The sequence below is a fragment of the Vibrio rotiferianus CAIM 577 = LMG 21460 genome (assembly GCF_002741985.1).
Classification (GTDB): Bacteria; Pseudomonadota; Gammaproteobacteria; order Enterobacterales; family Vibrionaceae; genus Vibrio; species Vibrio rotiferianus.
The window spans coordinates 1-56,569 of the sequence record NZ_APHW01000107.1; the positions used below are offsets into that span (position 1 = coordinate 1).

A 56,569-nucleotide genomic window follows, 5' to 3' on the forward strand; every position below is an offset into this window, starting at 1 on the left:
GTAATTGCCACGAAGGCAACAAGCGGACCTAAGGTTGCAATGAATGGGTTTTCCGTCGCGTTAGCTAAGTAAGACAATACCGATACGTTTTGTGCTTTTGCTTCTGCCAGTTGCTCCGGGGAAAGAGCAAGTACGCATGAGAAGACAAACAGCAACACGAATGCGATCAGCATGACACTTGTACGGCGTAAGATCAGTTCTGATTTTACATCGGCGCCTTCACCGTAATGTCGGCGTTGTACGTTTGCAAAACTTGAGATCGCCGCTGCGTGGCTAAATGAGAAGATAACGACTGGAATCGCAAGCCACATCGTGCTCGCAAATGAAGACATTTCTGGTGCATCCATGACAGGCATGCTCCAGTTTGGCATTAGGTAGAATGATAAAAATGCCAGAATCGCAACCAATGGGTAAACCATGATAGCGAACGCACGAAGCATCACTTTTTCACCGGCCATCATGATTGCAATCAAACTGAATACCAATACGCCAGACAGTAGGGCACGTGGCAGCGGCTCCATACCTGCTTGGTTGACCATAAAGCTGTCAACAGTGTTGGTAATACCTACGCCATAGATCAGTAGAATCGGGAAGATAGAAAGAAAATACAGCATCGAAATCGAACGACCAGCTTTCGCCCCAAAGTGTTCTTCTACTACATCGGTAAAGTCTGCGTTTTTGATTTTTGATGACAGAACAAAGCGAGCAAGACCTCGGTGTGCTAAGTAAGTCATTGGGTAAGCGAGGACTGCCATAACTACCAATGGCCAGAAACCACCGATGCCCAAGTTAATAGGAAGAAATAGAATGCCAGCACCCACGGCGGTACCAAACAGACTCAATACCCAATGAGTATCATGTTTCGTCCAAGTAGTTGTTGTGTTTAATTCACTAAAATTTAACGTTTCTCGAGATTCTTTCACTTAAAACTCGCCTTTATAAAAATAATAATCGCGCGGATGTTATATGTTTTAGTGATTGTTATCACATTGATGTGGTGGTGAATCGTGCTAGTGAAAAGGCAAAGGTGTAAACTATCGAACCATGAAAATTTGCAAAAAGCGATATATAGTTCTGGTTTTTTGTGTGTAAATTGAAACTATATCGCGAAATTTAATGAATTTTTGGTTTTAGATGTCGCGATTAAGCTTTGTTCGATAACTTTTTAAGGTAGCCCTGCAAAGGAAGTGGCTTAGCAACGCCAAACCCTTGAGCAAACTGAATATTTAGTGACTCTAGCGTCTCTATATGTGCTTCGGATTCCACAAACTCGGCTACCGTTACAAGTTTCATACTGTTAGCGACTTGGCTGATGGCTTGAACGATAATCCGGTCATTTTCACTACTAACAATGTCTTTGACAAAAGAACCATCTACCTTAAGTACATCAAGTGGCAGGCGGCGCAGATAGTCAAAACTTGCGTAGCCAGTACCAAAGTCGTCTAACGCAATAGTACAACCGGCTTCTCTCAATAGAGAAAGATTCTGTATAGCTATGGATTCATTTCGAAGTGCATCTGACTCAGTGATCTCAAAACATACCTTTTTAAGGGGAACACCATATATATCAGCGTGCAGTCGAATATTGTGTGCCAGTGACGGAGAGTTTAATGCTTTTGCTGTCAAATTTATGGAGCATTTCCCTAAGTTATCCCAGTCGACGATATTCTGGCTCAATTTGCAAAATGTATTAGTAATTACCCATTCGTCCAGTTCAATCTCAAGTCCAAACTCATGAATTAATGGAAAAAATTCAGCTGGCGACATCACGCGTGAGTCATCTTGGTTCAATCTGAGTAGAACTTCAAAATAGCTCCCGGTATTTTTCGTATTCAACGCTAGATATGGCTGGCAGTACAATTCAAACTTGTTTTCTCTGAAACAAGATTGAATAAAGCTGAGCTTGTTGAGTTTACTTTTGCTTGTGCTTGCCGCGTCTAGCCAGTTAATGGCTAGATTGCTTTGAGGTCGTTGTTGACACAGTTTGGAAACTAAAGCTTCGACATTGTCACTTTCAGCAATATCGACACACTGAATGGTTCGTTTCACTAAACTCACCGAACTATCCTCAAAATAGAAGTAGAAGTCATCAAGCAATTGAATCAGCTTTTTTAGCTCAGTATTAATATAAGGAAGACGTGGCGCGAAACATATCAAGCCGTTTGCAAATGGTGGTAAGTAAGCCCGCTGCAAGTACTCGGTGTTTTGTGCGAGGTATTGGCTCAATTGTCTCATTAATTGCGCTTGGCCTTGGTGGCCCAAGCCGTTCAATTTAGAAAGCGTGGGCTTCAAGTCGATGTATATCAAAACCACATTGTTTCTTGGTGATATGTCCTCTTGTAGTTGAGACAGTGTGTACAGGCCTGTAAAGCTATCAACACGTTCTTTTTCTACTGCTTTACGGGCAGTTATAAAGTTCTTGATTGTATGAGCGCCAAGCAGAAATGTTAGCATTGATAATACAAATAAGACCAAAAGCATGCCGTATAGGTGCTCTTGTTGAATTAGGCCTGCATTGTATTGACTGACAATGTTTTCCACACAAATCAATAGTGTGATAGAGGCAATGAGAAATGGCCTAATGAGGCCAAACTTACCAAGTCCGACTCCCACTAAACAAAGCAAAGAAAGACAGAGTGTATTGATCAAAAGTGAGTTATTTGACGTAATCGCTCCAAGCAATATCATCCCACAAATTATGAGCCATATCCGATAACCTTGTTGAGAAGGCTGATTTCTCAGCATAGTGAGATCTAGTTTGAGATAAGGAGACTTATTGCCATCAAGAATATAGCTAAAGCCCAGGCTCAATAGAGGAGTTAGGGTCATGTGAGTGAGTACGCCACTGAGTATTGAGTAAGAGAAAAAGTCAAAAGATAGTGGAGAGTGCTCAATATATATATGGCTCATGCTCCATAGTATGACGGTGTTCGCTACCGGATAAAGCAGGCCGAGTATAAGCACATAGTACCCAAGCTTTAATGTATAGTTTGAGTCTTCAATAGAAATTAATGCCCTTTTATACAAAGCAGCAAACACAAGTGGGATACAAGGTAGAAGAGACGAAAACAAAAGCGCCACGTTGCTCGGGCGCCCTGAGATAACCAAATAGTAAAAAAGCAAACTCATACTGAGAGTGGGTAGTACTTTCCAGCCGTATCGGATTAAAGCGGAAACGACTAAAGCAGCCGTGAATGACAGTACCTGAACGCTGTCTTTAGACACGACAAAAAAGCTAGAGATGCTGAAGCTAACTTGAACGGCAACAAAAAGTAGGATTTGAATACCCAGCCAGTGCCAAATGGATAGTTTATTGTCGAAAGCAGAACGACCTTGTTTGAGACTGTATAACGACATTACTCAACTACACTTAAAATTAGAATAATAAAAACAAATGGTTAGCTATCCTGAGTTCAATGGTTCTAATAATAGGAAAACTAACGAGTAAGTAACGAGCCTTTAGTAGGCCCAGTTATGCACTTTATTATTGTTATTTCTATCTATAAGTGCTCGAAACATTCTACAAAATTATGACAATAAGTAAACCACATTAAGAATGCCGTTCCATTAACGAAGAGTGGTTTTACAATTAACCTTTGACTCGAGATGATAAAGAACTATTAGTTTAACTAACTGAAAAATATTAAACTTTAGCAATAAACTTAGATGTTACATTTTAGAACAGAGCGTAGAACTAAAACACCATGGAATTAGTTATTACCCAAAAGTCAGATATTGACGCTATTTTTAAGCTAGAACAGAAATTATTTGGTCATCACGCTTACCCGCAATTTTTCTTTCGGCAAGCATTTGATTGTTGGCCGCAAGGTTTGTTGATTGCCAAAGAAGAAGATCAAATTACGGGTTATGTACTGATGGCGACAAGCGATGAACAAAACACCCATTGGATCTTGTCGCTTGCGGTAGATAGCCGGCATCGAGGAAAGGGGATTGCTCGTTCGCTTGTGGAGAATGCAATCGTAAAAGCAAGTTCCGGTTCTGTCATTAAGTTAACTGTCGATCCAAACAATGTGCCTGCTTGCAAGTTGTACACTTCGCTAGGCTTTAAGGTTCTGGAAAAAGAAGAAGATTATTTCGGTGATGGAGAACCGAGACTGGTCATGGCACTAGCCCGTTAATCTTGCACTTCTGTGATACAAGCTCGCCCCTAATCAGTGCATTGCCAAATATAAAGTGAAAGCTCATTTTGTTAAGTTATTGAAATGTAGTGCAATATAAAATTGGCACTGGGTTTGCAATTTAGATTGTGTTCATCGTTAACTCGATGCACCGCTTTCCCTTAGCAGGCGGTTAAGCGGATAGGGTATTACTTTTTTGAGCTTTTATAGGCAATGCAGCCTCTCTCGTTTCGGGAGAGGTTTTTTTCGCTTGTAGCTCGTCATTCTAAGGAAAGAATCAGGGGGCGGAATGTCGCAAGGATGCAAAAAAACCACTTGTCCCTATTGTGGTGTTGGATGTGGTGTCGAGGTCAATGCGAAAGGAATCGTTGGGGATGCGTGTCATCCTGCAAATGCGGGATCACTGTGCGTAAAGGGCGTCGCGTTGGCAGAGAGTTTGAATATGCCTTCGCGCTTGTTGTATCCAAAGCTTGTTACCAAGCAGCGACCTCAAGGGCAAGAAGTGCAATGGCAACAAGCCACGGATCTGATTGCAGAAAAGATTCATCAAGCGAAAGCAGAGTTTGGACCGGATTCCGTCGCGATGTACGTGTCAGGCCAGTTGTTGACGGAAGACTATTACGTCGCCAACAAACTCATGAAAGGCTATGTTGGCAGCGCTAACATTGATACTAACTCGCGTTTGTGTATGTCTTCGGCGGTTGCGGCTCATGTACGAGCATTTGGCGAAGATGTCGTTCCCGTCAATTACGATGACATTGATAAGACTGAGTTATTGATAATTTGCGGTGCCAATACCGCTTGGACGCACCCTGTTTTATTTCGACGTATTCAACAAGCGAGAGAGAACAATCCTAATCTAAAGCTGGTGGTCATTGACCCGCGTGAAACGGTCACCGCGCAGCAAGCGGATTTGCATCTACCGATTAAAAACGATGGGGATGTATCACTTTTTAATGGGCTGCTTAAGTTTCTTATTGAGCAGCAATGCATTGATTCTCAATACATAAATTCCTATACCGACGGATTTGGTACGCTTGCAGAAGAAGTTTCTTATTTGCGTTACGATGTCACTAATTTAACGTCTTCCATAGGCATTTCAGAAGAAAAACTCACGACATTCTTCCAATGGTTTGCGCAAAGCCCAACCGCAATCACGCTGTTTTGCCAAGGGGTTAACCAAGCCGAAAATGGTGTCGATAAAGGCAACGCCATTATTAATGCACACTTGGCGACGGGTAAAATTGCCAAGTCAGGTTGCGGGCCGTTTTCTATTACAGGTCAGCCGAATGCGATGGGCGGACGAGAAGTCGGTGGATTGGCAAACCAGTTAGCGGTTCATCGCGCTTTTGACGCAGAGTCTATAAAGCAAGTGCAGGCGTTTTGGGATTCACCAGAAATTGCCACTCAGCCCGGTTTAAAAGCTGTTGAACTGTTTGAGGCGGTAGAACGTGGTGAGATTAAAGTTCTGTGGATCATGGCAACCAATCCGGTTGTCTCTTTACCAGATAACCAATTGGTAAAACGTGCACTAGAGGTTTGTCCGTTTGTGATTGTTTCCGATATTACAGCGGATTCGGATGTAGCGCATTACGCGGATCTGTTGTTGCCGGCCGCTGGTTGGGGTGAGAAACAAGGTATGGTAACCAACTCTGAACGTCGACTTTCAAGGCAGCGTCAGTTTCAAACTCCTCCGGGTGAAGCAAAATCAGATTGGTGGGCGATAAGCCAAGTCGGACAAGCTCTGTGTGCATTGGAAAAGACACGAAATGGTTTTGCATTTACTTCTGAGCGGTCGGTATTCAGGGAATATACGGCGATGACAGGCATGAATGCCGATTCACCTTTGAAGCTCGACCTGTCTCAACACGCGAACTTAACCGAGCAAGAATACGAAGAGTGGGTGCCGACACAATGGGGAGGAGAGCGCCCTTTTGCTGATGGCGTCTATTCGCACCCAGATGGCAAAGCGCGTTTTGTCGTGACCAGTGAATCTCCGATGCGTTTAGAGAGAACAAAAGGTTGGTGGCTCAATACGGGCAGGCAACGCGACCAATGGCATACCATGACTCGCACAGGGCATATCGCACACCTTGCCGTCTCTGAGTTAGAACCAACCGTGTACATGAACATTCTCTCTGCTACTCAAAATCGCTTAAAAGCAGGACAACTCACAAAGCTGTTCCAGCCTACTTCAAACACCAGTATTTATGCCAAAGTTGCCATTGATGAAGGTTTAGGTTTTCAAGAGCTGTTTATGTCAATGCACTGGGCGGGTCGATATGGCGGTGAAAGCGGTGTTAACGCGATAGTAAACAGCGCAAAAGACCCTATTTCTGGGCAGCCTGCATTTAAGTCGTCTTATGTTGAAGTGCAAGACGCAGCGGTAAAAAACTACGGTATGTTCATCGGTACACAGTTTGATTCCGGCAAGTTTCTCTACAGCGCATTTCAAGCAGAAAGTAATTTGGGCATCTGGCGCTTTGCACACGATAAACGACCAAAGAAGCAGAGTTTTTGTCGAACGGAAAAGAGCCGCAGAATTACGATAGATATTGCCCAAGGTTGGCTAGCAGTGGATTACGACCTTGTTGGAGACGTTCGTATCATTCGTTCTGTTTTAGTGGTGTCTAGTGAACCGATTCAAACCGACTACACCAACTTTACCGGCTTGATTGGCAAACCGATGGAGCTATCGCAACTGCTTACCATCACTCAATCGCAAAGCAGTGCCAAACTGGTCTGTAGTTGTTTCCGCGTCACCGATAAACAAATACATGACGCGATGGAGAAACAAGACTGCACGTCATTGACTCAACTGCAAAACAAACTCAAGTGCGGCACTAACTGTGGCTCGTGCGTTTCTCAAATCAAACAGATGGTCGACAGTCATCAGCATCAAAAGGGTAAACAGCAAGCGAACCAGCAGAGTCTGGCTATTCAAATAAAGTAAGTCACAAAGAGGATAAGCACATGGAAGCGCCTTATCAAAAGTCTTGGTTTAAGAAAGGACAAGCGAGTCAGAAACAAGAACGCTCGTCTCGCTTTTCTAAGCATGACCAAGCAAGCAAACTGAACCAACTTTTAGAAGACCATTCAGTAGACCTAGATGCGAACCACAAAGGTTTTGTCTCGATTGTCGGAGCAGGACCGCACGATCCTGACTTGTTAACCGTGAAGGCTGTGAAAGCGATTATGTCGGCAGAGGTTCTGCTGTACGACCGTTTGGTTAACAAAGATATTTTGGAGTTGGCTTCGCCACAAGCCGATTGGATTTACGTGGGCAAAAGATGCGGACAACCTAGTATTGGTCAGGAAGAAATTTGTGACTTGATGGTATCGCTCGCTCAACAAGGAAAGCGAGTTGTGCGCTTAAAAGGGGGAGATCCTTTTGTATTTGGCCGTGGAGGCGAAGAGGCCTTAGCACTCGTCAAACACTCAATCGCTTACGAAGTCATCCCCGGTATTACTGCTGCGATTGGATGTTCAGCAAACAGCTTGATTCCGCTGACTCATCGTGGCGTTGCTCGCAGTGTTACCTTTGTGACAGGGCAAGTGGTAACAGGCGCATTTGAGGCTTGGAGCAATCTGATGCAAAGCGGACAGACGTTAGTCTTCTATATGGGGTTAGAAAAGTCATCGCAAATACAAACGGGTTTATTAGGCTCCGGTTTGAGAGTAGATTTCCCTGTCGCTATCATCACTCATGGTTGCAGTCCTCAACAACAAGTTCATGTTACCCAACTCAATCAGCTCAATGATTTATCGATTACACTTAAAGGCGTGAGCCCAGCATTGATTGTGATGGGAGAAGTTGTCAAACTGCGCGAACAACTAATAGAAACCGTACAGTCAGTGACGGAATACGAGGGAATATGAGCAGCATTTTGGAATGTATTAGAACAGTCGGTCGTGGCGAACGTGGCAGAAAACCACTGAACTTTGACCAAGCGTTTCGAGTTATGGATGAATACCTAAACGGTGAGTGCGACGACGATCAGATGGCAATGCTGTTGATGCTGATCCGCGTACAGAACGAGACTCAACAAGAAATCGCTGGCTTTGTTAAAGCATTCCAATCCCGCATGCCAGCTATTGGTGCAGACATTGATTGGCCATGTTACGCAGGCAAACGTGAAGCGGCAGGTCAACCTTGGCACCTGTTGGCAGCGAAGATTCTCGCCGATAATGGTCATAAAGTGTTGATGCATGGTTATCACGATCGTCAATCTGGTCGTTTACACGCAGAAGATTACCTCGACAAGTTTGATATCAACAAAGCGGAATCAGCAGAAGACGCGAAGCGTGTGTTAGAAACACAGAACATTGTGTATCTGCCGCTGAGTGCGTTTGCACCTCAAGCAGAAACCATGATTGGTTGGAAGAATCGTTATGGGCTTAGAACGCCGACTAATACCGTGGTTCGAGCACTGAACCCGGGGCAGGCGACCGTCGGTATTCGTGGTAGCTTCCATCCTGGATTCCAACAACTTCATGCTGAAGTCGAATATGAGATTGGTCAAACCGCTCACGCCGTTGTGTCATTTAAAGGACAATCGGGTGAGTCAGAATACAACCCGAAAGTAAGCCAAACGGTATGGTTAAGCCAAACAAGCGGCGTGACATCGCACTACTGGACGGAGCAAATGCTGTCTGAGGTGCCAATGCCAGTAAATTGCCCGTTTGGAACGTCAGAAGATGACATGAACCAAATGGCAAATACGGTTCTCGCTACCATGACAGTGGTCTTGTTTGCACAAATGCACGACAGAGAAAAAGCATTCGAACGCGCCTTCTCTTACTGGCAAGCCTATTGCGGCCAGCAATAACGTACTATTGTCAATGAATGTAAAACCAACGACGCAAAGTTGTTGAATCTGAATCCATTATCTATTGTTTGAAGAAGGTAAAAGATCCTAGCTCACCAGTGATGTGTTTCACCACCTTGCTCCGTATCAGAGAGGTGAAACTGCAGTTTTGACCTCAATTGCGCTCATTCTTTACTTCGCGTTTGAGAATTAGAAATTCCCATATGGTAAGACGTAGAGGACATGGATAATGGTTCTAAAGCATACCCCTCCCAAACAAAAGGCTTCTCATCCTATCCCGCAAGAAGCCTTCGATTGGTACGATGAATACGCTCACGGAAAGATCTCACGCCGCGAGTTCCTTAATAGGCTGGGTGGCCTTGCGGTGCTGGGTTTTAGCATGACGGCACTGGTCGATGCACTAACCCCGAATTACGCACTCGCAGAACAAGTTTCGTTTAACGATCCTGACATCAAAGCAACTTACGAAACCTTTCCATCTCCAAATGGGCATGGAGAAGGGCGTGGTTATTTGGTGATACCACAGAAGAAGACCTTGAAATCGCCGACCGTGTTGGTGATTCATGAAAACCGAGGTCTGAACCCTTATATCAAAGATGTCGCAAGACGACTCGCGAAAGACGGCTTTATTGCTTTTGCCCCAGATGCCTATACCCACTTGGTGGCTATCCGGGGAATGATGATGAGGGTCGCGCCATGCAGAAAGAGATGGACAGAGCCAAGATTGAACAAGACTTTATTGCCGCAGCTAATTTCATCAAACAGCACGAGGATGGGAACGGTAGGTTGGGGGCGGTAGGGTTCTGCTTCGGTGGTTATATTGTCAATATGCTTGCAGCAGTGATGCCCGATGAGCTCGATGCAGGTGTGCCTTTCTATGGAACACCAGCGGCACAAGAGATCCAAAAGCAAGTCAAAGGGCCGTTGATGATTCACTTTGCAGGACTCGATAAGCGTGTTAACGACACATGGCCCGCTTATGAACAGCAATTGATTGCAACCGACGCACAGTATCAAGCGCTAATGTATGAGAACGTCAACCATGGTTTCCATAACGACTCAACAGCACGCTACGCACCGGAAGAAGCAGCACTCGCTTGGGAGCGCACACTCGGCTTCTTCAAAGAACATCTCGCCTCTAGTTAAAAGGCTTCTACTTTAGTTGGCACAGTCCTTGTTATGTCTCTCTTAGTGAGTGAGATATAAACAAGGAATGTGCATGACTCAATCAACGTCAAAAACACCCATCATAGTATGCTGTGATAGCCTCCAAGAGCAGGCTCGATTATCGGGCTTATTGAGCAAAGATTACGACGACATCATCGGTTGCCAATTGGCACAGCTAGAAACGCTTATGCAGCGAGAGCCGTCAGCAAGCGTTGTGGTTGGATGGCAGCAACCAACCGCAGAACTGCGTTTGATCGTCGATTTCTGCCGCAGAAAATCGGCACCACTTCTTATCGTCTTAAAGCAATTATCATCCAATGATATCAATCGTTTATCAGAAAAAATGGACTATGTGCTCATGCCGCACGATAGTGAGTTTGCGCTTCAGCCTTGGATTGAACATGCGACATTAGTGAGAGCGAAATTCGAAAGTATGCAATCGGAAATTGAATCGCTGACCCATAAGATCGAAGAGCGCAAGCTAGTGGAAAAAGCCAAGGGTCTGCTGATGAAGATGCACAGCGTTGATGAAGAACAGGCTTATAAAGCGCTAAGAAATTCAGCCATGCAATCGAGCCAAACGCTCGCACAAGTTGCCAAGAATTTGATAACTACTTTGGAAGTGCTTGATTAGTTTTTCTACCACTTTGGGGTTAGGGTGCATTTTCTAACGTGGTGCGTGTTGCACTATCAGCAAGCAATAACGGGGAATAACAAACAGCAAGATACGCTAATTTATTGTATTTACAATGAAAAATAAGTTGGCACAGTAATTGGATTAGTAGATTTGGGTTTATTGTTGAATCGCTTATCTCAATTATCAACGGCGGTAATTGTAGACTTAGCAACGGCGCTACTGCTCTTCGGAGTAGTGGCGCTTTTTTTATGGGAGCAAACCAATGAAATGGAGTTCGATGCTGAAAGTGTCAGCAATTTCGTTATCGGTATTCACCACGGTCAGCGTAAAGGCAGAGTTGGGTGAGCCAGAAATTGAAGACCTGAAGTTTGGTTTTATTAAGTTAACCGATATGGCACCGCTGGCGGTTGCTTATGAGAAAGGCTTTTTTGAAGATGAAGGCTTGTACGTCACTTTAGAAGCGCAAGCAAACTGGAAGGTGCTATTAGACCGAGTCATCGATGGTGAGCTTGCTGGTGCACACATGCTTGCTGGTCAGCCATTGGGCGCGACGATTGGTGTCGGCACAAAAGCAGAAGTGATAACCGCGTTCAGTATGGATTTGAACGGTAACGCAATCACGGTTTCCAATGATACTTGGGAGCAGATGAAGCAGTACATTCCAAAGCAACCGGATGGTAAACCAGTTCACCCAATCAAAGCGGATGCATTGAAGCCTGTGGTCGACAGCTATCTGGATAAAGGCAAACCGTTCAACATGGGCATGGTGTTTCCTGTATCGACGCACAACTATGAGTTGCGTTACTGGTTAGCGGCAGGCGGGATTCATCCAGGTTTTTACGCACCAGAATCCGGTGACAACAGTGGTCAGTTGGATGCTGACGTTCTTTTGAGTGTTACACCGCCACCACAAATGCCAGCAACGATGGAAGCGGGCACGATCAAAGGGTACTGCGTCGGCGAACCATGGAACCAACAAGCCGTATTCAAAGGCATAGGCACACCAGTCGTGACCGATTACGAGATCTGGAAGAACAACCCAGAGAAAGTGTTTGGTGTTTCTAAAGCTTGGGCTGAGAAGTATCCAAACACGCACATTCGCGTAGTGAAAGCCTTGATTCGAGCGGCACATTGGTTGGATGAAAACGACAATGCCAACCGCCAAGAAGCAGTGAAGATGCTATCAACAAGCGAATACGTTGGAGCCGATGCCGAAGTTATCGCCAACTCAATGACGGGCACATTTGAATACGAGAAAGGCGACAAACGAGACGTGCCAGACTTCAACGTGTTCTTTCGTCATAACGCCACATATCCGTATTACAGCGATGCGATTTGGTATCTGACCCAAATGCGTCGCTGGGGGCAAATCTCAAGCGAGAAATCCGATGATTGGTACATGGATGTCGCAAAAGAGGTTTACCGTCCGGACATTTACCAACAAGCGGCTCAAGCACTGATTGAAGATGGTGTGTTGAGCAAAAAAGACTTCCCAGATTTTAGTGCTGAAGATGGTTTCCGTGCGCCACAAACACACTTTATCGACAACATCGTTTATGACGGTCGCGAGCCAAATAAATATCTAGAGAAGTTCTCTATCGGGCTTAAAGGAAAAGACAAAGTTTAGGATGAGCAGTCCTACAAAAAATACAGCGGGCAGGTGAGTCTGCCCGCAATAACAAGGATGTAAATTTCTTAGGAGTGAGTATGTCTAGTAATGTCATTTCCCTGTTTCCTGCTAAGCAGGTAGTGAACCGAAGTCGGTTGGTGCTTTTGCCCGTCATTGGTTTGCTTATCTTTTTGGCAATGTGGCACTTAGCAGCGAGAGAAGTGCAAACCTCATTAGGTACGCTACCGGGACCTGTGCAAACTTTTCAGCAGTTCAGCAACCTTGTCGATGACCATTGGCAAGAGCGAGAAAAGGAACAAGCGTTTATCGAACGTCAGGAAAAACGAAATGCTGCGAAGTTAGCCAAGAATCCAGACGCGGAAGTGAAGATTCGTCCTTACACAGGTAAGCCGACGTTCTTCGATCAAATCATAACAAGCTTAGTGACTGTGACTGCGGGCTTTTTGCTGGCGACGGTTATCGCGATTCCGCTTGGCATCGTGCTTGGTCTTAATCAAGGGCTGTATCAAGCGTTCAACCCAATCATTCAATTGCTCAAGCCTGTATCACCTTTGGCATGGCTGCCTATCGTTACTATGGTGGTGAGTGCCACTTATGTGAGTGATGACCCGATGTTTGCTAAGTCGTTCATCAACTCACTGATCACAGTGGCGCTGTGTAGCTTGTGGCCGACGCTGATTAATACCGCTGTGGGTGTAACGAGCGTTGATAAAGACTTAATCAACGTGAGCAAAGTGCTTCAACTTTCGTGGTGGCAGCACATCCGCACCATCGTTTTACCTTCTGCCATTCCAATGATCTTCACAGGTTTACGTCTCTCTTTAGGTATCGCATGGATGGTGTTGATTGCGGCAGAAATGCTCGCGCAGAACCCAGGGTTAGGCAAGTTCGTTTGGGATGAGTTCCAGAACGGCAGTTCAGCATCATTGGGGCGCATCATGGTGGCAGTTATCACCATTGGTTTTATCGGTTTGATGCTCGATAGAGGCATGCTGCAACTTCAAAAGTGGCTGTCTTGGAACAAACAACAAGCGTTGAGATAAGGGAAACGATCATGGAAAAAGCATTATTAGATCTAACGCGTTTAGGGATGCGATTCCCAACGCCAGATGGCGAGTTCATCGCGCTTAAGAACGTCGATTTACAAATCAATAAAGGCGAGTTTGTATCCCTAATTGGTCACTCTGGCTGTGGTAAATCAACGGTATTGAACTTAGTCGCAGGGCTGCACATGCCAACAGACGGCGGCGTGATCGTCGATGGACGAGAAGTAGCTGGACCAGGACCTGACCGCGCAGTGGTGTTCCAAAACCATTCATTACTGCCTTGGTTAACCGTGTATCAAAACGTTGAGCTTGCAGTAAAACAAATTGCCGGCAAAAAGGGCAAAGCGTGGATTCAGGAACAAGTGAACCACTATTTAGAGTTGATTCAAATGCAGCATGCTGCGCACAAAAAGCCGGATGAAATCTCGGGCGGTATGAAGCAGCGAGTCGGCATCGCGAGAGCACTGGCACTTCAACCAAAGGTTTTGCTGATGGATGAACCATTTGGCGCGTTGGATGCGTTGACACGTGCACACCTACAGGATGCACTGATGAAGATCCAAGCCGAGCTAAACAACACTGTCATCATGATTACCCACGACGTGGATGAAGCCGTGCTGCTATCCGACAAAATCGTGATGATGACTAACGGACCGGCAGCAACCATTGGAGAAGTGTTAGAAGTGAATCTACCTCGCCCTCGTGAGCGTGTCGCACTGGCGGATGATGCGCAGTATCAAAAGTGTCGACAAGCGGTGTTGAAGTTCCTTTACGAGAAGCAATCCAAAGTCGAGATTCCTGCTTCGAAAGAAGACAAACCCAAAACCGCAGCGCAAACGGCATAAGGAGGCAACGATGAACAGTCCTTTAACGATTCCAGTAAAGAACGCATTGAGCCACATCGTTGTGGTAGGCAACGGTATGGTCGGGCAACACCTCGTCGAGCAATTAGTGCAGAAAAACGCGCATTTGGAGCACCGAATTACCGTGATTGGTGCAGAGCGTTTTATTGCATATGACCGTGTACAGTTGTCCTCTTTGTTTGCGGGTAAGTCTCATGATGATTTGATGCTGAGTAACCAAGAATGGTACGACATGCATGGCATCCAACTCGTACTTGGCAGCCAAGTAACAGGCATCGACAGAGAGCAAAAGCGCATTCTGCTTGATGGTGAAGATGTGCTGGGTTACGACCAACTCGTGCTCGCTACCGGTTCTTACCCATTTGTGCCGCCAATTGAAGGTAAAGACCGAGACAACGTGTTTGTCTACCGCACGCTTGATGACCTTTCACAAATCAAGAAGGCATGTGAAGGCGCAAGAACAGGTGCAGTGATTGGCGGTGGCTTATTGGGTTTAGAAGCGGCAAACGCACTTAAATTATTGGGGTTAGAAACTCACGTCATTGAATTTGCGCCTCGCCTGATGCCCGTACAGTTAGATGATGGTGCTGGCTTAGTGCTAAAAGAGAAGATTGAAGCGCTAGGGTTAACCGTACATACCTCGACGGGTACGGAGCGAATCTGCGATGGTGAAACGGCTAAACATCGCATGGTGTTTAAAGACAAAGATCCTCTCGAAGTGGATGTGATTGTCTTTTCCGCAGGGATTCGCCCTCAAGATGAGTTGGCAAGAATAGCTGAGCTAGAAGTAGGCGAGCGAGGCGGCATTGTGATTAATAACCAATGCCAAACCAGCGATGAGAACATTTACGCGATTGGCGAATGTGCCCTTTGGGAGCAGAAGATCTTTGGTTTGGTCGCACCCGGTTACACTATGGCGAGAACCACTGCCGATGTCTTGACTGGTATGCCAAGCGAAGGTTTTAAAGGCGCAGACATGAGCACCAAGCTCAAGCTACTTGGGGTGGATGTGGCGTCTATCGGCGATGCACAAATGCAAACCGTAGGCGCACAAGAAATGGTCTTGCAAGATGCGGTCGCAGGCATCTACAAAAAGCTGGTGGTTGATGCGAGTGGTACCCAATTACTTGGTGCGATTCTCGTCGGTGACAACAGCGACTACGATGCGCTCTTACAGTGTTATTTGAACAAAACGGTCCTGCCAGACCACGCGGCGAACCTGCTGTTTGATACCGGAATGCTGGATGGAGAGATGCCAGACAGCGCCATTATCTGTTCTTGTCACAACGTCACAAAAGGTGACTTAGTTGCCGAGATACAAGCTGGCACCACCAACCTGACGGACCTTAAAGCCAACACCAAAGCCGGTACTGGCTGTGGTGGGTGTAGCAATATGGTGAAGTCGGTATTGGATACTCAACTGGCAGCTATGGGGGTAGAGGTTAACAACCACCTTTGTGAGCACTTTGAGCTCAGTCGCCAAGAGATGTTTCATATTTGCCAAGTGGAACAAATCAAAGACTTCGACACCTTAATTGCACTGCATGGCAAAGGGTATGGGTGTGATATCTGTAAGCCGACAGCAGCATCCGTGTTCGCTTCTTTGTGGAATGAACACATCATGGAGCCTCAACATCAATCTCTGCAAGATTCTAATGATGCCTTTATGGCAAACCTGCAAAAAGATGGCTCTTACTCAATTGTGCCTCGTGTTCCGGGCGGTGAAATCACACCAGACAAACTCATCGTGCTAGGCGAAGTCGCTCAGCAATACGATCTGTACACCAAAATCACTGGCGGTCAGCGCGTGGATTTATTTGGTGCGCAGTTAGAGCAACTCCCAGAAATCTGGCAAACCTTAATTGATGCTGGTTTTGAAACAGGGCACGCCTACGGCAAGTCGGTGCGCACCGTGAAATCTTGCGTGGGTTCTACTTGGTGTCGTTATGGTGTTGATGACTCGGTCGGATTAGCCATTGAGTTAGAGAACCGCTACAAAGGATTGCGAGCGCCCCATAAGCTTAAGTTTGCCGTATCGGGCTGTACTCGCGAGTGTGCAGAAGCGCAGAGTAAAGACATTGGGGTGATCGCTACTGAAAACGGCTGGAATCTATACGTTTGTGGTAATGGCGGCATGAGACCACGACACGCTGATTTATTTGCATCCGACTTATCCAAATCAGAGTTGATCACCATGATCGACCGAGTATTGATGTTCTACGTCAGCACCGCAGATCGCTTGCAGCGTACGTCGGTGTGGATGGAGAACATGGAAGGGGGCCTAGATTACCTTAAACAAGTGATTTTGGATGACTCTCTGAATCTATGTGATTCTTTGGATGAACAAATGGCGCGCGTCGTAGATACCTATCAATGTGAGTGGAAGAGTACGCTGGATAATCCTCAGAAATTGCAACGCTTCCGTCCTTTCTTGAACAGCACGTCGGGCAGCAAAGTCTTACCGTACCAACGTGTGCGCGGTCAGCGTATTCCGGTGAAACAGGAGGTGTAAATGGCAGCTTTAACCAAAGTGAAACTGTGTCAGCTTGATGACCTAATGCCGTTCATCGGTGCCACTGTATTGATTGAAGGCGAGCATGTCGCGTTATTCTACATTCCTGATAGCGGTGTTTACGCCGTTCAAGATTGGGACCCAGTTGGTAAGGCTTATGTAATGAGTCGAGGGATTGTCGGTGATATCGATGGTGAGATGTGTGTTGCATCGCCTCTATACAAACAACACTTCAGTTTAAAGAGTGGGCAATGTTTGGAAGACGAAGCGCACTGTCTAAAAACGTGGCAAGTAACGGTCGACGATAATCAGGTTTGTTACTTAGTCGAAGAATGATCCTCGAAATTTGCTTGCTCGATATGAGTAAATTCTTAGCGTAAGCGATAAGCGAATAAAGCTCCAGAGACAGCACAGTATGGCTCTGGAGCTTTTTACTATTTGGAAGGATTCACTTGTAGTTCGGTATAGCCAGTCGAGTCGTCCATCGCTCTAGTGAACTCAAGTTCTGGATAAGAATGGATGATCAATTCTGCGGTAGTATCAATCACTGTGCCTTCTAGCAAATGCCCACCCCAAACTCGTCCTTCACGATCAGAGACTGATATATGAACGTGTTGATGTTCAGGCGTTAGGGTTCCCATCACAGAGACGATTTCAAATGGCTCTTGTTTGGTTAACGTGCTTTCTGCACCTGCCAAACGAAGGTTGAGGTCAGAGACACAACCAACACATGACGCAATCGAGCCTGCTTTGATATCGTGCTCCGCGACCAATTTCGCTAGGCTCAGCTTTAAGTCCATGCCTTTGGTAAGACGTACTGCTATCACTTCAATCGACATATTACTTCCTAATCAAAACCAGCAAGCAGGAAAGCGCCGTATCTAAGTCGGCATAACGTTTGGCTTTGCCAAGTACGCGCATGCCTTGCATGTTGTTGAGAACGAAACGAGCGAGTTCTTCTGGTTTCAGCGTTTTCGGCACTAAGGTTTCTTTTTGCGCATTGGTCAGCGCATCCGCAATGATGTCGATAAGATGGTCAAATAAGAAATGCCCTTTGCGCAGTACGTCATCGTCTTCACCTGCATGCTCAATCAACGCATTTTGAATAAAACACCCACAGTTGCGTTTGCGCTGCAGCTCAGCAAAAGATTTAAGGAACGATTCTAACTCAGGTAAAGACGCGTCGTCTTTTTCCAAATCATTCAGTGAAGGTAGCGAGACCTTCTTCAAGTAGGTATCGAGCGCTTCGTAGTAGAGCTGTTGCTTGTCACCATAGGTGTTGTAAAGACTGAAGCGGTTGATGTTCAGTTCGTCGGTGAGATCCGAGATAGACGTGTTCGCAAAGCCCTTACGCCAAAACACATCCATAGCCACGAGAAGCTTTTCATCTCGGTCGAAGTTGGCTTTTCTTGCCATAAATTACCTGCCTGGGTCTGCTTATCGGGTAATTAAATTGCTTTGGAGGGATGGTACAGAGAACCTCTAGCGTTCGAACTGAACCAATATGATGAATACCCAACTATTCTTGGGTATCAGCCTCCAAATTCATGTGAACTCACAAACGGCATCAAAAATCTCGCTCAGCAAACAGACCCACAACTGTTTGAAAATTTTTGATAGTGAAGTTCTTGACTGATCGTTTATAAACTGGCTACAGTATATCCTAACCAATCGGTTAGAAAAAGATAAAAGGATGTGAAATGAAGCTCTATGAAACCGCAATGACTCCAAGTTGTAAGCGAGTTAGCATTTTTCTAAAGGAAATCGCTGGCGAGGTTGAGCGAATTGCGCTGAACGTTCGTGAGGGCGATAACCTATCTGAACCGTTTAAATCGAAAAGCGTGAACGGCAAAGTGCCTCTACTAGAACTGGATGATGGCACGACGATCTGCGAAAGCGTGGCGATTTGTCGTTACCTAGATGAAGCGTTTGAAAATGATCTGGCGCTGTTTGGTGCTAACCAGCTCGAACGTGCTCAGGTGGAAATGTGGCATCGCGTTGTCGAATTCCAAGGTTTGTATACGGCTTTTCAGGCGTTTCGCAATATCACAGCAATTTACCAAGACCGTGAAAACTGTGTGGCTGCGTGGGGTGACGAGTCGAAATCTCGCGTATTAGAATTCCTACCAATTCTGGACAAACGCTTGTCAGAAAGTGAGCACATCGCCACGGACAACTTCACCATCGTAGACATTACCGGCTACATTTTTGTTGGTTTTGCCGTAAATGGTTTGAGTATTGAAGTGTTCGAAACCTACCCAAATATTGCACGTTGGTTTGAACAAGTATCGGTGCGTGAAGCGTTTCAAGGCTAACTTCTAGCGTAATTTTTCTAAGCAGCAAGGCTTTTGTAGACTTGCTGCTTTTTGTCGTTTTAAGCGCAAAGATCTTCAATTTGTTCAGGTTTTCTCTTCTTTTTCTGCCTTTCTCCTATAATTAACTCTGTTAATGAAACAACATCAATTGGCTCTCACGGCGTTTTGGAACCTTGAGTTCTTAGTTTGTAGACGTCCCAATCATTATTGGACTTCACCAAGTAATGAAGGACACCAAGCGACAAGGAGAGGTTATGCGTGTTCGAAGTAAAACCATCAATGGCGTATTGTGTACGCTGCTCGTAGCGTCTGTGTGCGGACTCGTTGCCATGTATCAAAACCACAGTCAGCAGCATCAACAAATCGAGTTGCTGCGTGGGCAATTGATGGAAAAAGAAAACCAAATCGTCATCTCGAATGAGGCGTTGTCTTACACTCGTTATCAACATCAACTTTTAGCGGAAGATTACAGCCGTTTTAGAGATGCCCAATCCATGAGTAGCGTACTGCAATAGAACAAACAGGCAAGGAGAGGTATGAAGTCCATATTGTTGGTCGACGACAGCAAAACGGTCCTGCTCTACATGACCAGTGCATTGCAAAAGCAAGGGTACGAGGTCATTGCCGTTGAAGATGGTGAGTCTGCGTTAGAAGTGCTGACTCACCGAACTGACATTCAGTTTGTCCTCAGTGATTTGATGATGCCGGGCATCAGTGGCATTGAGCTTTGCCGTGAGCTTAAATCGTCGGCGTTTTCTCGTTATATCTTCTTTGTGCTTCTCTCTTCCCGTAACGATCAAGAATCCATCATCAAAGGCATGGATGCAGGCGCCGATGACTTTGTCGATAAGAAGACATCTGTAGAGGAACTACAAGCGCGCATCCGAGCGGGCTTTCGTACCTTAGAACTGCACAATACGCTCACGACAAAAAACCAAGAGCTCGATTTAGCGTATCAAACCATTCAGCAGGATTTGGACTCTGCTGGAGAGTTAATGGGGCAACTGTTGCCCGTGGAAGAACAGATTCACACGGCACAATTTAGCTTCACTTATGTCCCTTGTGCCAAGATTGGCGGGGACATGTTGGGCTATGTCGAGCTGGATGAGTCCCACGTGGCGTTTTATGTCTTCGATGTTTCCGGGCACGGTATTTCTTCGGCTTTAATGGCGTTCTCGATTCAACAAACTTTGTTACAATGTAACAAATCGGAGTCGATAACGTTAGACTGGAGCGACAACGAATACCGCATCAGTGAGCCTGCTGCTGTGATTGAAAGGCTTAATCGACGTTACCAGCAAACGCAAAACAGCAAGCTCTACTTCACTATCGAATACGCCGTGTTGAACACCGAAACTGGTGAACTGAATTATTGCACTGCAGGACATCCTAAATTTGTTTGGCAACAGACGGAACAAAACCGCTTGGAACTTGTTGGTGACAACAACTTCATCGTCGGGGCATTGGAGCCGATGATGTACCAAGGTGGAAGTATCCAACTCAAGCCTAATGACGCGCTTTGGTTCTTCTCCGATGGCTTATTGGAAGCCAAGCGAGGCGAGGAGCTTTACGGCATTGACCAACTGCTAGCTAACATCGAAGGGAGTAAAGCGATGCCAGAAAAGGCACAAACCAATTCCGTTTTAGAACAAGTGCAAAGCTGGCAAGGAAAACCAGAAATCGACGATGATGTGAGTTTGTTGAAAGTGCAATGGTTGGGCTGTGCACAATCGCAAGCCGTTAAGTCGACAAGTTCGCTATTCCAGAAATCCTATCAAGCGTCTTTAGACGTTTCACGCCAAGCGAGTCTCGATTTGGTTGAGTTCCTTCAACAACACTCGGTTTCTTCTCACGTCGCGCAAACCCTTGAGTTGTGTGTGGTTGAGTTGATGAACAATACTTTCATCCACGCCTATCAAGAACAAACCGGAAAAACGGTTGAGTTAGAATGCGAAGTGATTCAAGGGGAAAAAACAAAAGTTGAACTGCGCGTGGCTGATTACGGAAACGGTATTGATGAAGATACGTTCAAAGCTCACATCTCTAAGCAGATTGAAGCGCCCAACTTGTTCGATGAAGGCAGTTGGTTGCCTTCTGGTCGAGGGCTTATATTGATCGCTCAAATGACAGATGGGTTCTCGGTGTGCAGAAAAGCCGGAAGAAACGAGTTTACTGTGATTAAATCGTCTTAGTTCGATAAAAACTCACCCCCCCCATAGGCGAGGTGAGTTGTATTTGATTACAGTTTGTTTTTAAAGATCTGACCATCTTTCATGATGAGATCCATTTCTGTTAGGTGAGAACCGTCTGGCTTCGCATCGTTGGTAAACCAAGTCTCACGTCCGCCGACTAAGGTAATGTCTTCTAGCGGGTTACCATCAATAAGTAAGATATCTGCGTAAGCACCAACCTCAATCACACCGATTTTGCCGTCTGAATATGGGTTGATCCAATCTTCCATCAACTCTGCTGGGATTCGACCGCCGACCGAAGTCATTGCTTTAAGTGCATTGTAGTTTCCAAAGAACTTCGCATTTAGGTAAATCTCATGCGCAATTTGTTTTGCACAGGTCGATGCAACGCCAACACAGTCAGTATTAAACGCGCGATAGTCCGGGTTCACTTCATTGACGTTATCAACATAAGAGTCGAAAGCTTTTTGCGCTGAATGCAGCTTGGCTTGGATCATTGGATCTTGCACTACAGGCGTCTTCGCAAGTTCTGGAGAAAACGCAGTTAGGTTTGTCACCAAGAATGCACCTTCTTCTTTAAAGCGTTTATGGTGCTCAGGTGAATACATAAAACCGTGCTCAATGGTCTTCACACCAGTATCTAGTGCTTGGTTAATCGCTTTTTCTGAATAAGCGTGTGTCGATACGTAAGATCCATATGAGTTTGCGATATCAACGGCCGCTTTCAGTTCCGAATCTAGCAATGACTGGTACTGCCACGGGTCGAACTTAGACGACACGCCACCAGATTGGAACACCTTTAAGAACTGCGCACCCTGACGGAAGTTGTATCGACCTTGTTCATGGATGGCATCCACACCAGCAGGCGTCGACATGATATTCAGAATTTCAAGGTTTTGAGGTGAGTCTGTTAAGCGACGAGATTGAAGACCAACGTCAGAGTGACCACCAATAGGGGCGATAGGAGCACCGGAAACAAAAGTACGAGGGAAGGCGTTCAAGCGACCATCGCGTTCCATGTCTGTCCATGAGCCTTCTGCGCCGCCCACATCACGAATTGTTGAGAAGCCCATATTTAGGTACATCTCACCAAAGCCTTGAGCATGAACTGCGATTTCCGACCAACGCATATCGTTTGTGCCCAATAAGCCTTTTGGCAATGCAAGGTGCATGTGTGATTCCACCAAGCCCGGCATCAAGGTTCTGCCTTCACCATCAATGATTTTAGCGTCAGCAGGTGCGTCGGCATTCCCATCAGTGATCGCGGTGATTTTATTGCCCGTTACAACAACCGAGTGGTTCTTATACAGCTTGTTATCGGTGCCGTTGAAGATATTCACGTTAGTGAACACGGTAACCTGGGGTTGTTCGACAACCGTTTCGGTTTGAGTCTTGGTAACCACGGGTGCCGCCATCAGTGAGCCAGCAACAACAGCAAGAGAAGTAGCGATAAGTGTTTTCTTAAGCATAAAAACCTCGTTGAATTTCAAACTGAATTTGGGAACTGAGGCTATCTTAGGAAAATAGACTTGAACTGGATTGCCATTTCGCGACAGTTGGATGCTTTGGAAGATAGGTAAGTTATGGGGGTAGGTTAGATTCAGGTTTGTATTATTGCCTTTAGTGAAATATGCCTGTGTTGCATCGCCAATTGATAGCAGTTTCCATTGTTCAAACTAGCATGGCTCACTTAATCATCTTTACTATTATCTATAGACAGCAGGGCGTTTAACTCTTCTTGAGAGAGGATATCCATGATTGACGAGTGTTTGTGCGCGTCTTCTAAAGACAGTTGCGCTTTATTTATTAGGTATCTTTTTTGAGTATCGCTTAAGTCATCCAACTTAGCGAGCAGTTCTCTGAAACGAATATCGTCCATCTCGTTACCTCCTATGGCGATATTGAGAGTTTAGGTTGTGGTATCCTGAATACTCAAGTTATCCCTAATAGGTAATTATTTATCTGGGTGTTATCTTTCGAGTTGTGAGATACCAAGAAGTTCAGCCCGGTTTGCCACATTCTGTAGTTGTTTGATTAATATAGAAGAGTTTTTATAGTTGCTCATGTAGGTCAGAATACACCAGTTATTACTTCCAGATCGCTGCCTACCTATTGATTCACGACTCCAAAATCAGGCATTCATTCTCCTTTATGAGAAATCGAAGTTAAAAGGTTTGGGGAGTTGGGGGGGGCATGAGAACCTAAAGAAAAGTCCTTAACCCAAACCAACCAGTTTGGAGGGAGTGCAAGTTGGGTTAGACTTTTTAGTGTTGCCGTTGTCTCATGAACACCTGAGTGCGAGTGTTGCCTAACTAAGTAATTGAGTTTTGCTTCAATAGAAAACGGGAACTCTTCGATTGATACACCATCACCAGTGCCACGATTATTACAACGAGTTATATACTCAATCTCGGGTTCACTTTGCTTGTAATTCAAAATAAATTGGAGGGAATTCTGTAATTCAAACTCGCCAAAAAACTCCATCAAAGGTATCGCTAAACGCAATATTATAGCTGGGCAAGCGAGTAAGTTTTTATAGTAAAGGCTAATAGAAAGTAACAGCTTTTGGTGTGCCTCTTCAGGTCTTGATTCTTTCAAAAGCAAGTTGCATTGCATGATCTGTTTTAGTGCACTTAAATCTGCTTTCTGATTCTGACTCAACTGGCCCAATGCAATTTCACAAAAGTGATTTAGTTTCGTCAGTAACTCTCTTTTTTCTTTGATATTCGTGAGCTGACCGTAGAGGTTTGATACGAACTCAACGTAACAACTGATCGCGAACAACCAGTTTGGATCGGTTGGCGATAAACGAGCAGCGTAGATCAACCCAATTTCAAATAGTTTCTCTTTTTTATGTAGTTTACTCGCTATTCTGGACACGCTGAGCATTCGGCAACTATTACTTGGTGTTAGAGAGAAGGCTCTATCTGCAAGTAACAACGCGTTGGACAATTGCCGCTGAGACTCGTACAGCCCTGCTAAATTATCCATTGCTCTCAAGCAGAGTGGTTTTCTTGCAACATAATCGGCGAGTAATTGAATCGCATGGAAAACTGACCCTTCCTCTTTAAGTAAGTAAGCTTGAGCACACGCTAAACTGGCGTGATCTTTGTGTTGGCAAAATGGTAGGAACTGCTTTAGCAAATTGAGGCGATTATGTTTGACGAGCGTGTCGATAATTAAGGATTCAACACAAATACTATTTTGATATTTTGTTTTTAGAGATATGACTTTTTCTAAAGTTAAGTGGCTGAAAAGGTTAAGTTCTCGTTCAACTTCGGATATTTGCTGTTGCTCTTGGAGTGCTAGCTGTATCTTATGGGATAAAGCTTTGGTTTGGAGAGGTTTTTTAAGGAAGTGCCTAACGTGTCCCGACAATGAGGTAGCGACAGTCTCTTGCCGAGCATCGCCTGAAATCATCAGAACTGCGGTTAGGTGAGATATCAGTTTAGACCGTAGCATCAAGTTTAACAGCTCAACCCCGGTAAGCTCATTCCCCAAATGGTAGTCGAGAATAATGAAAGAATAGAATCGAGATTTCACGGCTTTCAACGCGTCTGCAGCGTTATTGACACAAGTGATATTGGACTGACTCACATCGAGCGATTGTAGTTGATGCTTGATCAACAGACTGGCTGTTTCACAATCATCAACTATCAGTATATTAATTTGGCTAACTTGGACCTTCTTAATACTCAAAATGCGATCCTTTGTGTCACAACTCCTTCTTACAATATAGTAATCCAGTTGCATAACGGCAAGGCATGTCACTTTTAATTTAGTGAGTTAGCACGTTTTACTTAAGAAGATGTCTCAACGAGCACTTTTCTATTAGCTTCTCTCTATCTGTTGCATAAGAGCGTTGGCTTTTTGCATTGCTCGTCTTGCACTTTTAGCCTTACGCTTGTTCAAAAGAATGTCTGAGAAGTCTAGGTACTTATTAGCAATTTGGAATTTCAATGCATTGATATCTTCGAAATTTTCAGGAAACCGCTTAGATAGTACGTTGAGGTCATCAACGAGTTTGTCGAGATGAACCGTTGTCTTCGCCTTCTCTAAGCGGAAATGCAAACCATCAAAATCTTCTTTATACAAAATTCTTGCGGCGTGAGTTGGGAAAGGTAGTGGCGTATTTGAATCTAAAGATTGAATATACAACTTCATCTCCAGTATAGAGTCTTTCATTTGGTTGCTCGTGACCAACTTATCTTTATATTCCTCGATGCCAGAAAAAAACGTATTGCCAACTTTTAGCAAAGTAACGAGAGAGGCTGCGTCTTTTTCTTTAAGTGCTTCAGTTAATTGTTGGCCAAACACCTCAGAGGCAAGCGAACTTGGTACAAAACGGTACTCACGATGAATCGTATTTAAATCGTGTTTAAGATCGTAAATAGAACGTACATCGGGCTCTTTGACGTAGCGTGACTTTTCGAGGTGACTATTGATTTGCCGGGATATTGATAGCAAGGTCGAGTGCTTGCTAGATTGAATGTCTACAGACAAAACTTCTATTTTGTGAGAGTCAGGGTAGTAACTCCTCGCATTAGATAGCACAAGTTCAATTTGATCATAGTTTGGATAGCTAGTGCTGCTTGTGTTTAGGATACTATCAATCTCAGATTCAAACTGTCCGAGAATACTCTCTTTGTGTACGCGTAAATAGCCTTCCTTGATAACAGGGTGAACAGTTACTTCACTGTCAATGAGCTGTTTAGCTTCAGTAGCAGTAAGCTTCAGTAAGTCTAGCTGTTCACTTAATACCTCTTCACTTTTCTTTAAGGTTAACGCTAACTCTGAAATTTTATTTTGTTGGTGCTGGAAAGTATAAGCTGCGCCAATAGCTAAAGTTACGGTTACAGCCAATGGAGTGATTAGCTTCAAGTAGTTCTTATTAAGTTTATCTAACAGTAGCCGCGCATTTACTTCTTCTTTCACACTGCCGCTATTTAGGATAGAGGCTAAAACAGGCCACTTGCTAAATGGGAGGTTGTTAGGTTTTACAACTTTTACGCTTTTCTTTAAGGCTTCATTGACAGGGGTTCTGTTATAAGGGTGCTTACAAGATAGCAATTCATAAATAATGCAGCAGAAAGCGAATAAATCATCTTGAAACTTTGGTTCTTTCCCTTCAAGAACTCGTTTTGATGCGTAATTTGGAGTGTAGCCCAACGTGTCAAGACTTTGAGATTGTCGCCTAGCGGCATACTTATCTTGTTGTACCCTGTGAGTCTTGGATACTCCGAAATCAAGTAGCTTAACGTTGCCTTCAGGTGTGATCATAATATTAGCAGGTTTTAGATCGGCATGGACAACGCCTTTCGTATGAGCGTAATCAAGGGCATTGAGTGCCTGCCCAACAATACTCATAGTGGCAGAAAAAGATAATCCATTTGGCCTAGAACGTTGAATTAATTGCTCTAGTGTTTCGCCGTCGACATACTCCATGACCAAAAAGTACACATTAGCATCTACGCCGAAATCATAGACTCTAAGTATATTGGGATGGCTCAGCTTCTGAGTTTGCTGTGCTTCTCTAATCAGCATGCGGGCAGTTTCAGGCTGTTCAGCGAACTCATCCTGAAGGATCTTCAATGCTACGTGAGGGTTATCTGCACCGGAAGAATCAAGGATTATATCCTTGGCTAAATAGACATCACATAACCCTCCGTGGCCAATCAGAGATTCAATTTCATATCGATTCTTGATGACCTTTCCGAGCAGCGAGCTACCATCGGAAGTTGATGCAGGTTTAATGGAATTTTGATTATTAATTGCATTCTTAGCGTCGTTGCAAACTTGAGATGAATTTTCATTTCTTGTGCTATTCGATTTGAAGTTACCCTCAGTTTTTAAATTTCTTTTATTAACTTTATTGTTGTCTTTATTTTGACTCTTTACAACTTTCGTCTTATCACCATCAGATCTATTACTAATAGATTTGTCTTTATTACTGTCAGCCATCAAAAGTGCTCCATAAATAATGATGAGTGAAATATATGATTTCCTATCTACATAAAAATGATTAGATTCCTGTTTCTCGGTCAAGCTAACATCAGAAATTTGACGCATGAAACTTGATGCGTCAAAACTTTGAACTCCGCTGTATTATTGGAGTAATTCAATATTCACTTATTGCTTTGGGTTGAAAATGATTCATTATTCTTTCCGTGTAATTAATTAGTGGTCTTTTCTAAACTATTTACTTATTTGAAAATATTGTTATTGATTGAATTGTATTTTATTTTTGCTACGTGAATTTTCGGCGAGGTTTATTCGATGTTGCTTTTAAGCATTACAAGTTTTCACAAGTTTACTCCAGAGATTGAAACGGAATTTAAATTTAATGAGGGAAGTGAACATGCTAAAGCTACGTTTGGTCGCTCAGAAGATTGTGATTGGATCTTGCCAGACCCTGAACGAGTAGTATCTAGCTTACATGGTGAACTAGTCAAATTTGGTGACACCTTCTTAATTCGCGACATGTCAACTAATGGCATTTTTGTTAATAACGCTGTAAGCCCGATCGGACAAGGGAATGAAGTTCACTTAAATGATGGTGATACATTATCTATTGGTGATTACCAAGTTACGGTGGAAGTCACTTTTGAGAGCGAAATTGGGTCAACTAGGTTAGACAATAATGCGAATGAAGAGCATCAAAAGACCCTCGTACCAACAGTTAAACCGGACTACGATGATTTTGGCTTTAGTATACCAGAAGTGCTGGAAACCAACCCAAAAGAGGAATGTAGTACTCAATTAGATATTGGTTTGACTGATGATTTCTTTGATGTAAGTGACATACCACATGTTATTGATAATAAGGTTGAAGCAGATGGGCTTAGGGATAATAAATCATCAATTAATGTTGGAGGGTGCGAAGAGTTAAACGCATTCATTACTGGGCTTGGTATAAACCCGCAATTGATACCTGAAAGCAACAAAGAAGACTGGTACAAGCAAATTGGAGAATCATTTTCTTTGATGTTAATCGGGTTGATGGAAACGCTACACAAGCGGGCTCAATTTAAGCAAAACAATCGGCTTAACCATACTGCATTTCAAAAGCAAGAAAATAACCCGTTGAAGTTCTCTGCTAACTTAGAAGACGCAATTCACAATTTGTATAATCGACAGACTTCCAGCTTTATAGATCCCAATGCAGCTATTCGAGAAGCATTTCTAGATATCGAAAAACATGAGAGCGCTTTGATGAAGGGGGTTGAAGGTTCAGTGCTTGGTGTTATGTCCCTCGTGGATCCAGAGTCAATCTCAATATCAAATCAAAGTGGCAGTTCGCTAATTAACAAGATTAATCCATCAAGAAAATATGTCACTAATTGGAGAAGTTTCCAAAATATACACCGTCAACTTTTTGATGAGATAGTAAATAGTGATACGCCTTTTTATTTGGATGATTTTTCTAAATATTATGATTCATCACAGCGTGGGGAACATTAGAAGAAGGGATTTAGTATGTTGAGAATATTTTTAATATTGTTTTTGTCAATTGTGATTGTAGGTTGTAGTGCCGCAAACTTTGTTGTTAAGCCTTATTCTACTTTAGAGGTAAAGTCAGCGCATAATATCAACCCGGACTCAAATGGAAGGCCGTCACCTGTTGTGTTTTATGTGTTTGAGCTTACTTCTGATACTATTTTTTCTAATCAGGATTTCTTTTCGTTATATGAAAATCCGGAAAAAGTACTTGGTCCAGATCTGGTTAATAAGTTTGAGTTTTCGCTGACACCAGACTCAGTGGAAAACTATCAAGCAAGTATGAACCCTAAGACAGAGTTTATTGGGCTAGTTGCAGCTTTCAGGGATATAGAAAACTCCAATTGGCGACAAGTTATCAAAGTAGATAAAACTGGCTATAACACCTATGAAGTCTTGATTGATGATTTATCACTAGTAGTAAAATAAATATTGGCAATAATAAATGACTGAATACTCTTTAACTGCATGGTGTGAGGGGATGTTTTTACGTCCCCAACACTTTCAACAGCAAGATAGGGCCTTAACCTCTGAATTTAGGGATTTAGCAAAGTATATATCTCCTTATTACTGGGGAATATGGAACTTACATTTGTCAGAAGCAGCCTTGAAAGACGGACAAGTAAGAATCGATTCTTTGACTGCCATTTTTCCAGATATGACGGTAATAGACTGTCCAAACAAACACAAATCTCCTAAGCCAGTCTCTATAGATAGAGGTGTGGAAAATACGTTGATAAAAATTGTACTGCCGGAATTAAACGGTCAAGAAAAGAGTGTAAGTCCTGATAATGCTGAGGAGATTAAACGGTTTTCTCTTGATGATGTCGAACTCATCGACTCGAATACTGGTTTAGATGAAGAAACTATCCAAGTAAAAACGTTTAATATCGAACTCAAGTGTTCTAATGAAAAATTAGCGGGTTATGTAGAGATCCCAGTTTGTCGAATAAAGGAAGTGACGCCCGAAGGAGAAGTTGTTTTAGATGAGGGTTTCATTCCACCTAGTTTGAATGTGAAGAAGAACTCACAGCTTACAGAGTGTTTAGACAACGTTACAGCAATGACAAAGATCCGAGCTGACTCAATTTCTCAGAGGTTAGGTCAAGGTAAGGCTGCGTCAGCCTCTGCGGTTGATTTCATTATGCTGCAGATGTTGAACAAATATGAAGCTAAATTTCGCCATATAAAAGAGTTAGATCACATCACTCCAGTCGATTTTTCAATGTTGTTACAAAGTTATCTTGGAGAGTTGGCGACATTTTCAAATAAGTCCAAACGTTTACCTAGCGTAGAGCAATATGACCATTTAGAACTGGGCTGTTTCTTCCAATCTTTAAACCAAACAATAAGCCAATACCTAAGTGTTGTCTTGGATCAGACCGCGACTAAACTGCCATTAGAGTCAAGGCAATATGGGATACACGTTGCGCCTCTTCCGGATAAAAAGTTGCTCGAAAGCTGTCAGTTCGTACTAGCAGTTAAAGCGGACATTAATACTGAAGAAATTCGACGCCTTGTTCCTGGACAATTGAAATTTGGTGCAGTGGAGCAAATTCGCGAACTTATCAACAACCAAATTAACGGTATCTCTGTTGCGCCTCTATCGGTTGTTCCTCGTCAAATCGCTTACCAAACTGGCTATGTTTACTTTGAAGTCATAAAGAAAGGACATTTTTGGACACGACTCAGTGAAAGTGGCGGTATGGCGTTACATTTGTCAGGTAACTTTCCCAACGCTGCATTAGAGCTTTGGTGTATCAGTCAATAAGAGTGACACGAATGGAACAAACAATAGTCAAGCCGAGCCCTGGTCGAAAGAAACCACCGACAACGAAAGAGGTATCATCGGATAGTACGATAGTACTTAGCTCAAATGCTGAACATATTAACAATGACAGTATCGTTGCTTATGGTAGCAACCCAGTTCTCGCGGAAGCGAATGGGATCTTGTCTATAGTGGCTCAGATCCGAGCCACTGCGACTCATTCGGATATTCACCACTTAAAGGAGTCACTAGCTCAAAAGTTACGTGACTATGAGAATCGTCTGCGTCAACAGGAAGTAAGTCTAGAAACGATAGATATTGCTCGTTATAGCCTCTGCTGCGTTATTGATGAGGCTGTCTTAAATACGAATTGGGGCGGGCAATCTGCATGGAGTCATGATTCTTTATTGTCATCTTTTTACTCGTCTTCAAAGGGGGGGGAGAGGCATTTTATGAGAATCTGAAAAAATGTATGGGTACCGCAGAAAGTAACCTTGACTTGCTAGAGCTAATGTTTGTATGTATGTCTCTTGGCTTTGTCGGCCAGTACCGTTTAGAGCAAAATGGCCTAGAGTCCCACAGGAGGCTACGAAAACAAATTACTTCCATACTTAAAAATTTTGGCCGTTGTAATAACATCGAATGGGCTTACGACCCAACTGAAAGTGTCACAAGTGGCTCTCAGTCAGCAGAGAGTGCGCCTATATGGGTATTATGCTCTGTAACTGCCGCAATTTTGGTATGTGTTTTTATGTACTTTAACCATGCTCTCAACTCGGCGTCGAACAAGACTTTCTCAAGCCTGATGAACCTTGTTTCTAAAGACCAATCAATTATTTCTACATCTACGATTATCAACACTAAGCCGATTGCGGAAAAAATCTCAGTCTATCTTGCGACTGAAATTGAGAAAGGCATCGTATCGGTAGATTCCTTGCAGGATAGAGTAAGGATCACCATTAAAGCTCAAGATTTATTTGAATCTGGGAGTGCTGACCTTGTTGAGTATATTGACCCGATCATTTTTAAGATTGCTCAGACTTTGGAGTCTGTCGAAGGGAAAATAGTGATTACCGGACACACTGACGATAAACCGATATTCACTAGCAAATTTCCATCCAATTGGCACTTATCTCTTGCAAGAGCGACAGCACTAACAGACAGACTTTTAGATAACGGCGCTTTGAAGAGTAGGGTAATTCCTGAAGGTGTAGGTGATGCGAGACCTTTGGTGGAAAATGACAGTGAATCAAACAGGTCAATAAACCGTCGTATTGAAATTGATTTGTTATTAACCAAATAACTATTGGGATCATTAAAATGAATATGAAAGACATTGGAAGGTTCTTTTCCCAAAGGTGGCTTATTAGCCTAGTAGGAGTTTTTGCCTTCTCAATCTTTATTTGGTTTGTTGGCCCGCTTATTAGTATTTCATCTTATGAGCCATTAAAAACTGACTTTCAACGGTTAATCACTATTCTTACTGTTGTTCTAGTATGGGCGTTAGTTTCTATTTTGAAGCAACATAGGCAAAAAGCTCAGGATGATGCAAGTATTCAAAACTTGTTAGAAGTCGACAGTCAGTTTGATAAAGAGGCTGCATCAGAGATTGCTCTAATGCGCGATAAAATAGAGCAAGCGGTAAAAACAGCAACTCACAGTCATAAAGGAAAGAGAAGCCTATACAGCCTACCTTGGTACGTACTAATTGGACCACCGGGAACAGGTAAAACCACGGTTCTCAAACAATCTGGATTGGAATTTCCTTTAGCCAGCACTATGGGGGCTGAATCAGTCGAGGGCATAGGTGGTACTAGGCATTGTGATTGGTGGTTTGCAAACAAGGCTGTGCTTATAGATACAGCTGGTCGATATACAACGCAGGACAGCCAGGCCGCAGTTGACTCTAAGGCATGGCATGGTTTTCTCGGACTACTTAAAAAGTATCGAACACAGCGGCCAATCAACGGTGCAATTGTTACTGTGAGCTTAGCGAGTGTGATGTCGCTGACACGAACGGAGAGAAGTTTGCATGCTCGTGCAATTAAATCTCGCTTGCAAGAACTTAAAAATCAGCTGGGAATGCAGTTTCCGATTTATGTGTTACTAACAAAAGCAGATCTTGTTGCGGGATTCAGTGAATTTTTTGCCGATGTCACAAAGGAAGAGCGTGACGAACTGTTAGGGTTTATGTTTCCGATGGAAGTTGTTGATGAGCGTGGCTCTATTGGTTTGTTTAATAAAGAGTTCTATGGGTTATTAGAGCGTTTAGATAAGAGAATGCTACGTATTTTAGAAACAGAGGATGACTTAGATAAACGCGCGTTGGTATTCGAGTTCCCAAAACAGTTAAGGATGATGCAAGCGAATTTAGATGAATTTTTGTCAGAAATTTTCGCTCAGAACAGCTTTGAAGAACCAGCCATGATCCGTGGTATTTTTATTGTAAGCTCCGTTCAAGAGGGGGCACCTGTAGACCGACTAATGCATGAATCCGCAAGTGGCTTAGGGTTAAATCGGTTAACACTAAAAATGACTAAGCGAGCATCACATAGCTATTTCGTAAGAAGTCTGTTTGAAAAGGTCATTTTTAAGGAACAATGGCTAGGTAGTGTTAATAAACACTATCAAAAACAGAATCGATGGCTCAGAAAGGGGGTACTTGTCGGTTGTTTAAGTCTATTAGTATGTGCGTCGTTATTGTGGTTTTTTAGCTATCGCTGGAATATAGATCTTATTAAAGAAGTTAATCAACAAACCCGTGATATTGAGGTGATGATTAATGCTGAGGGACTCGATTTTGATAAAGACATCATAAATGCAGTCGCAACACTCGACCGAATAATGATGCTTCCACTGGGAGCGGATAACCACTACCCAGATTCACAGCTTTTTAACAAATTAGGTCTGTATCAAGGGGATAAAATTTCTCAGTCAGCCAATCAAGCCTATAAAGATGCACTATCGTTCTATTTTTCAGAGTTGATTTCGAGCGCACTTGTATCTGAGATGGATGACAACAAGCATCATCGCGAGTATTTATATGAAACATTAAAAATATACTTAATGTTATTTCACTCAGATAAGTTTGACATGCAGCAAGTCATGAATTGGTTTGATTTCTATTTTCAACGAGAGTTCCCAGGAGCCCTGAATGAAGCACTACGAGAGCGACTAAGTGTTCATACGCAACACTTTCTAGTAGCGAGCGAACGAGGACTCAATTTTAACGAAAATTCCGTCAAAGATGCGAGGGATGTATTAACGAAAATGTCGCTCCCAGAAAGGGCTTATCAGCGAATGAAGGTACAATTCTCTAAGAGTCATGTTCCTTCGTTTCGACTCACTGATGTTCTTGGCCCGAAGAGTTTAGAGCAGTTTGAAAGGCGAAGTGGAAAGCCTCTCTCTCAAGGTATTCCAGGCTTTTATACTTACAATGGATTCCATAGCATTTTCCAAATACAACTCGGCCGAACTGTGAAAAGTTTGATGGAGGAAAACTGGGTATATGGTGATGATATAGAAGTAAGGAACATTGACGAGAATGCTGCTATTAAAGGGGTTCAACAAAGATACTATCAGGACTATGTTAATGAGTGGAAGGGACTCGTAGAAGATATTCAACTAAAGCAAGCGCCAACCTTGTCAATGGCAACTGAGCAAGCTCGTATTTTAAGTGGTGTCGAAAGGCCGATAGAGTCTTTGTTACGAGCCATTCAAAAAGAAGTTGGTCTAACTAAAGTGACGTTGACTCAAAACCAAAAAGCAGCGTCAGAGGTTACGGCTAAAGTTGCCAAGGTCAAGTTTTCGAATACTGCAGATAAGTTAGATCTTTATTTACCTGATGAAAGTGAATTCGCCGTATCACTGCCAGGAAAGGAGGTAGAAATACACTTTGCGGATATTCTGCATTTAAGTGAGCAGGACTATAGCGACATCCAAGATGCTATGTTGAATCTAAGATCTTACCTCACTGATTTGTCTAGCTCGGGAAATAATCAAAAAACAGCATATAAAAGTATACTGGACGGCACTCTTACTCAAGAAGTAGCGTCTTCATTTTCTGCAGCGAAGGCCGTATTGCCAAAACCATTTAATAATTGGTTGGGTGAGCTTTCCCAAGAATCCGTCAAGTTTGCAGAGTCGGGTTCTAAGGATCATCTCAACAGACTTTGGCAAACCAGAGTCGTCAAAGCATACAACCAAACTATTGCAGGAAGATACCCTTTTAAACCCAGTGCTGACAAAGAAGTTCGCTTGAAAGATTTTAAGCGCTTCTTCGGGTACGGCGGTACTTTGGACGCTTTTTTTCAAGAGTACCTAGAACCATTTGTTGATACTTCTCAGGGGCGTTGGAAGTTTGAAAAAGAGATTGGAGTGAAAACGCAAACGTTACATGTCTTCCAACGAGCTCAAAAAATCAGACAGTCATTCTTTGAATTAGACAACTCGTTAAAAGTCGATTTTGGAATGAAACCTGTCTATCTAGATCAGCATATAACAAGGTTTGTATTAGAACTTGGTAAGCAAGACTTAGTTTATAAACATGGGCCAGCAAGAGCGAGAGACCTCACTTGGCCATCGAAGACGGCGCAAACGAGGATTGTATTTACACCACCGGACTCGAAGCGTGAGATATCACACACTTATGAAGGTGAATGGGGCATCTTTAAGCTACTGGACCAATCTTTGAAAGCAAGACCGGAGTCAAGAAATGACAACATTGTCATGATTGATTTGAAAGGAAATAAGGTGCAACTCGAATTGATTCCCAAAAGTGCTTTTAATCCATTTTGGTCTAACGATATGGAGAGGTTTAGATGTCCACAAACCTTATAACCGAAAGTTGGGGCTATATTGGTAAAATTCCTTCTAAGGGGGACTTTATCAAGGAAGGATTACCATCTGAGTTTGTTTCACAGTTTCATGATTGGCAACAAGCCGTGTTAGCGGTGAGCAAAGAGCAGTTAAATGAGACTTGGGTTGAGTTATTTCTTAATGCTCCAATTTGGCACTTTGCTTTAGACCAAAATTATATTGGAGGTGCTACTTATATCGGCACTTTGATTCCGAGTGTCGATGCCGCTGGACGTTATTTTCACTTTTCTGTAGTTAGGCCGGTTCGCGGCCGGGCTATTGATTACTGGGAAAGCCGGGATTGGACTCAAACGACAGAACGCTTGGCCCTTGAGGTATTAGGTGATGAGTTTCAATTTGATAAGTGGCATCACAATTTAAAAGAAACCGGTGAAGGTTTAGATACCATAGAGCCAACTAGTTATATCGCAGAGTTGTTAGATCCGAGTACCTCGAACGCCGTGTTTAGATTTTCGGAGTTGTTCGGTCAACGAGTTTTGCTAAACCACATGCTCGCCACAAAGGGAAATCATCCGTGTTTTTGGTGGACTGAGGGGGCACAAGCTGTGGAGTCATCGATGGTTATCACAAGTGGCTTGCCTTCAATTGGCCAGTTTTCAGCGATGCTTGATGGAAACTGGAAACAGTGGGGATGGTAGTAGAGTGAATTGGAATTATTTTACATTTGCGAAGAGCCACGCCGGCAAGGTAAGACCATACAACGAAGATGCTTTATTGGATATGACCGAAAAAAGAGTCTGGGTTGTTGCTGACGGAATGGGGGGGACACTGCGCTGGTGATATCGCAAGCCAGATGTTAGTTGATCATATTGAGCGCAGAATTATCGACGACGATGTAAGCAGTATTGATGATTTGAGAGTCACAATACAACAAGCAAACGCGGCTATATATCAATACGCGCAATCGGAACTAGATGGGGCAACAATGGGAACAACTTTGACATTGTTATTCATCAATGATGGTTACTTTCATTGCCTGTGGGTTGGAGATAGCCGAATCTATCAACTCAGGCACAATGTTTTTACTCAGAAAACTCGTGATCATAGCCAAGTAATGGATTTGGTTGACCAAGGCTTACTGGCGTTGGAGGACGCAGAATCACACCCGCTAGCGAATGTAATAACTAGAGCAATTGGTGTTGATGAATATGTCACTATTGATCAGGTTTCTGGTCAACTTTTGGACGGTGACCAATTTTTGCTATGCAGTGATGGATTAACGAAAGAACTTAGTGACCAAGAGATTAAAGCTACGCTACAAGCTGATACGGTGAGTCAAGCTGGGCTAGCGCTATTGCATTCAGCTTTGGTGAGAGGGGCGAGTGATAACGTCACTTGTACGATCGTAAAAGCGCGTAGCGATAAAGTCGCGTTGGAAGTCGATGGTAACAATGATGCGACGATTCCTGTCTTTATGAATGGAGGCTCTAGATGAATACCAACTCTCATTTGTTTGATTGGTATGAGGCTGCATTGGAGCCAATTAAGGGTAGTTTGGCTACCGGAATTGATCCCAGAGAAGATGTTTCCCCGCAGTCCGCATACTATCGATTAAAAGATCAACGTATGCTTGCCCGAAATGAAGAACGTAATGCAATCATCGAAGAAGAATCCATATTGCTCCATAGCGGGTTATGGCGAGTATTCTTGGAAGAGGTGCCTGATGTCTTGTCAAACCAAGCCAAAGACCTTGAGTTTGTCGCTTGGCTAATAGAAGCATTGACTCGATTGTATGGGTTTAGAGGGATGGGTATCGGCTATGAGCTAGCAACCGGTTGGTAGATACTTACTGGGATGATATCTATCCCATGCCTGATGAAGATGGGATGGAAACGCGTATCTCCTCGCTAATTGGTCTAAATGGGATTGAGTCAGAAGGTACGCTAATATTTCCAATTGCTTCTATTCCTTTAACTGAAATGGGCATTGATCAGGCATTTGCCTATTGGGAGTATCAACAGGCCGTAGACTTAGAGCGATTAGATGAAGATAAGCGTCGTTATAAGGTTGATGGGGGAGCGATTGAACTGGCTAAGATTCTTGAAACGGTAAAAACGACCTCTGATGAGTTTTATGTCGATTTAATAGCCGACCTCGAGTATGCAATTGCTTCATTTAGTAAATTTTCTGAAACGTTAGATAAAGCTGTTGGTGATGTAACACCTAGCTCTTACATATCTCAAAAGTTAGATTCAATACTCTCGGCACTTAAGCATGTGCTTGGGGGGGGCGTTACCCAAGCCAAAGGGGAAAGGCAGAAACCATCAACGATGAGCTTGAACAAGATTATGTTCCAGAAGAGATTATTTCTCAGGTCGACTCAACAGAGCTGTTAGCAACCAATATGCGCTCGAGAGAGCAGGCAATCAATCAGTTACAGAATGTCGCGGATTTTTTCCGTGAAACGGAACCTCACTCACCAGTTTCTTACACCATCGAGCAAGTGATTCGTTGGTGTGGAATGCCTCTGCCAGATTTATTGGCGGAACTAATTTCCGATGGGGATGCAAAAAACAGCTATTTCCGTCTGGTTGGCATAGCAAATCAAAACAATGAAGGATAAAGGGAGAACGGTATGACGAGTATCCACTCGAAACTATCACGAGTAAGGAAGCCTCGTGTTCACATTACCTATGATGTTGAAACAGAAGGCGCAACGCTTAAAAAAGAGCTTCCTTTTGTTGTAGGCGTGATGGGGGACTTTGCTGGACAGAACACTTCGGAGTTAAAGCCTCTTAAAGATCGCCGATTTATTCAAATTGACCGGGATAATTTTGATGATGTGCTAAAGAAAATGAGTCCATCTGTTCGGTTCAAGGTTGCGAATAAGTTAGCGAATGACGACTCGGAATTCGCAGTAGATTTGAGTTTTAATTCGATGCAAGACTTTGAACCCGCGGCAATTGTTAATCAAGTTGATCCCTTGCGTAAGCTAATGGAAACAAGAAATAAATTGAGAGATCTGATGACCAAAGTCGATCGATCTGAAGAGTTGGAAAATATCCTCGAAGATGTTCTGAATAATACCGACAACCTTACGAAGTTGGCACGAGAGCTAAAACTTGGTAAGCAGGAACCAAGTAAAGAGGGGGCTGAATAATGAGTACTGAACTTGAAAAGCAACTCGATCCAACAGTAGAAGAGCAGTCTTACTCATTTTTGGAGCAAGCGATTGGAGCTACTAAGCAAACGGAAGCTTCTCGTGCAGAAGAGTTGATTAAAACTCTTACTGAAGAAGCTATGAAAGGTACCGTCTCGTGGAATAAAAACCTAACAGTTACTTTTCGTGAAGCAATAACTCTACTAGACAAGCAGATTTCGGAGCAGTTATCTGAAGTCATGCACCACCCGGAATTACAGAAGTTAGAGGGTTCTTGGCGTGGGTTAAACTATCTAGTGATGAACTCAGAGACAAGCTCTTCATTGAAAATTAGAATGATGAGTACAACCAAGAAAGAGTTGCACAAAGATTTGAGTAAAGCGGTTGAGTTTGACCAAAGCCAGATCTTTAAAAAAGTCTATGAGTCAGAGTTTGGTAGTGCAGGCGGCGAACCATATGGCGCTCTTATCGGTGACTATGAGTTTACAAATCATCCGGAAGATATCGAAACACTTCGTCTAATGTCGAACGTAGCGGCTTCTGGCTTTTCTCCATTCCTTTCCGCAGCATCACCTGCTTTATTTGGTTTCGATGAATGGACTGAGCTCTCTAAGCCTCGTGATCTTGAGAAAGTCTTTGAATCACTTGAGTATACTCAGTGGCGTTCTTTTAGAGAAAGTGCGGATTCACGCTTTGTAAGTTTGACGATGCCAAAAGTACTTGCTCGATTACCATATGGCGAAGCGACCTCACCCGTTGAAGAGTTTGGGTTTGAAGAGTTTGATGTAGATGCGGTTTCAGGCGTCGCCGTCAATGCGGAGCACAATGATTACTGTTGGATGAACTCTTCATATGTGTTGGGTGCAAAATTGACAGATGCATTTTCAAAATACGGTTTCTGCACCGCGATTCGAGGCGCTGAAGGTGGTGGGCGTGTAGAAAATCTACCAACTCACTTCTTTATGAGTGACGATGGTGATCCGGACATGAAGTGTCCAACTGAAATTGGTATTACTGATAGACGCGAAGCGGAGCTAGGTAAGCTTGGGTTTTTACCACTGTGTCACTACAAGAATACCAATTATGCTGTTTTCTTTGGCGCTCAAACCTGTCAAAAACCTGCTAAGTATGACTCACCAGATGCAACAGCAAATGCTGCTATCTCAGCTCGACTACCTTATATGATGGCAACTTCACGTTTTGCACATTACTTAAAAGTGATGGCGCGAGACAAGATAGGTAGTTTCATGGAAGCTGAAGATGTTGAATCATGGCTAAATCGATGGATCCTCAGTTATGTCAATGCGTCCGAAGGCGGTGGGCAAGAGATCCGTGCGAAATACCCTCTGGCGGATGCTCGTGTACAAGTGAAAGAGATTCCTGGAGCTCCAGGTTCATACAACGCGGTCGCTTGGTTAAAGCCATGGCTACAAATGGAAGAGCTAACGACCTCTTTACGTTTAGTCGCTAAAATTCCCCAATCAGGTGGATAACAGCCTAGTGCGCAACAAGCTCTGTTAATAATCGAAGAGTACTTATTAGGTCATGAATACGAAATCTGGATTGAATTTTGTTGAACCGACTCAGTTAAAACACGAGTTTGTCGACAGTGGTCATGCAGAACTAGACAGCTATTGGTTTTCTAATTTTTTAGATTTATCTGATTCAATACTCTCGGCGCGAATGTGGTTGGAAGGGTCAAAATCTGAGAGCTTGGAAATGTTTCGTCATAGCCTAATGAGTACTATCAATCATATCGATGAGCTATTACAAAATCAGTTGAATGAAATTATTCATCATCCAACATTTCAAAAACTGGAGCGCACTTGGATTGGCACGCAATATCTTTGCGAGCAGATAGACAAGCAATCTGTAGATACGGTGAAGATAAAGGTAATGAGTGCGACTTGGGAGGAGATTAGCAAAGATTCACTGAAAGCAATTGAGTTCGATCAATCTGCACTTTTCAAATTGATTTACCAAAATGAATACTCCATGCCGGGAGGAGAGCCTTTTGGTGTTTTGATTGGGGACTATGAGCTTGGAAACAATGCCAGTAAACTCGATAAAGATATCTCGGTGGTTCGTAAGATCTCTCAAAGTGCGGCTGCCGCGTTTAGCCCATTCATTTTCTCGGCTTCGCCAGAGATATTTGGTGTCGACAGGTTTTGTGATTTGTCATCGATAAAAGAGTTTTCATCTCAGTTTGAGCAAATTGAATATTTAAAGTGGCGAGAACTTAGAAATTCTGATGACTCTAAGTTTATAGGGATGACAGCTCCCAATGTCTTGTTCCGTTTACCCTATCAGTCGGATGGTTCGAGAGGTGAGCATTTCGTCTTCGAAGAACGTGTAAAGCTTTCAGACAAAGAGCTTTTATGGGGAAGTGGGGCGTATTGCTTTGCCGCAGTTGCGATCCGAGCATACCAAGAGCATGGCTGGTTTACTCATATTAGGGGAGTTAAGCAAGGGGACTATAGCCAGGGTTTGGTTGTTGCTCCAGCACGTTCGAAGCTGAAGTTAGACGCCAAAAATTACCGCGAGCGTTGTCCGTTAAATTTAAAGTTATCTGAAAAGAAAGAGCAAGCGCTTTCAGATTGTGGCTTTATCCCAATTTCTCCTGTAGCTGAAACAGATATGGTTGGGTTGATGTCTAATGTCTCCATTTATCAATCTAAAAAATACCAAGACAAAACAGTTGAAGTGAACGACAAGTTAACTTCCATGCTGCAGTATACCTTGTGTGTATCACGAATTGCTCATTACATTAAAGTGATGGGGAGAGATAAAGTTGGTAGTTACCAAGATGCGAGTGTGATTGAGAGAGATTTTCAAAAGTGGTTGCACCAATACACAACAGCCTCTGATGAAGCATCAGATGAATTGAGGGCAAAGTACCCTTTAAATGAAGCTCAAATAAGAGTGCGTGAAAAACGAGACAGCCCGGGACACTACTATTCAACTGTCCATCTAAGACCTCATTTTCAGTTAGACCAAATGGTCTCAAGTATTAAATTAATAACAGAGTTATCACCAGAACACTCTGCATAAGGAAAAAAAGATGCAATGGAAAGATCTATTAGCACAATCAGAACTAGACTCTGCTTTGAATGTGATCACCGATAATATTAAAGGTGAACCAAAAGATGCAAACCTTCGCAGCGTGTTTATAGAGTTATTGTGCATCAAGGGCGATTATGAGCGCGCAGATGAGCAGTTGATGCAGTCGATAAAGCTATTTCCAGAATACCTAGCTGGCGCTAGCCAACTAAGACACCTTGTGAAAGCCGCGCAGGCTCGTGCGGATTTTGCTTTTGGAGCCGCGTCGGCGCAAATCCTTGGAAAAAATGAGCAAATGACTAAGTCTCAGGTTGATTTAAACCTTGCTTTTACTAGCTCCAATTTTGAGCAAGCCCTAGCACTATCTCGGAAGCTTGAATCAGACAGAACCATTGAACCATTTGTCGTCAATGGTACTGAAACATTAGATGTTAGAGATATTGATGACCGACTAGGTGGCTATCTAGAACTTTTCTCAAGTAAAGGGAATTACTTCCTAGTTCCCCTTAGTAGTGTTGTGTATTTAGAGTTGAAACCCGCCCAAACAATCCTAGAAAACATTTGGCGACCAATAGAATTTGATATTGAAGGATTAGGTGAAGGGGAAGCTCATATGCCTTTAACCTATATTGACTCTGAGAGTAATGCTCAGAAACTCGGACGGGAAACAGATTGGAAACCGTTTGGGGAAAAAGTTTTTCTTGGTCAGGGGCAAAAATGTTGGCTAGTCGGTGATGATTCGTTACCAATCTGCAATCTAACTACTCTGGAGCGTCAGGTTGAGGTACCACAGTAGAATATGGTCGGTGCATCAATAATCGATAAGCTAATAGATAGTGAGCCTTCATCTCGAATCGAAAAAGACTTTCCGATCACACAGCAATGTGTTCTTGATAACTTATTGAGGGATTTAGAAGCAATGCTTAACAGCCGTATTGGTTGGACGGCATTACCTGATGATTTGTTGGAATTGCGTTATTCGATACTGAACTATGGTTTACCTGATTTTTCATCAATGCCATACAGTAGCCAAGATGGTCAAAAGCAGTTGTGTGACATTGTAAGCACTGCAATTAAAGAGTTCGAACCTCGTTTGAAAGAGGTATCTGTATCCATTGCAAATGAAAATAACTCAATAGACCGCTCTCTAAGTTTAAGAATTGGTGCGGTGTGCTTGATCGACAAAAGCATGCACAAAGTTACGTTTAATTCTGCAATTGAACCAGTCAGCCTAGGAATGAAACTGAGTAAAGCAAAATGAGCGAAGATTTTCTAAAGTATTATAATCGTGAACTGGCTTATTTACGCCATAAGGGACAGGAGTTTGGGGAACAGTACCCTAAAATTGCCTCTAGGCTACGAATTAGTGAAGAACAAGTAGATGACCCTCATGTTGAACGTTTACTCGAAGGCTGTGCTTTTTTAACCGCTAGAATCAGGCAGAATTTAGACAACAGTTATCCTCAGTTTACTGAAGCCTTAGCTGGGCAGCTATTTCCGGATTTTCATGCTCCAATTCCATCAATGTCGATCATAAAAATGCGTTGCTCTGACTCTACCACAGATCATTTTGAAGTACCGGTAGGGGAAAAGGTAGTAATAGGAGCCCCTGGCTTTAAAGAATGCGAGTTTAGAACGTGTTATCTCACTAAGATGTACCCAGTTGAAGTGGTGAATAGCTCGTTCGAAAACGCACCTGTAAAGCCGGTAGGATCGAGATGGGAATCGAAAGCGCAATCTATGCTAAAGGTCTGTCTTTCATCAAATGATGAGGAAAGTTCATTAGCCGATTTAGGTGTTGAATCTCTAAAGTTCTATCTAAATGGCCAACCTCAACTATCTTTGCGACTTTATCAGATGGTATTTCAACACTTGATTGGGATTTCATTCGTTATTAATGGCAAGGAAGTTCATTCCGTTTCGAAAAGATGTATTAAAGAGGTTGGATTCTCCGATTCAGATCGAGTTGTACCATATAGTAAAAGAAGCTTTTCAGGATCGCGTTTGCTTGTTGAGTACTTACATTTTCCTCAAAAATTTATGTTTTTTGAGCTAGATAAACTCCAATACGACTCGATTGGTAGCACTCATGAGTTGGAGATCAATTTCTATTTTGATGTAAGTGACGATTGGCTACCTAAACAAGTGGGTGAGGATAGTCTCATGCTTGGTTGTACACCAATCATCAATTTGTTCCAAAGTACGATGGAGCCCCATCGATTAACACCTTCGGATTATGACTATCATTTGGTTCCTCAATACCAAGATGCAGAGAGCACAGAAGTTGTTTCTATCTCTGATGTGACCTTAAGAAACTGGAATAAAGCATATAAAAACCTCCCTAGTTATTACTCTGGTGAGCATACCCATTACCTAGGAAGTGGTGAAATATACTGGCTGATGAGGAGAGAAGATAAGAACTGGGCAGGGGGATATGATGAACCTGGGCGAGAAACCTATTTGTCTTTCGTTGATAAAAAGCATCAAATCTTTGCTCCCGAAAGTAGAGAAAATTGGTTGATGTATGTCCAAGCTAAATGTTGCAATCGAAACCTTCCTCAAAAGTTACCATTTGGTGGCGGGCTTCCCGAAGTAGCCTTACCCGACGTAAATGACAATTTTTCTAGTGTGAAGTGCCTCACTTCTTTATCTGCAACCATTAGACCAGAAATGGATGAAAGCACCCGTTGGCAGTTAACCAAGCTTCTGACTCTGAATCACTTTTCTGGCGAAGATGGGTTATCTACATTAAAGCAGACACTAAACCTCTTCGCTTTCAATGGTACAGCAGAAACAAAGGCGCTGGTTGATTCATTAGTTCATCTTGAATATGAGAAGAGCACGGGACGTATAAGCGCTGGAGGCAAAGTGGGCTTTGCGCATGGAATCAGAATTACGCTGATGATTTCCGACCAAATCCTACCGCCAGAGCAGATTTTTCTATTAGGAAGTGTACTGTCTATTTACTTTTCTCAATACGCTGAAGTCAACATTTTTACCCAGCTAGAGGTAAAACTTAAGTCGACCAGTAAGCGCTTTCATTTATGGCCAGCGATGACAGGAGAGAAGCCACTCCTATGAATGCAGAACCGTTCTTTGACGAAATAACTAAGCATCCCTTGTTTGAGGCTCTTCACCTTCTCGAGTTTGAAGTCTTAAAGCGTGAGGCTCAAATAGGGACCGATGCTCTTCCAAAAAATGAACGCATTAATCTGAAAGTCAATGCAAAACTAGGGTATGAGAACAACCAAGTTTGTCGTGTTGAACAGGGAGGCAACGACCGTTTAGAAGTCAAAACAAACTTGATTGGGCTGATAGGAGAGCAGGGCGTTCTACCGCAACACTATAGTGAGCTTGCACTAACGAGGCTGCGAGAGAGCGATTCAGCAATGGTCGACTTTTACGACATTTTTAACCATCGCCTGCTCTCATTGTATTATCGAAGTTGGCAGTTAAGTCAGGTAACGGTCCAAGTACGAGCTCACTCGAGAATGGAAAGGTCACCTTATGCAGACTGCTTGAATTCAATCTCCAGCGATAATAGTCATTTAGCGCAACACTTTGGCGGTTATCATTCTTCACCAGTTAAAAGTAAATATGCGTTGAAGAGCATTATCGAATCCTTAGCAAGTTGCGACGCAAAGGTTCATGAATTTAAAGGGCAATGGCTGTATCTGAAGCCGAAAGAGCAGACTCGTTTAACATCTAACTCAAATCCAGAGGGGCAGTTTTCTCAGCTAGGAAATGGCGCATCAATTGGAAAACGAGCATGGGATATTAATGCCAGTGCAACAATAGAGCTACTTCCAGAGAAGTCAGAACAAGTGAGCGAGCTCCTTCCATTTCATGCTCGGCTAAAAACAGTCAAGCGTGCCGCATCAGCATTCATAGGCGAACACAAACAGCTTCACTGGAAGCTAACAACACAACATAGCATGCTTCCTAAAGCGCGTCTGTCTAAGCAACAAGGGCAGCTAGGTTTTGGCTCTGTTTTAAAAAAACATGATCGTACAGAAGATCGTGAAATAACAATTAATATTTAAAGGGAAATAAAATGGCTTCGTTATCATTATCAGCGTTGGTTGAGCGGTTGTCACCTCATGCTAAAGAAACATTGGAACAAGCAGCGGCATTGGCAAGCTCGCGGACTCACCATAGTATTGAATTATCCCATTGGCTTACAGCAATAATTCAGCACCCAGAAGATCTCTATTTAGATGTGTTCGATAAGTTAGATATAGATAAGCAAACGGTACTGAATGAATTACTCACTCAGTTGGAAAAATATAAGACAGGATGTGAAACAGTCCCTGGTTTATCTGCACATACAGTGACCGTTATGCAAAATGCATTTATGGCTGCAACTATTGAGTTCAAGCAAGATAAGATGACTTGTATTCATGTGCTATACGCTTATTTGTCTGATGATACGCTGATTAATATGTTGAGTGCGGTGAGCCCTGAATTAAGTCAAATCGATCCAAATAAGTTGTTAAATCTTGGAGAGCATACCGAAAGCAAAACACATGTGAGCCAGACCGCTGGTGGAGCTTTAGAGCAGTTTACCATTGACCTGACTGAGCAAGCACGACTGGGACTTATTGACCCTGTGATAGGTCGAGATGATGAAATCAGGTTAATGATAGATATTCTTCTAAGGCGTAGGCAGAACAATCCCATTTTAACTGGTGAGGCTGGTGTAGGTAAAACTGCAGTGGTCGAAGGTTTAGCGCAGAGAATAGTCGATAAAGATGTTCCCCCTGCTTTGCAAAATGTATCGGTCAAGTCTCTTGACCTAGCCCTTTTGCAAGCTGGTGCGGGTATGAAAGGGGAGTTTGAAAATCGTTTAAAAAATCTAATTAAGGAAGTTAATCAATCAGTTGATCCTGTCATTCTGTTTATTGATGAGGCTCATGGACTTATTGGTAGCGGTGGACAAGCTGGTCAAGGTGATGCAGCCAATATACTCAAACCCGCTTTAGCTCGAGGGGAACTCCGAACGATTGCTGCAACAACTTGGGCAGAATACAAGAAATACTTTGAAAAAGATGCAGCCTTAACTCGGAGATTTCAAGTTGTCAAAGTTGACGAACCATCCACTGAGTTAGCGATTGATATGTTACGAGGTTTACTGACGGTTATGGCAGACCATCATGACGTATATATTACTAGCCAGGCTTTGGCCTCTGCTGTTCAACTTTCTGCTAGGTACATTAATGGTCGCCAACTCCCGGACAAGGCAGTCTCTGTTCTTGATACGGCTTGTTCTAGGGTTGCGTTGAGTCAGTCATCAACGCCAGGATTGCTCGATTCTAAACGCAAGAAATTAACCTTGAAAGAAGAAGAACTCACCCAGTTATCTAAGGAAGCTTTATTTGGTTCAGATCTCGGGCATAACGTTGGCCAAGTCGGTAACGAAATTGAGGTGTTAAAGGGAGAAATAATAGCGCTAGAAGAACGTTGGCGTGAAGAAGTTGAGTGGGTCTCTCAAGCAAAAGCATTACGTCTAAAGATAACCGAAGATGGTTCAGATGAAGATAGACGAGAGCTAGTGGAAATAGAAGAAAAACTGTCTCTTAGTGCAGACCCGCTTGTATTCTCGCATGTGAATGAAACCTTAGTTGCGGAAGTTATATCAGACTGGACTGGTATTCCACTTGGTAAACTTCAAAATGATGAAATTGAAGCGGTATTGAACCTGAAAGACAGTTTGTGTGAAAGAGTCGTTGGGCAAGATCATGCTTTAGAGGTTATGGCAGAAGTAATAAAGACTGCCCGAGCTCAACTTATGGATGAGACTAAACCTAATGGTGTCTTCTTACTAGTCGGGCCAAGTGGTGTAGGCAAAACAGAGTCTGCACTAGCTATCGCGGAGAAGGTCTATGGGAGTGAAGATAGTGTCACGACAATCAACATGTCTGAATTTAAAGAAGAGCACAAAGTTTCCTTACTATTGGGTGCTCCACCTGGGTATGTCGGCTATGGTGAGGGAGGAGTTCTTACTGAAGCCGTAAGGAGAAAACCATATAGTGTAATTTTGCTTGATGAGATGGAAAAAGCTCATCCTGGAGTACAAGATATTTTTTATCAAATCTTTGATAAGGGAATCATTAAAGATGGCGAAGGACGTGATATTGATTTTAAGAACACGATTATAATCATGACTGCTAATACAGGTTCTGATACGACTACCACTTTGTTTAGTGATCCAGAACTTGCGCCAGATCCTCAATCACTAAAAGAAGCGCTACGTGAAGACTTACTTAAGGATTTCAAACCAGCGTTTTTAGGGCGAGTCAATATTTTACCATACGTACCACTTAGCAAATCAGTATTGATTAATATTAGTCAGCTAAAGATTAATAAGATAAAAGCGCGTGTTTTGGACCATTATGGTGCAACTCTTACAGTTACAGATGATTACATCTTACATCTAGTAGAAAGTAGCAATGAATCTGAAAGTGGTGCGAGGGCCATTCAAACTATGATGGAAAACCTTCTTCTTCCTCGAATTTCTAATGAAATATTGTCGTCAGTTCTCAGTAATAAGAAAATTAAAGATATTTTTGTGGATTATACCAATGATGATTTAATTGTCTCAGTTTCTTAACATCTGTTTCATTGGGAAAGTAAACTGAGAAGAGAATCGAATTAAATTAAATTTAAGTAATTCAGTGCTTAAAAACAGAACAAAATAAAGTTATAAAAGTTTGTATTTAAAACTAACCTTTTGATACATGAATCAATAATCATTTCACTTAGCTGATATGATTTTAATATAGTTAAATGTCAATTATTAATGCTATAGGAGATTAGCATGCAGTCTAATACGTATCTTAAATACGCAGATATTAAAGGTGAGGCAACTGCTGAGCAATACAAGGATTTAATCACACTGCTATCTGTTGACTGGAGTGTGGGTCGTGAGATTTCGTCATACACTGGTACAGCAATGGATCGTGAAGCCAGCGCGACTCGTTTGTATGACCTTACTATCACTAAACTTCAAGATCGTGCTTCACCAGATTTGTTTAAAGAAGCAACGATCGGTAAAGGTAAACCTGCTGTTTTCCACATCACGAAGCAGGGTGAGAAAGTAGAAGAAATCATGAAGATCGAACTTACAGATGCAATGATTTCAAACTACTCAGTATCAATTCAAGATGACCGTCCAATGGAAACAATCACTATTTCCTACACAGAAATGATGATGACAGTGACACCGACGGATGATAAGAACAACACTTCTGCGCCACTTGTATATGGCTATAGTGGTGTTAAAGGTCAACAAATGTAATTTGGCTGCGGGGGCAAATGCCCCCGCTATTTTTAAAGAAGTATGTAATGAAAAAAGCAACACAAGATAATAACTTTATAAGCATCTCTACTCCTTTTGGCAAAGATGCCGTTATTTTGAATTCCTTTGAATACAGAGAAAAGGCTTCAGAGCTTTTCTCATTGCGTGCCAATGCCTACTTTAATGGTCAAAAAGGTGAACTAAATAGTATTATTGGCAATGAGGTTGTCATCACACTAGAGAATAATGAAGATGTTTCTTCTCAACCAAGATATTTTCATGGTGTTGTTTCAAGAGCAAAACTAACTGGAACAAGAATAAGTAAAGAAAATGATGGCGAGAACTATAAGAACATAGAGATTTTTATTGAACCTAAATTTAGATTTTGTCAATACCGTGTTAATTGCAGAGTTTTCCAAAACAAAGACTTGAAAGAAATTATTTCTGAAGTTTTGTCGGAGCATGGAGTTTTGTTCAGCTTCAAGTTAAATAAAAGTTACCCCAAATATACTTATAGAGTTCAATACGAAGAGTCTGACTTAAGCTTTGTAAAGAGAATATTGGCTGAAGAGGGTCTATCATTCTGCTTTGTGCATTCGAAATCTTCTCATACTATTGAAATATTTGATGATGTAAGCTACTACAAGCCAGGGGTGGAATTTATGGTAGACCATGACAGTGGTACTGCCAGCGCAAGTCACATATCTGCCTGGAGTGAAAGCCAAGCTATTGCTACGAAAGCAAGCCATAAAACGGGTTTTAACATGTTAAAGCCAGCGGCTTTCCCGAAAAACAGTGTAAATGGGGCTTCGGCGTTATTTACCATTCCCTCCAGTGAGCACTTTGAATATATGGGAGAGTCCGAGACTGCCGACCATTATGCTTCTAGGAATATGCATGCAATTGAGTCAATTCAACAAAACATATACTTGTGTGGTGGAGAAGCGACATGTCGAACCTTTACAGTTGGTAAGTGCTTTAAATTTAAAAAACATGAAGATAAATCTCGAATAGGCAAAGAGTACGTTTTAGAGTCTGTTGTCTTATCAGCTTCTGTTTTCAACCAGACTGGCCAAGGCGGTACCGCCTCTCAAGGGGTAAGGGTTGCATTTACTTGCGTTGATTCGACAACGATTTTGCGTCCGGCAGTAAACTATGTGAAACCGGAAATAAAAGGGCTACAAACCGCAATTGTGACTGGTAATAAAGATGGTGAGATATACATTGATAAACATGGTCGAATTAAGGTCCAGTTTCACTGGGATAGGAAAGGCAAGTACGATGTAAACAGCTCTTGTTGGATTAGGGTCGCTCAGAATATCGCTGGCAATGGTTGGGGAGCAGTTTTTCACCCTAGGGTTGGTCAAGAAGTAATAGTTGAATTTGTTAATGGTGACCCCGATCAACCAATAGTTACTGGGGCTCTATACAACGGTAGTCAGTTACCTCCTTATTCGTTACCAGAGCAGAGTTCACAAAGCGGTTATAAATCGCGTTCTATCCAGAAAGGCGCTAGCAACTTCAATGAGTTACGCTTTGATGATAAACCAGGTGAGGAACATATTTACCTTCACGCCGAAAAACTCTTTCAAATGCTTGTTGAAGATAATGCTGAAATCTCAATAGAAAACTGTCGAACCGAGCAGGTTACTAATGATTCGATGCAAACTATAGGTAAGAACCTGTCAGTTGAAGTAGGCGAGAACTATTCCGGAGATATCGGGAAGTCACTTGCCTTAAAAGCGGGTAAGAGCATTGAAATTAAAGTCGGAGGGGCATCAATAGAGATGTCTAGCTCTGGAGAAATTAACATCAAAGGGAGCAAGATATCTATTAATGGATCTGCGATTGCTCTAAAAGCGGGTCAAATCTCTCTTAACTAAGGAGGAGTCATGGGTAAGCCTTCGGCAGTAATTGGTAGTTTTCATGTCTGTCCTAAAAAAACAGGAAAGATCCCTCATGTTGGTGGGCCTGTAGTGATGGGATCCCCCAATGTTAAAATTGGGGGGGGATTCCCGCCGCAAGACAAGGAGACAAGCTAGTATGCGTTGGACCGCCAGACAGTATTTCCGCAGGTTCATCTAGTGTAAAAATCAACGGAAAAGCAGCAGCTCGCGCTGGTGATGCAACCTCCCATGGAGGACGAATTGTCATAGGAAACCCAACTGTACTCATTGGTGGTTAAATTGGCGTTAGGTTTTGAAACACAGGTGATATGTTTAAATGGCCACGAATTCTCTAGCATTAAACCGCTCTTCGACTTTGCTGATACCAACATCTCAATGTCTATGAATCCGCTGGAGTATCATTTTGATAGTAGACCGAGCGAAACTATCAGTTCCTATTCGCTACAGCTTAAGAATTTCTTTATTAAAGGAACTTTGATTGTTCTTTTACCCGCCGATACTAAAAAGCATGAAGTTCAATCCACGATGCAAATGCTAAGAGCGACAGTTGAATTTGAAAGTGATACTAAATTTCAAATATATCCATACGGAAATGCATCTTTCTTGCTAGCGCTTTCTCATATTGAAAGAGCAACAAAGCAAAACGATTGCTGGATCTTGGCTATACAGCCAGCTACCAATCAGGCACCAACAAAGCTTAACAACGGTGCGCTCATCTTAGCTAGAGCGTTCCCTTGTGATACAGGACTTGAGTGTTTGCCTGCTAGAGTTGACCTCGCAAGCTCCACTAATCAAAGCGCGATTGGCAAGGTAGTGTCGCAGCTATCATTCAGAAGTAGTTCCTTGTTTACCTCGCTCTCCTTATCTCTCGATGCTAATGAGCCACTTTGGTTAAATTCAATAAAGTATCTGGCTCCTTGGATAACGGAAGCTACGAACTACGAATTTCTAGATGCTAAATTGGGCTCTCTTGGTGCATGTGGTGGCTTGTTGAAAGCAATAAATGCATTCGAGAAACAAATTAGGCAGCCCGAAAAAGGCTTTCATCAATTACAGCTAGATATCGAGCCTAGAGGGTACGTAGTTGGTACAACATATACGTGGGTTTGAGTGTTGAAAAACGTATAGCTTTATTTGCTGTGTTACTTGATAAACCACATGAAAAGCATACGAACTCACGATATCCTAGAGGGATAATAAGATAGCGCCATATTGATGGCAGAAAGTGAATTCGAATGAAGTTTATCCATACCTCAGATTGGCACCTTGGCCGACAGTTTCATAACGTCTCTTTGCTTGACGATCAGCAAGCCGTTCTTGACCAGTTAATCCAATACATTGAAAACAACCCTGTTGATGCGGTGGTGGTTGCTGGTGATATTTATGACCGTTCTGTCCCACCAACCATTGCGATTGAACTACTTAACAAAGTAGTGAAGCGAATCTGTGGTGAGCTAAACACGCCGATGATTTTGATTTCTGGCAACCATGATGGTGCAGAGCGTCTAGGTTTTGGTTCAGAACAAATGAAAAACGCGGGTCTTCACATCATCAGTAACTTCGAAGACATGCTTACCCCTGTTGTTATTGAAACCGAAAGCGCAGGGAAAGTGGCTTTTTATGGCATGCCTTATAACGATCCTGAGCAAGTCCGTTTTGCCTACCAAGAACCCGTTTTGACCCACGATCAAGCGCACAAGTTACTTGCTGAGAAAATCACTGAGCAGTTCCAATCAGAGCAACGAAACGTTTTAGTCAGCCACTGCTTTGTCGATGGTGCCATTGAGTCTGAATCTGAGCGTCCACTTTCGATTGGTGGTTCTGACCGCGTCAGTCACGAGCATTTCCTAAACTTTGATTATGTGGCGTTGGGGCATTTGCATCAGCCACAGAAAAAAGGCGAAGAATACATTCGTTATTCTGGTTCACTGATGAAATACAGCTTTGGTGAACAAAACCAAAAGAAAGGTTTCACGCTGGTGGAAATTGACCAAAACGGGTTTGTCTCGGCCGAGCATGTTGACCTTGCTGCACCTCATGAGATGCGAATCGTTGAAGGTGAACTTGAACAAGTAATAGAGCAGGGCAAAACCGATCCGAAAAACGAAGACTACTTGTTGGTACGTTTGATGGATAAGCACGCAATCTTAAACCCAATGGAAAAGCTACGTACTGTTTACCAGAATGTTTTGCACCTAGAAAAACCGGGAATGTTAATTGGTGTCGAGCAGGAAATGGCGCAAGCGAAGTTGGCGAGAAGTGAGATAGACATGTTCCGAGACTTCTTCACGGAAGCGCAAGACGGCCAGTTATCGCAAGAACAATATCAAGCGATCAGTGACATCATTAAACAACTTTCTCAGCAAGCTCAGTAAGGACCAAACATGAAACCCATTAAACTGACAATGCAGGCTTTTGGTCCGTTTGCTCAAACAGAAACGATTGAATTCGACAAGCTGGGAACTAACCCTCTTTTTCTTATCAATGGTCCTACTGGTTCGGGTAAAACCTCGATTCTCGATGCGATTTGTTTTGCGCTTTATGGTGAAACAACGGGTAACGAGCGTCAAGGCATTCAAATGCGTTGCGATATGGCAGCGCCAACGTTATTGACCGAAGTGACGCTAGAGTTCTCTTTACACGGCAAGTCTTATCGAGTAATTCGCTCACCAGAACAAGAAGCACCAAAGGCGCGTGGTGAGGGTATGACGGTGCGTAAGCATACCGCAGCTTTGTATGAGATTACGGACGAAGAAAAGCTCATCACTAGCAAAACAACGCAAGTAAAGACAGAAGTGACCAATATTATTGGCTTGAACGAAACTCAGTTCCGCCAAGTGATGGTGCTGCCACAAGGTAAGTTTCGAGAGTTGTTACTTGCGACGTCCAAAGAGCGTGAAGAGATCTTTGGTCAGCTATTCCAAACGGATATCTACAAGAAGATTGAATATGCGCTGAAAGACAAAGCGAGTGCCATTAGCAAAGCCAAAGACGAGTTTGATAACCAAATTCGAGGCGCACTGCAGGTTGCTGGTGTTTCTTCCGAAGTGGAGTTAACAGAGCAGCGTGAAGCGTTATCTGTTCAATTTGAATCTGTACAAAAGCAAGAGCAAGAATCTCTGGCGCAATTAAATGCGGTCAAAACTGATCTGCAAAAAGCAGAAGCATTGAGCAATGAGTTTAAAAAGCGCGAGCAAGCCGAAATTGCATTGAAGCAACATTTGGAACAGAGCGATGCTGTCTCATCACGTCAATTGCAGTTAGACAATGCGAAGAAGGCAAGCAAGGTTGAGTTGCCTTATGTCACGTTACAAAACGCCTCAAAACAAAAGCAAGAACTTGAGCAAAAGGTGACTAAGCTTTCTCAAGATCTTACAGTGGCAAATGACGCGGTAAAATCCAAAGAAAGCGCATTGCAAACCGCGAAAGAACAAGCCGCACAATTGCCAAAACTGACAGAGCAGCAATACCAACTTGAAGGCATGAAAGGAAAGTTGGTTGAAAAGTCAGAGCTAGAGAAAGCCATTAACGCAGGTTTGACGCAAAAATCCGAGTTTGAAGCAACACTGAAGAAATATAGCGCTCTGAAAGAGAAGTTAACGCTAGAGGCGCAACAAGGTCAGAAGTTACTGGACCAAGCTCGAGTCGATGTTGCAAGTATTGGCAGTGTAGAGGCTGAGATAAACAGCAGCAACGTTTGATGCAAGATCTACAGAAGATCACAGGGTTAAACCAAGAGCTGGCGAAATTGGATACGTTGGCGCCTAGTAAACAAGCTTCGGTTGACCAAGCAAAAGCGCGGTACGTTGAACTTCAACGCTCAGCAGATACACTTGAATTGAGCTGGCACAATGCTCAAGCCGCTGTATTGGCTCAGCGCTTACAAGCCGGTGAAATGTGTCCGGTGTGCGGTAGTGTAGAGCACCCTCAACCCGCTCAATTTGTTGGTGAAGAGGTCACTAAGGATCAAGTTCAGCGCGCTCGAAACACAGAGCGAGAAGGGCAAGTCGCGCTTAACCAATTGAGCAATCAGTTGGAGCAGCACAATATCGCAGTCGGACAATACAAACAGCAGATAGAGCAACTATCCGTTGAACTTGGCCAAAACGCATCAATGGATTTAAGCGCGTTACAAGCGTCCATGCAGCAGCTCAATGAACGTTTACAGCAATTGTCATCGATTAACTTGGTTCAGTTGGAACAAAGCGTCAATGAGTTAAACCAGCGTTGTGTTACTGGGGAAGGTAAGATCAATGATCTGCAAAACCAGATGGCAGCGAATGAATCGACGATAAAAGTGAACCACGAGCAATTGGCTAAACTCTCAGCTTCGTTAGATGCTAAGTACTCTTCCCTTGAAGTTCTTGAGCAAGACATTGTTGCGATTCAAAAACAGATTGCGGAGTTAAATTCCGCTTTAGAAAATGCACAAAATCATTTGCAACAAGCGGTGCTTGCGAAGACCAATATTGAAAGCCAACTGACAACCAATCAACAGTGGTTGAATGAAGCGCTCGATCGTTTGAGCACAGCCAAAGCTGATTGGGAGCAAGCGTTGCAGGCGAGTGCATTCGAGGATGAAGCGCAATTCCTAGCATGTAAAGTTGATGAAGCCGAGATGCAGGTTTGGCAGCAAGAAATTGAGGCGTTCAAACAGACTCAAATCAAGCTAGAACAGACCTTGGCAGACTTGAGTTCCACGTTGAAAGACTTGGCGTTGCCTGATTTAGAAGGTCTTAACGTTAAATTAAACAGTGTTCAGCAAGGTTATGTTGAAGCGCGTAATCAGCTTGATAGCACGCGCTCTTTGTTTGAACGTCTAGAGAAAGTCCACAATGACATCGCGACGTTACATGATAAGAACACTAAGTTAGAAGACGAATATAAAGTGTTTGGTACCTTGTATGACGTTGCTAGCGGTAAAACGGGTAGTCGTATCAGTCTGCACCGATTTGTCCTTGGTGTGTTATTAGACGATGTATTGATTCAAGCGTCACAGCGTTTAAGTCTGATGAGTAAAGGTCGTTATATCTTGGCTCGTAAAACTGAAGGCTTCAAAGGTGCGGCAGGACGGGGCTTGGATTTGGTAGTTGAGGATAGCTACACAGGTAAAACGCGCGATGTTGCGACGTTATCAGGTGGTGAATCTTTCATGGCAGCGTTGGCATTAGCGCTCGGTCTATCTGATGTTGTGCAGTCTTACAGTGGCGGTATTCGCTTGGATACGCTGTTTATTGATGAAGGTTTTGGCAGCTTAGATCCGGAATCTTTGGATCTTGCGATTCAAACCTTGGTCGACTTACAACAAACGGGTCGCATGATTGGCGTGATTTCTCACGTATCTGAGCTGAAAGAGCAAATGGCGCAACGCATTGATGTTGAACCGTCGCGACTTGGTTCTACAGTTTCTGTGAAGTCTCAGATGGCATTTGATTCTTAATCAGTACTGGAAAATATGAATAAACAAAAAGCCCCGCTAGATTACGGTGTAAAATAGCGGGGCTAATTATATGGTCCGCCTCACTCTCAAGCCCTACGCTTAGAGTAGGCTCTCAGAACGAGGTGAACCATATGTCTACCATTCACATCTTAGGTATCGATTTAGGCAAGCACTGCTTTCATGCGGTTGGCAACAATCACACTGGCAAAGACGTTATTCGCCGTAAGTTTAGTCGAAGCCAACTACTCCGTTTCTTATCTGTACTTGAACCTACCATCATCGCTTTTGAAGC

38 protein-coding genes and 6 pseudogenes are annotated in these 56,569 nt (G+C 43.1%); 36 read left to right on the forward strand and 8 right to left on the reverse strand.

Going from position 1 to position 56,569, the window contains the following annotated elements; all coding sequences use genetic code 11:
- On the reverse strand, nt 1-923 hold a 923-nt coding region (locus B853_RS22120; protein ID WP_128827016.1), incomplete at its 3' end, for an aromatic amino acid transport family protein.
- Nucleotides 924-1,143: 220 nt separating this feature from the next.
- Nucleotides 1,144-3,357, reverse strand: coding sequence for an EAL domain-containing protein (locus tag B853_RS22125; protein WP_038886779.1), 2,214 nt, complete (start codon nt 3,355-3,357; stop codon nt 1,144-1,146).
- A 347-nt stretch (nt 3,358-3,704) separates the two neighbouring features.
- On the opposite strand from B853_RS22125, the gene B853_RS22130 reads away from it, so the two are divergent.
- The 11 genes and pseudogenes from B853_RS22130 (at nt 3,705) to nirD (ending at nt 17,159) form a co-directional block, all read left to right on the forward strand.
- A complete protein-coding gene (locus B853_RS22130) occupies nt 3,705-4,139 on the forward strand; it encodes a GNAT family N-acetyltransferase (RefSeq protein WP_038886781.1) in 435 nt (144 codons plus the stop codon).
- Nucleotides 4,140-4,428: 289 nt separating this feature from the next.
- Nucleotides 4,429-7,092 carry a nitrate reductase gene (locus B853_RS22135; protein WP_038886783.1) on the forward strand — a complete coding sequence of 888 codons (2,664 nt, stop codon included), beginning with the start codon at nt 4,429-4,431 and terminating at the stop codon, nt 7,090-7,092.
- 20 nt (nt 7,093-7,112) lie between these two features.
- A complete protein-coding gene (gene cobA / locus B853_RS22140) occupies nt 7,113-8,018 on the forward strand; it encodes a uroporphyrinogen-III C-methyltransferase (protein WP_038886785.1) in 906 nt (301 codons plus the stop codon).
- On the forward strand, nt 8,015-8,968 hold the full coding sequence (locus tag B853_RS22145; protein WP_038886787.1) for a glycosyl transferase family protein: 954 nt from the start codon (nt 8,015-8,017) through the stop codon (nt 8,966-8,968). The genes cobA and B853_RS22145 overlap by 4 nt, the downstream gene beginning before the upstream one ends.
- Before the next feature lie 229 nt (nt 8,969-9,197).
- Nucleotides 9,198-10,114, forward strand: a pseudogene (locus tag B853_RS22150) (dienelactone hydrolase family protein).
- A gap of 73 nt (nt 10,115-10,187) precedes the next feature.
- Nucleotides 10,188-10,769 carry an ANTAR domain-containing response regulator gene (locus B853_RS22155; RefSeq protein ID WP_038886791.1) on the forward strand — a complete coding sequence of 194 codons (582 nt, stop codon included), beginning with the start codon at nt 10,188-10,190 and terminating at the stop codon, nt 10,767-10,769.
- A 265-nt stretch (nt 10,770-11,034) separates the two neighbouring features.
- Nucleotides 11,035-12,399 (forward strand): CmpA/NrtA family ABC transporter substrate-binding protein, encoded by a 1,365-nt coding sequence (locus tag B853_RS22165; protein ID WP_038886793.1) that lies wholly within the window; start codon nt 11,035-11,037, stop codon nt 12,397-12,399.
- Between the two features lie 80 nt (nt 12,400-12,479).
- The gene (locus B853_RS22170) at nt 12,480-13,445 is read left to right on the forward strand and encodes an ABC transporter permease (protein WP_005375889.1); all 966 of its coding nucleotides are present in this window, start codon (nt 12,480-12,482) and stop codon (nt 13,443-13,445) included.
- Between the two features lie 11 nt (nt 13,446-13,456).
- Nucleotides 13,457-14,293 (forward strand): ABC transporter ATP-binding protein, encoded by an 837-nt coding sequence (locus tag B853_RS22175; RefSeq protein ID WP_005450080.1) that lies wholly within the window; start codon nt 13,457-13,459, stop codon nt 14,291-14,293.
- Nucleotides 14,294-14,303: 10 nt separating this feature from the next.
- Nucleotides 14,304-16,823, forward strand: a complete 2,520-nt coding sequence (gene nirB / locus B853_RS22180; RefSeq protein ID WP_050568999.1) for a nitrite reductase large subunit NirB — start codon at nt 14,304-14,306, stop codon at nt 16,821-16,823.
- Nucleotides 16,824-17,159 (forward strand): nitrite reductase small subunit NirD, encoded by a 336-nt coding sequence (gene nirD, locus B853_RS22185; RefSeq protein WP_038886795.1) that lies wholly within the window; start codon nt 16,824-16,826, stop codon nt 17,157-17,159.
- 98 nt (nt 17,160-17,257) lie between these two features.
- Here the strand turns inward: nirD and B853_RS22190 are convergent, their stop codons facing one another.
- Both B853_RS22190 and B853_RS22195 read right to left on the reverse strand, forming a co-directional pair.
- Nucleotides 17,258-17,662, reverse strand: a complete 405-nt coding sequence (locus B853_RS22190; RefSeq protein ID WP_038886796.1) for a PPC domain-containing DNA-binding protein — start codon at nt 17,660-17,662, stop codon at nt 17,258-17,260.
- Nucleotide 17,663: 1 nt separating this feature from the next.
- The gene (locus B853_RS22195) at nt 17,664-18,239 is read right to left on the reverse strand and encodes a TetR/AcrR family transcriptional regulator (RefSeq protein WP_005375904.1); all 576 of its coding nucleotides are present in this window, start codon (nt 18,237-18,239) and stop codon (nt 17,664-17,666) included.
- A 284-nt stretch (nt 18,240-18,523) separates the two neighbouring features.
- On the opposite strand from B853_RS22195, the gene B853_RS22200 reads away from it, so the two are divergent.
- From B853_RS22200 to B853_RS22210, 3 genes are all read left to right on the forward strand, one after another.
- On the forward strand, nt 18,524-19,138 hold the full coding sequence (locus tag B853_RS22200) for a glutathione S-transferase (RefSeq protein WP_038886797.1): 615 nt from the start codon (nt 18,524-18,526) through the stop codon (nt 19,136-19,138).
- A gap of 254 nt (nt 19,139-19,392) precedes the next feature.
- On the forward strand, nt 19,393-19,653 hold the full coding sequence (locus B853_RS22205; protein ID WP_005443088.1) for a hypothetical protein: 261 nt from the start codon (nt 19,393-19,395) through the stop codon (nt 19,651-19,653).
- Between the two features lie 21 nt (nt 19,654-19,674).
- On the forward strand, nt 19,675-21,330 hold the full coding sequence (locus B853_RS22210) for a SpoIIE family protein phosphatase (protein ID WP_038886798.1): 1,656 nt from the start codon (nt 19,675-19,677) through the stop codon (nt 21,328-21,330).
- A 47-nt stretch (nt 21,331-21,377) separates the two neighbouring features.
- On the opposite strand, the gene B853_RS22215 is transcribed toward B853_RS22210, so the two are convergent.
- From B853_RS22215 to B853_RS22230, 4 genes are all read right to left on the reverse strand, one after another.
- Entirely contained in the window at nt 21,378-22,799 is a 1,422-nt protein-coding gene (locus tag B853_RS22215) for an amidohydrolase family protein (protein ID WP_038886799.1), read from the reverse strand.
- A gap of 221 nt (nt 22,800-23,020) precedes the next feature.
- A complete protein-coding gene (locus tag B853_RS22220; protein ID WP_010452277.1) occupies nt 23,021-23,209 on the reverse strand; it encodes a hypothetical protein in 189 nt (62 codons plus the stop codon).
- Nucleotides 23,210-23,469: 260 nt separating this feature from the next.
- Complete coding sequence (locus tag B853_RS22225; RefSeq protein ID WP_249027435.1) at nt 23,470-25,029, reverse strand: response regulator; 1,560 nt, start codon at nt 25,027-25,029, stop codon at nt 23,470-23,472.
- Between the two features lie 132 nt (nt 25,030-25,161).
- Nucleotides 25,162-27,291 carry a serine/threonine-protein kinase gene (locus tag B853_RS22230; protein WP_038886802.1) on the reverse strand — a complete coding sequence of 710 codons (2,130 nt, stop codon included), beginning with the start codon at nt 27,289-27,291 and terminating at the stop codon, nt 25,162-25,164.
- Nucleotides 27,292-27,606: 315 nt separating this feature from the next.
- Between B853_RS22230 and tagH the strand changes: the two genes are divergently transcribed.
- From tagH to B853_RS22340, 22 genes and pseudogenes are all read left to right on the forward strand, one after another.
- On the forward strand, nt 27,607-28,791 hold the full coding sequence (gene tagH / locus B853_RS22235; protein WP_038886804.1) for a type VI secretion system-associated FHA domain protein TagH: 1,185 nt from the start codon (nt 27,607-27,609) through the stop codon (nt 28,789-28,791).
- Nucleotides 28,792-28,806: 15 nt separating this feature from the next.
- Nucleotides 28,807-29,256 carry a type VI secretion system lipoprotein TssJ gene (gene tssJ, locus B853_RS22240; protein ID WP_038886805.1) on the forward strand — a complete coding sequence of 150 codons (450 nt, stop codon included), beginning with the start codon at nt 28,807-28,809 and terminating at the stop codon, nt 29,254-29,256.
- 16 nt (nt 29,257-29,272) lie between these two features.
- The gene (tssK, locus tag B853_RS22245; protein WP_265102002.1) at nt 29,273-30,598 is read left to right on the forward strand and encodes a type VI secretion system baseplate subunit TssK; all 1,326 of its coding nucleotides are present in this window, start codon (nt 29,273-29,275) and stop codon (nt 30,596-30,598) included.
- Between the two features lie 11 nt (nt 30,599-30,609).
- Nucleotides 30,610-31,898, forward strand: a pseudogene (gene tssL, locus B853_RS26845) (type VI secretion system protein TssL, long form).
- A 17-nt stretch (nt 31,899-31,915) separates the two neighbouring features.
- Nucleotides 31,916-35,434 carry a type VI secretion system membrane subunit TssM gene (gene tssM, locus B853_RS22255; protein ID WP_038886807.1) on the forward strand — a complete coding sequence of 1,173 codons (3,519 nt, stop codon included), beginning with the start codon at nt 31,916-31,918 and terminating at the stop codon, nt 35,432-35,434.
- Nucleotides 35,416-36,111: a type VI secretion system-associated protein TagF gene (gene tagF / locus B853_RS22260; protein ID WP_038886808.1), complete on the forward strand. Its 696-nt coding sequence runs from the start codon at nt 35,416-35,418 to the stop codon at nt 36,109-36,111. Before tssM ends, tagF begins: the two co-directional genes overlap by 19 nt.
- Nucleotides 36,112-36,115: 4 nt before the next feature.
- A pseudogene (locus tag B853_RS22265) lies at nt 36,116-36,908 on the forward strand (PP2C family protein-serine/threonine phosphatase).
- Nucleotides 36,905-38,036 (forward strand): annotated as a pseudogene (tssA, locus tag B853_RS22270) (type VI secretion system protein TssA). Before B853_RS22265 ends, tssA begins: the two co-directional pseudogenes overlap by 4 nt.
- Nucleotides 38,037-38,048: 12 nt before the next feature.
- A complete protein-coding gene (gene tssB, locus B853_RS22275; RefSeq protein WP_038886812.1) occupies nt 38,049-38,573 on the forward strand; it encodes a type VI secretion system contractile sheath small subunit in 525 nt (174 codons plus the stop codon).
- Nucleotides 38,573-40,066: a type VI secretion system contractile sheath large subunit gene (gene tssC / locus B853_RS22280; RefSeq protein ID WP_038886814.1), complete on the forward strand. Its 1,494-nt coding sequence runs from the start codon at nt 38,573-38,575 to the stop codon at nt 40,064-40,066. Before tssB ends, tssC (B853_RS22280) begins: the two co-directional genes overlap by 1 nt.
- 52 nt (nt 40,067-40,118) lie before the next feature.
- Entirely contained in the window at nt 40,119-41,624 is a 1,506-nt protein-coding gene (gene tssC, locus B853_RS22285) for a type VI secretion system contractile sheath large subunit (RefSeq protein ID WP_038886815.1), read from the forward strand.
- A 10-nt stretch (nt 41,625-41,634) separates the two neighbouring features.
- Nucleotides 41,635-42,429, forward strand: a complete 795-nt coding sequence (locus B853_RS22290) for a type VI secretion system accessory protein TagJ (protein ID WP_038886817.1) — start codon at nt 41,635-41,637, stop codon at nt 42,427-42,429.
- 3 nt (nt 42,430-42,432) lie between these two features.
- Nucleotides 42,433-42,894, forward strand: coding sequence for a type VI secretion system baseplate subunit TssE (tssE, locus tag B853_RS22295; RefSeq protein WP_038886818.1), 462 nt, complete (start codon nt 42,433-42,435; stop codon nt 42,892-42,894).
- Nucleotides 42,891-44,714, forward strand: a complete 1,824-nt coding sequence (tssF, locus tag B853_RS22300; RefSeq protein ID WP_038886820.1) for a type VI secretion system baseplate subunit TssF — start codon at nt 42,891-42,893, stop codon at nt 44,712-44,714. The genes tssE and tssF overlap by 4 nt, the downstream gene beginning before the upstream one ends.
- Entirely contained in the window at nt 44,711-45,676 is a 966-nt protein-coding gene (tssG, locus tag B853_RS22305) for a type VI secretion system baseplate subunit TssG (RefSeq protein ID WP_038886822.1), read from the forward strand. The genes tssF and tssG overlap by 4 nt, the downstream gene beginning before the upstream one ends.
- Nucleotides 45,677-45,687: 11 nt before the next feature.
- Nucleotides 45,688-48,243, forward strand: coding sequence for a type VI secretion system ATPase TssH (gene tssH, locus B853_RS22310; protein ID WP_038886824.1), 2,556 nt, complete (start codon nt 45,688-45,690; stop codon nt 48,241-48,243).
- Nucleotides 48,244-48,450: 207 nt separating this feature from the next.
- Nucleotides 48,451-48,930, forward strand: coding sequence for an Hcp family type VI secretion system effector (locus tag B853_RS22315; protein WP_038886696.1), 480 nt, complete (start codon nt 48,451-48,453; stop codon nt 48,928-48,930).
- Nucleotides 48,931-48,977: 47 nt separating this feature from the next.
- On the forward strand, nt 48,978-50,813 hold the full coding sequence (tssI, locus tag B853_RS22320) for a type VI secretion system tip protein TssI/VgrG (RefSeq protein ID WP_038886697.1): 1,836 nt from the start codon (nt 48,978-48,980) through the stop codon (nt 50,811-50,813).
- Between the two features lie 9 nt (nt 50,814-50,822).
- Nucleotides 50,823-51,115, forward strand: a pseudogene (locus tag B853_RS22325) (PAAR domain-containing protein).
- Nucleotide 51,116: 1 nt separating this feature from the next.
- On the forward strand, nt 51,117-51,947 hold the full coding sequence (locus tag B853_RS22330; RefSeq protein WP_128827018.1) for a hypothetical protein: 831 nt from the start codon (nt 51,117-51,119) through the stop codon (nt 51,945-51,947).
- Between the two features lie 125 nt (nt 51,948-52,072).
- Nucleotides 52,073-53,212 carry an exonuclease SbcCD subunit D gene (locus B853_RS22335; protein ID WP_038886699.1) on the forward strand — a complete coding sequence of 380 codons (1,140 nt, stop codon included), beginning with the start codon at nt 52,073-52,075 and terminating at the stop codon, nt 53,210-53,212.
- Nucleotides 53,213-53,221: 9 nt separating this feature from the next.
- Nucleotides 53,222-56,277 (forward strand): annotated as a pseudogene (locus tag B853_RS22340) (AAA family ATPase).
- Nucleotides 56,278-56,569 lie beyond the last annotated feature (292 nt).

Excerpts from the sequence above, each read along its gene's own strand:
- B853_RS22315 (WP_038886696.1), top strand. The coding sequence starts at position 48,451 with ATGCAGTCTAATACGTATCTTAAATACGCAGATATTAAAGGTGAGGCA.
- tssB (WP_038886812.1), top strand. The coding sequence starts at position 38,049 with ATGACGAGTATCCACTCGAAACTATCACGAGTAAGGAAGCCTCGTGTT.
- B853_RS22335 (WP_038886699.1), top strand. The coding sequence starts at position 52,073 with ATGAAGTTTATCCATACCTCAGATTGGCACCTTGGCCGACAGTTTCAT.
- B853_RS22190 (WP_038886796.1), bottom strand. The coding sequence starts at position 17,662 with ATGTCGATTGAAGTGATAGCAGTACGTCTTACCAAAGGCATGGACTTA.
- tssG (WP_038886822.1), top strand. The coding sequence starts at position 44,711 with ATGAATGCAGAACCGTTCTTTGACGAAATAACTAAGCATCCCTTGTTT.
- B853_RS22215 (WP_038886799.1), bottom strand. The coding sequence starts at position 22,799 with ATGCTTAAGAAAACACTTATCGCTACTTCTCTTGCTGTTGTTGCTGGC.
- B853_RS22125 (WP_038886779.1), bottom strand. The coding sequence starts at position 3,357 with ATGTCGTTATACAGTCTCAAACAAGGTCGTTCTGCTTTCGACAATAAA.
- B853_RS22205 (WP_005443088.1), top strand. The coding sequence starts at position 19,393 with ATGCGTGTTCGAAGTAAAACCATCAATGGCGTATTGTGTACGCTGCTC.
- B853_RS22210 (WP_038886798.1), top strand. The coding sequence starts at position 19,675 with ATGAAGTCCATATTGTTGGTCGACGACAGCAAAACGGTCCTGCTCTAC.
- cobA (WP_038886785.1), top strand. The coding sequence starts at position 7,113 with ATGGAAGCGCCTTATCAAAAGTCTTGGTTTAAGAAAGGACAAGCGAGT.
- B853_RS22230 (WP_038886802.1), bottom strand. The coding sequence starts at position 27,291 with ATGGCTGACAGTAATAAAGACAAATCTATTAGTAATAGATCTGATGGT.
- B853_RS22155 (WP_038886791.1), top strand. The coding sequence starts at position 10,188 with ATGACTCAATCAACGTCAAAAACACCCATCATAGTATGCTGTGATAGC.
- tagH (WP_038886804.1), top strand. The coding sequence starts at position 27,607 with ATGTTGCTTTTAAGCATTACAAGTTTTCACAAGTTTACTCCAGAGATT.
- tagF (WP_038886808.1), top strand. The coding sequence starts at position 35,416 with ATGTCCACAAACCTTATAACCGAAAGTTGGGGCTATATTGGTAAAATT.
- B853_RS22130 (WP_038886781.1), top strand. The coding sequence starts at position 3,705 with ATGGAATTAGTTATTACCCAAAAGTCAGATATTGACGCTATTTTTAAG.
- B853_RS22290 (WP_038886817.1), top strand. The coding sequence starts at position 41,635 with ATGCAATGGAAAGATCTATTAGCACAATCAGAACTAGACTCTGCTTTG.
- tssC (WP_038886814.1), top strand. The coding sequence starts at position 38,573 with ATGAGTACTGAACTTGAAAAGCAACTCGATCCAACAGTAGAAGAGCAG.
- B853_RS22220 (WP_010452277.1), bottom strand. The coding sequence starts at position 23,209 with ATGGACGATATTCGTTTCAGAGAACTGCTCGCTAAGTTGGATGACTTA.
- B853_RS22165 (WP_038886793.1), top strand. The coding sequence starts at position 11,035 with ATGAAATGGAGTTCGATGCTGAAAGTGTCAGCAATTTCGTTATCGGTA.
- B853_RS22145 (WP_038886787.1), top strand. The coding sequence starts at position 8,015 with ATGAGCAGCATTTTGGAATGTATTAGAACAGTCGGTCGTGGCGAACGT.
- B853_RS22175 (WP_005450080.1), top strand. The coding sequence starts at position 13,457 with ATGGAAAAAGCATTATTAGATCTAACGCGTTTAGGGATGCGATTCCCA.
- nirB (WP_050568999.1), top strand. The coding sequence starts at position 14,304 with ATGAACAGTCCTTTAACGATTCCAGTAAAGAACGCATTGAGCCACATC.
- B853_RS22195 (WP_005375904.1), bottom strand. The coding sequence starts at position 18,239 with ATGGCAAGAAAAGCCAACTTCGACCGAGATGAAAAGCTTCTCGTGGCT.
- tssJ (WP_038886805.1), top strand. The coding sequence starts at position 28,807 with ATGTTGAGAATATTTTTAATATTGTTTTTGTCAATTGTGATTGTAGGT.
- tssK (WP_265102002.1), top strand. The coding sequence starts at position 29,273 with ATGACTGAATACTCTTTAACTGCATGGTGTGAGGGGATGTTTTTACGT.
- nirD (WP_038886795.1), top strand. The coding sequence starts at position 16,824 with ATGGCAGCTTTAACCAAAGTGAAACTGTGTCAGCTTGATGACCTAATG.
- tssC (WP_038886815.1), top strand. The coding sequence starts at position 40,119 with ATGAATACGAAATCTGGATTGAATTTTGTTGAACCGACTCAGTTAAAA.
- tssI (WP_038886697.1), top strand. The coding sequence starts at position 48,978 with ATGAAAAAAGCAACACAAGATAATAACTTTATAAGCATCTCTACTCCT.
- tssM (WP_038886807.1), top strand. The coding sequence starts at position 31,916 with ATGAATATGAAAGACATTGGAAGGTTCTTTTCCCAAAGGTGGCTTATT.
- B853_RS22135 (WP_038886783.1), top strand. The coding sequence starts at position 4,429 with ATGTCGCAAGGATGCAAAAAAACCACTTGTCCCTATTGTGGTGTTGGA.
- tssH (WP_038886824.1), top strand. The coding sequence starts at position 45,688 with ATGGCTTCGTTATCATTATCAGCGTTGGTTGAGCGGTTGTCACCTCAT.
- B853_RS22170 (WP_005375889.1), top strand. The coding sequence starts at position 12,480 with ATGTCTAGTAATGTCATTTCCCTGTTTCCTGCTAAGCAGGTAGTGAAC.
- tssF (WP_038886820.1), top strand. The coding sequence starts at position 42,891 with ATGAGCGAAGATTTTCTAAAGTATTATAATCGTGAACTGGCTTATTTA.
- tssE (WP_038886818.1), top strand. The coding sequence starts at position 42,433 with ATGGTCGGTGCATCAATAATCGATAAGCTAATAGATAGTGAGCCTTCA.
- B853_RS22200 (WP_038886797.1), top strand. The coding sequence starts at position 18,524 with ATGAAGCTCTATGAAACCGCAATGACTCCAAGTTGTAAGCGAGTTAGC.